This window comes from Kitasatospora sp. NPDC088391 (assembly GCF_044753345.1).
GTDB lineage: Bacteria > Actinomycetota > Actinomycetes > Streptomycetales > Streptomycetaceae > Kitasatospora.
Window position 1 is genome coordinate 280,927 of sequence record NZ_JBIVNB010000005.1, and the last position, 56,547, is coordinate 337,473.

The following is a 56,547-nucleotide window of genomic DNA, read 5'->3' on the forward strand; positions in this document are numbered from 1 at the left end:
TCGCGCTGTCGTTCGTGCGCAGCGGGAAAGACGTCGAGGCGGTCCACCGGATCATGGCCGAGGAGGGCCGCCGGGTCCCGGTCATCGCCAAGATCGAGAAGCCGCAGGCGGTGGAGGACCTCGAATCCATCGTGGACGCCTTCGACGGCATCATGGTCGCCCGCGGCGACCTGGGCGTCGAACTCCCGCTGGAGCAGGTGCCGATCGTCCAGAAGCGGGCGATCAAGCTGGCCAAGCGCAACGCCAAGCCGGTGATCGTCGCCACCCAGATGCTGGACTCGATGATCAACGCCTCCCGGCCGACCCGCGCCGAGGCCTCCGACGTCGCCAACGCGGTGCTGGACGGCAGCGACGCGGTGATGCTCTCCGGCGAGACCTCGGTCGGCAAGTACCCGGTCGAGACGGTCAAGACGATGGCCCGGATCGTCGAGGCCGCCGAGGAGGACATCCTGGCGGCCGGCCTGCCGGCCCTCACCGCCAGCAGCAAGCCGCGCACCCAGGGCGGCGCGGTCGCCCGCGCGGCCGCCGAGATCGGCGACTTCCTGAACGCCAAGTACCTGATCGCGTTCACCCAGAGCGGCGACACCGCCCGCCGGCTGACCCGCTACCGCTCGCCGATCCCGGTCCTGGCGTTCACCTACGAGCCCGCCGTGCGCAGCCAGTTGTCGCTCACCTGGGGCGTGGAGACCTTCCTCGGCCCGTTCGTCACCACCACCGACGAACTGGTCGCCCAGGTCGACGCCGCGCTGATCGGCCTGGGCCGCTGCAAGCCCGGCGACGTCGTGATCATCACGGCCGGCTCCCCGCCCGGCCTGGCCGGCTCCACCAACCTGGTCCGGGTGCACCACGTCGGCGAACCCGCCAACTGACGCACCGTCACCGCATGCCGAGGGGCCGCCCCGTTCGGGGCGGCCCCTCGACGCGCAGGACGCGTCAGCCCGACGTCCCGGCGGTTTCGTTCTTCCCGCGGTCGCGGTCCCGCAGGTCGATGAGCGCGCCCCGGAGACCGCGCCGGAGGGCTATCGCGGTGGGCTGCTCGATCAGCCGGTGGATCAGCCACGCGAACGCCAGCATGCCGACCACCAGTGCACCCACCAGCACGTAGGCGTTCACCCGGCCGTGGAAGTGGTGGATGACGTGCCAGCCGAGCTGCTCGTGGACGAGGTACAGCGGATAGGTCAGGGCACCGGCGGTGGCGAGCCACCGCCACCGGACCCAGTCGAACCAGCCGACGGCCACCCCGATCATCACCACGAACATCACCGTGATGATGGTGAAGGAGACGTTGTAGGAGATCTTCTGCCAGTAGTAGTCGGCGACGATGTACCGCAGCTGGTCCTGTGCCAGCAGCCAGGAGAAACCGACGATCCCCCACAGCAGCAGGTTCGAGCCGAACCGGTGGATCATGTACAGGGCGACGCCCGCGATGAAGTAGGGCGCGTACCGGGGGAAGAAGAAGAAGTCCAGCAGCGGCAGCTTGGAACCGGCGGCCACGATCGCGAGGACCAGCCAACTGCCGCAGAACGAGACCACCTTGCGGTAGGTGAGTCCGCCGATGGCCAGCAGGCCGAACAGCACGTAGAACCGCAGCTCGACCCAGAGGGTCCAGTAGACGCCGTCGATGTCCGGGACGCCGAGGCCCTCCTGCATCATCGTCATGTTGGTGATGACGCTGGAGTAGGAGCCCTTCAGGACGTCCTTGCTCCAGGGCGCCCGGGCGTAGAACGTCACGGCGGCGATCAGCAGCACGCTGAACCAGTAGGCGGGGAACAGCCGGGTGATCCGGGAGTTCACGAAGTGCCCCAGTGGGCGGCCCCAGGACGACATGCAGATGACGAAGCCGCTGATCAGGAAGAACAACTCGACGCCGGTCCAGCCGTACGCGGCCAGCACGTGCAGCTTCGGCATGATCGCGCTGACCCGGCCGCCCCAGATCGAGGTGTCGCGCTCGATGCCGGCGTAGTGCCAGCCGACCACGGCGAGGGCGGCGATCAACCGGAGCCCGTCGAGCACGTACAGGCGCGGACGGCGCCGGGTCGGCTCGGGCGGAGCAGCAGGGGCCGGCACTCCGGCGTGTACCGAGCCGACCGGTATCTGCTCGACGACGGCACTGTCCGATGACATGGGACGGGGCTCCTGGAGGGTGTCACTGTGAAGGTGTCCCCGCTGATGGCGCGGCGGGTTCACGAGATCGTACCGAAAGGAATCGCGGCCGCCGATAGTTTGTCCGGCCCGGCACGGCGGGCGGCGCTGAGGGGCGGGGCAGGGCGGGGGGATGTCCGGAAAAGCGGAGCGCCGCCGTGGTGGAAGTCACCGCGGCGGCGTGCGGGCGAGGCCGACGGCCCCGGAACGTGAAGGGAGGTGGAGGGGAGTGCCCCGAGTGGGATTCGAACCCACACCGGACGGTGTTTGAGACCGTTGCCTCTGCCGATTGGGCTATCGGGGCGCTGCGGATCGAGGGCGCAACCCCCCACCGCGGTGAGGCAAACATACCGTGTCTGGGTAGGCTCATGCATGCAGCACCCCGCCGGACCGAGGAGCCCCGTGAGCACCCCCGACGAGCAGCCACAGCCGCTTGACACCGACTCGCCCCAGATCACCCGAATCGTCATCGCCGAGGACGAGGCGCTCATCCGCCTCGACCTGAAGGAGATGCTGGAGGAGGAGGGCTACACCGTCGTCGGTGAGGCCGGTGACGGCGAGACCGCGGTGAGGCTGGTGGAGGAGCTCAAGCCCGACCTGGCCATCCTGGACGTCAAGATGCCGGTGCTGGACGGCCTCTCGGCCGCCGAGCGCATCCACGAGCAGCACCTGGCGCCGGTGCTGATGCTCACCGCGTTCTCCCAGCGCGAGCTGGTCGACCGGGCCCGGGACGCCGGCGCGATGGCCTACATCGTCAAGCCGTTCAGCAAGAGCGACCTGGTTCCGGCGATCGAGATGGCGGTCTCCCGCTACACCGAGATGCGCACCCTGGAGCAGGAGATCGCGGACCTCTCGCAGCGGCTGGAGACCCGCAAGCTGGTCGACCGCGCCAAGAGCGTGCTGCAGACCAAGTTCGGCCTGAACGAGCCCGCCGCGTTCCGCTGGATCCAGAAGACCTCGATGGACCGCCGGATGACCATGGCCGCCGTCGCGGAGGCCGTGATCGAGGAGGGCGCCGCCCAGGACCGCAAGAAGGCCGAGCCCGCCGAGGGCTGAGCCCGCCGACGACCGGGCCCGCACGCGAGAGTGCCCCGACCCCCGCGAGGGGTCGGGGCACCGTGCTGACGGGGGGTCAGTCCTCGCCGAGGTACTGGCGGCGCACCGAGTCGTCGTGCAGCAGCTCCGCGCCGGTGCCGGAGAGGGTGATCTCGCCGGTGGTCATCACGTACGCCCGGTCGGAGAGCGAGAGCGCGGCCTGCGCGTTCTGCTCGACCAGCAGGACGGTCATGCCGGCGGCCTTCAGCTCCACGATGGTCGCCATGATCTTCTGCATCATCAGCGGGGACAGGCCCATCGAGGGCTCGTCCAGCATGAGCAGCCTGGGCCGGGACATCAGGGCGCGGCCCATGGCGAGCATCTGCTGCTCGCCGCCGGAGAGCGTGCCGGCGGCCTGCCGGCGGCGCTCGCCGAGGATCGGGAAGAGCGTGTAGGCGCGCTCGACGTCCTCGGTGATGCCGGCCGCGTCCTTGCGGAGGAACGCGCCGAGGAGCAGGTTCTCCTCGATCGTCATCCGCGGGAAGATGTGCCGGCCCTCGGGGGAGTGGGCCAGGCCCAGCGACACGATCTTGTGCGCGGGGACGGTGTCGATCGCCGCGCCCTCGAACAGGATCCGGCCCGAGGTCGGCCGGAGCAGGCCGGACAGGGTCCGCAGGGTGGTGGTCTTGCCGGCGCCGTTGGTGCCGATCAGCGTGGTGACCTCGCCCTGGTTCACCGTGAAGCTGATGCCCTTGACGGCCTTGATCTTGCCGTACGCGACGCGGAGGTCCTCGACCTCGAGCAGAGCGGTCACTGGTCGTCCTCCGTACCGGCGGTGGTGCCTTCGAGCGGGGTGCCGAGGTAGGCGGTGATCACGCGCTCGTCGTTCTGGACGGTCTCCTTGTCGCCCTCGACGATCTTCTGGCCCTGGACGAGCACGGCGGTGCGGTCGCACAGGTTGAAGATGAACTTCATGTCGTGCTCGATGACCAGGATCGCGATCCCCTTGTCGCGGATCGCGAAGACCAACTCCTCGGCGGCGTTGGTCTCCTGGGGGTTCATGCCGGCCGTGGGCTCGTCCAGCAGGAGCACCCCGGGCTCGCTGGCGAGCGCGCGGGCGATCTCCAGCTTGCGCTGCTCGCCGTAGGGCAGGTTGCGGGCCAGGTGCTCGGCCTTGCGGGCGAGGCCGCAGAACTCCAGGAGCTCCATGGCCTTCTCGCGGCTCTCGGCCTCGGCGCGCTTGTAGCCGGGGCCGCGCAGGATCGCCGAGAACAGGCCCTCCTTGGTGCGGGTGTGCCGGCCGACCAGGACGTTCTCCAGGACGGTCATGTTGGCGAACAGCCGGATGTTCTGGAAGGTCCGGGCGATGCCCGCCTGGGTGACCAGGTGCGGCTTGGGCGGCAGCACGGTGCCCTTGTACTTCACCGTGCCCTCGGTGGGCACGTACAGGCCGGTGAGGCAGTTGAAGAAGGTGGTCTTGCCGGCGCCGTTGGGGCCGATCAGACCGACGATCTCGCCCTCGCCGACGGTCAGGTCGACGTTGTTGACGGCGGTGAGGCCGCCGAAGCGCATGATGACGCCGCTGGCTTCGAGCAGGGGGGTGGGCCCCGGGGTGCCTGCCGGGCGCGGGCCCGGGACGGTCTGGGTGGTCATGGTGTGTCTCACGCCCCTGCGGTGGTGAGGCCGGCGGGGCCGGGTTCGGTACGGGCGGCGTCGTCGGCCCCGGCGGGGGCCGCCGACTCGTCGTGCTCGTGGAACTCCAGCCGGGCGCGGCGGTTGGCGATGAGGCCCTCGGGCCGCAGGCGCATCAGGAGGACGAGGGCGATGCCGAAGACGAGGAGCTGGTACTCCTTCAGGAAGACCAGCTTCTCCGGGATCAGGTAGAGCAGGGTGGCGCCGAGCAGCGGGCCGGCGATGGTGCCCATGCCGCCGAGGACGACGGCGGCGACCAGGAAGGCGCTGTTGGGCGGGACGGCGCCGGCGAACTGGTAGGGGTCCGGGACGACGCTGTAGCTGACGTGGGCCATGACGGTGCCGGCCAGGCCGGCGAGCGCGGCGCCGAGGGCGAAGGCGAGCAGCTTGAGCTTGAAGCCGTTGATGCCCATCGCCTGGGCCGCGGTCTCGTCCTCGCGGATGGCGACCCAGGCGCGGCCGATCCGGGAGTCGTTGGCCCGGCTGAAGACCGTCACGACGAACGCGGTGACCAGCAGCATCAGCAGGAAGTAGTTGGCGAAGCGGCCCAGGGTGAAGGAGCCGAAGGTGTGCGCCTGGCCGAAGTCGAACCCGAGGATGTCGAGGTCGGGGATGTTGCGGATGCCGTTCGGGCCGTTGGTGACCTTGGGGCCGGAGACGCCGTCGAGGCTGTTCACCGCGATCCGGAAGATCTCTCCGAAGCCGAGCGTCACGATGGCGAGGTAGTCGCCGCGCAGCCGCAGGGTGGGGGCGCCGATGACGACGCCGAAGACCAGGGCCGCGGCCATGCCGACCAGGGCGGCGCCCCAGAACGGCAGGTGCAGGCCGACGGGGGAGCTGGTCGAGCCGGAGACCAGGGCGGCGGCGTAGGCGCCGACGCCGAGGAAGGCGACGTAGCCGAGGTCGAGCAGGCCGGCCAGGCCGACGACGACGTTCAGGCCGAGGGCGACGGTGGCGAAGATCAGGATGTTGACGCCGACCGAGGCGAAGTGGTCGTCGCTCTGGGTGAACGGGAAGGCGGCGGCCGCGGCGAAGGCGGCCCCGGTGGTGGTGCCGCGGTGGCGGGCGGTGAGGGCGGTGAGCCGGGAGATGAGCCCGGCGCGCATCAGGGCCCAGGCGCCGAGGCCGGTGAGGACCAGGAAGCCGATGAACAGCTCGCCGTACTCGGTGACGATGCCGTAGGTGAACACGGTCAGGCCGAGGGCGGCGACCGCGATGATGATCAGCGTCTCGACCCAGCGGTTGAGCGGCTTCACCGGGGCCAGGTCGGGGTTGGGGCCGACCAGGCGGGCGAAGGCGCCCAGGTAGTGCCGGACGGTGGCGGACACGCCGCCGGCGGACGGGCGCCCGACGGCGGAGCCGCTCTGCGGCAGGCCGAGCGCGCCGATCAGCGGGAGCAGGGAGGCGACGCCGGCGATCCAGCCGCCGGGCTCCAGGTTGGCGAGGCCGCCGAGTTCGGTGGCGATCGCGATCAGGGTGAACCAGGTGGTGGCCGCGGCGGCCGCGCCGAGGACGAGCGCCGGCGCGTTCGGTCCGGCGGGGGTGAGCCAGCGGGTGCCCTTCACGCCGTACAGCGGCAGCGCGAAGAGCGCGCCGAGCAGCCCGGCCACGAGGGTCAGGATCTGCAGGCCGCCGGGGTAGCCGTCGACGGTCAGGTCGCCGGGGAACTCCGAGGTCCAGGTCCAGTGGATGAACGTGGAGGCGGCGGTGGCGAGGCCGCCCGCGAGGACGAGCGCCTTGGCGGCCGGGAGCGGCAGCGGGAGCGCGGGGCTCTTGGTGGTGGTCATGGTGGCTGCTCCGTTCCTCAGGCTCGGTCCGCGACGCGCTCGCCGAGCAGGCCTTGTGGCCGCACGAGGAGGACGACGATCAGGAGGACGAAGGCCCAGACGTTGGCCCAGGAGCCGCCGCCGAGCTGGTGCATGCCGGGGATCTCCTGGATGTACGCGGTGGCGAGGGCCTCCGCGACACCGAGGACGAGGCCGCCGAGCATGGCGCCGTAGATGTTGCCGATGCCGCCGAGGACGGCCGCGGTGAAGGCCTTGAGGCCGGCGAGGAAGCCCATGGTGGGGGCGACCTGGCCGTAGCGCAGGCCCCAGCCGATGGCGGCGACCGCGGCGAAGGCGGCGCCGAGGGCGAACGCGATCACGATGATGCGGTCGGTGTTGATGCCCATCAGCTTGGCGGTGTCCGGGTCCTGCGCGGTGGCCTGCATGCCGCGGCCGGTGCGGGTCTTGCCGACGAAGGCGGCGAGCGCGCCCATGCAGAGCGGGGCGGCCACGAACAGGAAGATGTCGGCGGGCTGCAGGGTGACGCTGCCGATGTGGTACGGCCCGCCGGGCAGCTGCGGGAAGCTGCGGCCGGACTTGGCGCCGGGGTAGAACTGCTCGACGACCTGCTGGAGCGCGAGGGAGAGGCCGATCGCGGTGATCAGCGGGGCCAGCTTCGGGGCGCCGCGCAGCGGGCGGTAGGCGAAGCGCTCGGCGGCCACGGCGACGATGACGGAGACCAGCACGCCGCCGAGGAGCATGAGCGGCAGGGCGAGCCAGATCCCGATGCCGTCGGGCAGGACCATGTAGGTGGTGAGGGCTCCGAACCCACCGGTCATGAAGATCTCGCCGTGGGCGAAGTTGATGAGCTGGACAATGCCGTAGACCATTGTGTAGCCGATCGCGATCAGCCCGTAGAGGGAGCCGAGGATCAGGCCGTTGGCCAGCTGCTGCGGCAGTTCGTGCACCGCTGGGCCTCCGAGTGGATTCGGGGTAGGGGGGTTCGGTTGCGGGGTGGGACGAACCGTTGTGGAACGGCGGGGGCGCTGGTTCTCAGCGCCCCCGCCGGTGGTTCGTTCAGTGCGTGGACCGGGCCGCCGCCGCGGGGGCGGCCGGCCGCCGGGCCGCGGTGGGTCAGCCCGAGTAGGTGCCGGTCTTGGCGACCGTCCAGGCACCGTCCTTGACGGTGTAGACGGTGAGCTGCTTGTTCACGGCGTCGCCGTACTCGTCGAAGCCGACCTTGCCGGTGACACCGGAGAAGCTGACCTTGCTCATCGCGGAGACGACCTTGGCGCGGGCGTCGGTCGGCAGCTTGCCGCCGTTGTCGGCGACGCTGGCCTTGACGGCCTGGATGATCGACCAGGCGGCGTCGTAGGAGTAGCCGCCGTAGGCCGCGTACGGGTCGGAGTAGCCGGCCGCCTTGTAGTCGGCGACGAACTTCTTGGCGGAGTCGAGGGACTCGACCGGGGCGCCGACGGAGGTCGCGAAGTCGCCGTTGGCGTTCTTGTTGGCCTTGTTGATGTACTCCGGGTCGTACATGCCGTCGCCGCCGAAGACGGGGGCGGTGACGCCGGCCTTCTTGAGCTGGTCGGAGAGCGGGCCGGACTGCGGGTACTCGCCGCCGTAGTAGATCACGTCGGCGCCGGCGGCCTTGGCCTTGGTGACCACGGCCGAGAAGTCCAGGTTGTTCTCGTCGATGTGGTCCTGGCCCTTGATGCTGCCGCCGAGCTTGGTGAACTCCTTCTGGAAGGCGCCGACCAGGCCCACGCCGTAGGTCTTCTTGTCGTCGATCAGGTAGGCGGTCTTCTTGCCGAGGTCGTTGTAGGCGTACTGGGCGGCGAACGGGCCCTGGATGGCGTCCGTGGTCGCGGTGCGGAAGTACGTCTTGAAGGGGCGCTTCTTCTCGGTGTCGAACTTCTCGCCCTGGGTCAGGGCGGGGTTCGTGTTGGCCGGGGAGACCTCGACCAGGCCGGCCGACTCGAAGACCTGCTGCATGGACTGGGCGACGCCCGAGTTCAGCGGGCCGACGACGCCGAGGACGGTCTTGTCGGCGACCAGGGCGGTGGCGTTCTGTTGGCCTTCCTGCGGCGACTTCTTGTCGTCCAGGGCCTTCACCTTGAAGGTGACGCCGGGAACTTCCTTGTTGTCGTTCGCGATCTTGGCGGCCAGCTCCACGGAGTGCTGGATACCGAGGCCGAGCGCGGAGAGCGGGCCGGTCAGCGGCGCGTCGACGCCGATGGTGACGACGGTGGTGCCACCCGCGTCGCCGCCGGCGGCGGGCTTCTCGCCGCGCGAGCCGCAGGCCGAGAGGGTGAGCGCCCCGGTAACTGCAATGGTCACGACAAGCAGTGAGCTCTTTCGCACGACGAGGGTCTCCTTCGGGACTGGAGGACACGCGCACAGGGCTGGCGGTGCCGGAACGCGTCGACCGTGCCCGGAAATCGGACAGTCGGTGACTGGCCGTGACTCTAGACCGGCCACGGCGTCCGAGACAGGGGGGTGGGAGAGGCTGTGATTCTCTTGTTATGGCGACACCCCCGTCCGGTCTCACATCGTGAGCAAAAGGCGCAGGTGGGCCCGGAATTGCGGGCTCCGTCCCGAGGTGTGGATGGTTGTCCTCCCCAACTCCCTGGTCACACCATGGTTCTCCGATTATCGGACTGGACTGTCCGGGGCTGTCGGGCTGGGCGCAGGTGTCCGATTATCGGGAATGTCGCAGGCGGAATGCAGGGCGGCGGAAAGGTCGCGGGCGTACGGGTCGCCGAGAATCTGACTCGCCGTCTCCATTGCGCGCGTATTACGCAGCGTTACATCCAGGAAAGGAAGTCCCGCGTCCGGCGGGGCGGCCGAGCAGTCCGTCACCCGCAGTCCGACCCGCAGCGTCACCGTCCGTCCGGCCGGCACGGTCTGCGGCAGCCACCCCGTCACCGACACCGACAGCCCCTGGTAGCCCTGGCTGATCCCGAGCACGTCCACCGAGGTCGGGCCGGTGTTCTGCACCGCCAGCCAGAGCGCGAAGGAGTCCTGCCAGCGGTCCGCCGGACCGCCGTAGGTGATCCTGGTGGACTGCGAGGGGACCGGCACCGTCGTCGCCGGCGGCGAGTTCGCGGCCTGCTCCGGCCGGTTCGCGCCGTGACGGATCGTCAGGAAGAAGGCCAGCGCGAGCAGCAGGAGCGTCAGCGCGTACTTCTGGCGGCGGCTCAGCAGCGGCGGCTCGACGGGCAGCGCGAGCGGCGTCCAGGTGCCCTCGCCCGGCTCCACCGGACCGAGCAATCCCGCTGGCGCGCTAGGCAGTTCGCGCTCTCCGGACATGGTGGCGCCCCCTCGTCCAGCCGAGACTGCCCCTGGCGGGGCGCGGCCAAACCCGAGGGGGCGCACGAGGTGCGGGCGGGGGCGTGCGGAGGGCGTCCGGCACCCGCGGCCGGACCGGACTACAGGTCGCGCAGCATGCAGGTGAGGCGGCAGGAGGTGATCCGGCGGCCGGTGTCGTCCGTCACCGCGATCTCGTACGTCGCCGCCGTCCGGCCCTTGAACACCGCCGTCGCCACGCCCGTCACCAGGCCGGAGGTCGCCGAACGGTGGTGGGTGGCGTTCAGGTCCACGCCCACCGCGTACCGGCCCGGGCCGGCGTGCAGCATCGACCCGATCGAACCCAGCGTCTCCGCCAGCGCCGCCGACGCCCCGCCGTGCAGCAGCCCGTACGGCTGCTGGTTGCCCTCCACCGGCATCGTCCCGACCACCCGGTCCGGCGACGCCTCGACGATGGTGATGCCCAGCTTCTCGCCCAGGTGCCCGCCCGAGAAGGTCTCCGGGCTCACCCCCAGCTTGGCGAAGTGGTCCAGCACGTCCTGGGGCACTTTCAGTACGGGCGCCGCGTCGGTCATGGTGCTCCCTGCTTCCGGGTTCGCTTCGTTGCGCGTCGATCGTACGACTGTCTACCCGCCAGTAGGGCGGTGCTCCGCGCCGCGCCGGAGATGTCGGTCGCGGGCCCTAGGATCGGGGAGGCAGTGCAACCGGCAGGACGGGACGTGACGTGGCGACACAGGGTGCGGGCAAGAGTGCGGCCGGACGGCCCAGGCTGATGCTGCTGGACGGGCATTCGATGGCCTACCGGGCCTTCTTCGCCCTCCCGGTGGAGAACTTCTCCACCGCCACCGGGCAGCACACCAACGCGGTCTACGGCTTCACCTCGATGCTGGTCAACACCGTGCGGGACGAGCGCCCCACCCACCTCGCGGTCGCCTTCGACCTCTCCCGGCAGACCTTCCGGTCCGCCGAGTACCCCGAGTACAAGGCCAACCGCTCCGCCACGCCGGACGAGTTCCGCAGCCAGATCCCGCTGATCGGCGAACTCCTCGACGCCATGCGGGTGCCCCGGCTCACCGCCGAGAACTTCGAGGCCGACGACGTGATCGCCACCCTGGCCACCGCCGCCGCGGCCGAGGGCTTCGAGGTGCTGATCGTCACCGGCGACCGGGACTCGCTCCAGCTGGTGAACGAGAACGTCACGGTGCTCTACCCCACCAAGGGCGTCTCCGAGTTGACGCGCTACACCCCCGAGAAGGTGGCCGAGAAGTACGGCGTCCGCCCCGACCAGTACCCGGACCTCGCCGCGCTCCGCGGCGACCCCTCCGACAACCTGCCCGGCATCCCCGGCGTCGGCGAGAAGACCGCCGCGAAGTGGGTCAACCAGTACGGCTCCTTCGAGGAGCTGGTGAACCGGGCCGACGAGGTCAAGGGCAAGATCGGCGAGAAGCTCCGCGAGCACCTCGACTCGGTCAAGCGCAACCGCTTCCTCACCGAACTCGTCCGGGACGTCGAACTCCCGCTCGACGTCAACGAGTTGGAGCGCGGCCCGTTCGACAAGGAGGAACTCGCCCGGCTGATGGAGACGCTGGAGTTCCGCAACCCCGGCTTCCGCGACCGGGTCGCCGCCGTCGACCCGGCCGGCGCCGCCGCCGAAGCGGCCGCCGAGGCCGCCCCCGGCCTCACCGTCGACGGCGACCTGCTCACCGAACCCGGCGCGCTCGCCGCCTGGTTGGACGAGCACACCGCCGCCGGCGACCGCACCGCGCTCGCCGCCGACTACAGCTGGGCCCTCGGCAGCGGCAAGGTCGAGCAGGTCGCCCTCGCCACCGGCGAGGCCGCCGCCTGGTTCGACCCCGCCGCCCTCGCCGAGGACGACGACCGCGCCTTCACCGCCTGGCTCGCCGACCCCAAGCGCCCCAAGGCCCTGCACATCGCCAAGCAGGTCATGCGCGCCTTCGCCGAGCAGGGCTGGCAGTTCACCGGCGTCACCGCCGACACCGCGCTCGCCGCCTACCTGGAGAAGCCCGGCCGCCGCGCCTTCACCCTCGACGTCCTCGCCGAGGAGTACCTCGGCCGCTCGCTCGCCCCCGCCGCCGCCCAGGCCGAGACCGGCCAACTCTCCTTCGACGCCGAGGAACCCGACCCCACGGCCGGCGCCCAGGCCCTGATGACGCAGGCCCGCGCCGTGCACGACCTCGCCGGGATCTTCGACACCCGGCTCGCCGAGGTCGGCGCGGTCGAGCTGTTCCACGACATGGAACTCCCGATCGCCGAACTCCTCGCCCGGATGGAGCGCCACGGCATCGCCGCCGACCGCGCCTGGCTGGAGGGCCTGGAGGCCCAGTTCGCCGTCGAGATCCAGCGCTGCGTCGAGGAGGCGCACGCCGCCGCCGGCCGCGAGTTCAACCTCGGCTCGCCCAAGCAGCTCCAGGAGATCCTGTTCGGCGAGCTGAACCTCCCCAAGACCAAGAAGATCAAGACCGGTTACACCACCGACGCGGACGCCCTCACCTGGCTGGCCACCCAGACCACCAACGAGCTCCCGGTCATCCTGCTCCGCCACCGCGACCAGGCCAAGCTCCGCACCACCGTCGAGGGCCTGCTCAAGACGGTCTCCCCGCAGGGCCGCATCCACACCACCTTCAACCAGATGGTCGCCGCCACCGGCCGGCTCTCCTCGCAGGACCCCAACCTGCAGAACATCCCCGTCCGCACCGAGGAGGGCCGCGCCATCCGCCGCGCCTTCGTGGTCGGCGAGGGCTACGAGACCCTGCTCACCGCCGACTACTCGCAGATCGAACTCCGCATCATGGCGCACCTCTCCGAGGACGCCGCGCTCATCGAGGCGTTCGCCTCCGGCGAGGATCTGCACACCACCGTCGCCTCCCAGGTCTTCGCCGTCGACGCCGGCGACGTCGACGCCGAGATGCGCCGCAAGATCAAGGCGATGTCCTACGGCCTCGCCTACGGCCTCTCCGCCTACGGCCTCTCCCAGCAGCTCGGCATCAAGCCCGCCGAGGCCCAGGGCCTGATGGACACCTACTTCGAGCGCTTCGGCGGCGTCCGCGACTACCTGCACAACGTGGTCGAGGAGGCCCGCGCCGTCGGCTACACCGAGACGCTGCTCGGCCGCCGCCGCTACCTGCCCGACCTCACCAGCGACAACCGGCAGCGCCGCGAGATGGCCGAGCGGATGGCCCTCAACGCCCCCATCCAGGGCTCCGCCGCCGACATCGTCAAGATCGCCATGCTCCGGGTCGACGAGGCGCTCCGCGAAGCCGGCCTGACCACCCGGATGCTGCTCCAGGTGCACGACGAGATCGTGCTGGAGGTCGCCCCCGGCGAGCGCGAGCAGGTCGAGGCGCTGGTCCGCGAACAGATGGCCGGCGCCTACCCGCTGCGCGCCCCGCTGGACGTCTCGGTCGGCGCCGGCCCGAACTGGGAGGCGGCGGCGCACTAATCGCGTTGCGGGCGTCCGGCCGGTCCGCCGAGACTGGCCGGATGCCCACCTTCTCCGACAAGCCCACCCTGCTCGGTACGAAGACCCTGCTCCGGCCCGTCCGGCCGGAGCAGGACCTCCCGATGCTCCGCGTCATGCTCGACGACCCGGACGTGCTCCGCTACACCTCGGACTCCTGGACGCCCGAACCCCCGGAGTGGACCGAGGAGATGGAGCAGCGCCTCGTCGACTGGTACACCACCCGCAACGACCAGCCCGACCGCCTCGACCTGATCGTGGTCGACCGCGCCACCGACCGCGGCGTCGGCGAGATCGTCCTCAACGAGTGGAGCGAACCCAACCGCTCCTGCAACCTCCGGATCGCCCTCGGCCCCGACGGCCGCGACCGTGGCCTCGGCACCGAAGCCGTCCGCCTCCTCACCGACCACGCCCTCCGCACCCTCGGCCTCAACCGCGTCTCGCTCTCCGTCTACGCCTTCAACCCCCGGGCCCGCCGCGCCTACGAGAAGGCCGGCTTCAAGCTCGAGGGCATCCGCCGCCAGGTCCTCCGCCACGGCGACCGGTGGATCGACGACATCGACATGGCTGCCCTGGCGGAGCACTGGAACCAGCACGAAGCCTGACGGACCGTCACTTGCGCGGGTTGGCGCGGCGGGTGGGGGTGGCGGTGGTGGGGTCCTCGGGCCAGGGGTGGCGGGGGTAGCGGCCGCGGAGGTCGGCGCGGACGGCGCGGTAGCCCTCGTGCCAGAAGGTCGCCAGGTCGCCGGTGACGGCGGCCGGGCGGCCGGCGGGGGAGAGCAGGTGGACGGTGAGCGGGACCAGGCCGCCCGCGAGGGCCGGGGCGGCGGGCCAGCCGAACAGCTCCTGGAGCTTGGCCGCGAGGACCGGCCGGTCCGGGTCGGAGGCGTAGTCGACCCTGATCCGGCTGCCGCTCGGCACGGTGATCCGCTCCGGGGCGAGTTCGTCCAGCCGCCCGGCCAGGCCGCCCGCCCAGGGCAGCAGGCGCTGCAGCGCGGCGGCGGTGTCGATCCGCTCCAGGTCGGCGCGGCGCCGGGCCCGGGACAGCTCCGGCTCCAGCCACTGCCCGGCGGCGGCCAGCAGCGCGGCGTCCGAGACGTCCGGCCAGGGCTCGCCCAGCGCCCGGCGCAGGAACGCCAGCCGCTCGCGCAGGCCGCTCGCGGCCGGGGGCCAGCGCAGCAGCGCCGAGACGCCCTCCCGCTCCAGGCCCTCCAGCAGCGCGGCCCGCAGCAGCGCCGGGTCGGGGTCCGGGAGCGGCACGGCGGCCAGTTCGATCGCCCCCAGCGCCTCCACCCGCCGGGAGGCCACCTCCCGCTGCCGCACCGACCAGCGCACCTCCTCGCGGGCGTCCAGCAGCGGCGCGGCCGCCCGCCGGGCGGTCGCCTCGTCCACCGCGACCGCCCGCAGCACCCGCGCCGACGGCGACCCGGCCGGCCGGTCCGCGACCGCGACCGCGAGCCACCCGCCGGACGGCAGCCGGGTGCCGGCCGGCAGCTGCGCGGCCGTCCCGGACGCCATCAGGTACGCCCCGTCCCCGCCCTCCCGGGCCCGCGCCACCCGCTCCGGGTACGCCAGCCCGACCACCAGCCCGGCCGCGACGGCGTCGGACGGCCCGGACCCGGCACCGGCCCCGGTGTCGGACCCGGTGCCGTCCAGCGCGCGCTCCAGGCGGCGGGTCTCGTCCTTCCAGCGCCGGGCGTACGGGTCGGCGGGGGAGCGGCGGACGGTGCGGTGGATCTCGGCGAGGTCGTCGCCGAGGGTGCGCGGCGGCTCCTCGGAGAGCAGCGCGACCAGTTCGGCGGCGCGGCGCGGGCCGACGGCGGGGGCGCCGTCGAGCAGCGCGCGGGCGAGCCGGGGGTGCAGGCCGGTGCGGGCGATGGCGCGGCCGCGGTCGGTGGGGCGGCCCGCGCCGTCGACGGCGGCCAGGGCGCGCAGCACCTCCCGGGCGGCGGCCATCGCCCCCGCGGGCGGCGGGTCGGGCAGGGTCAGCCCGGCGGCGTCCGGGTCGCCCCAGCAGGCGGCCTGCAGGGCGAAGGAGGTGAGGTCGGCGAGCGCGATCTCGGGGGTGGGGAAGCGGGCCGCCCGGGCGTCCTCGGCCTCCGCCCAGCAGCGGTACACCGTGCCCGGCGCCTCCCGCCCGGCCCGGCCGGCCCGCTGCCGGGCCGCGGCCAGCGACGTCCGGACGGTGACCAGCCCGGACAGGCCGCGGGCGTGGTCGGTGCGCGGCTCCCGGGTCAGCCCGGAGTCCACCACCACCCGCACGCCCGGCACCGTCAGCGAGGACTCGGCGACCGAGGTGGCCAGCACCACCCGCCGCCGCTCGCCGGGGGCGAGCGCCGCGTCCTGCACGGCCTGCGGCGCCTGCCCGTGCAGCTGCAGCACCTCGACGCCGTCCAGCTGCCCGGCCACCCGGGCGATCTCCCCGACGCCCGGCAGGAAGCACAGCACGTCGCCGTCCCGCTCGGCCAGCGCCCGGCGCACCGTCGCCGCGACGTGCGCCAGCAGCGCCGGGTCGACCCGCGTGCCGTGCGGCGGCCGGACGGCGGCGGGCGGCGGCGCCCACACCGTCCGCACCGGGTGCGAGACGCCCTCGGCGGCCACCACCGGCGCGCCGCCCAGCAGTTCGGCCCAGGCGTCGGTGTCGGCGGTCGCCGAGGCCAGCAGCAGCCGCAGGTCGGGGCGGAGCGCGGCCCGGACGTCCAGCAGGAAGGCGAGCGCGGTGTCGGCGTCCAGGTGCCGTTCGTGGCACTCGTCGAGCACCACCGCGTCCACGCCCGGCAGTTCGGGGTCGCGCTGGAGGCGCTGCAGCAGGACGCCGGTGGTGACCACCTCGACCCGGGTCTCCGGCCCGGCCCGCCGCTCGCCGCGCACCGTGAACCCGACCGTCCGGCCGACCGGTTCGTCCAGCAGCCAGGCCATCCGGCGGGCCGCCGCCCGGACCGCGAGCCGGCGCGGCTCGGCGACCAGGACGCGGCGCGGCGCGCCGCCGAGCAGCCCGGCGAGGGCGAGGGGCACCAGTGTGGTCTTGCCGGTGCCGGGCGGTGCCGACAGCACCGCCGCGCCGTGCTCCTCCAGTGCCGCGGCGAGCGCGGGGAGGGCGGCGCGGACCGGCAGTTCGAGCCCCCCGGGCCGCACCGCGCTCAGCCGTTCCGGACGGCGACGAAGATCGCGGTGCCGGGGATGTGCTCGCCGCGCAGCGGGCTCCAGCCGCCCCACTCCTGCTCCAGCTCCTCCGGCCACTCCGGCTCCACCAGGTCGACCAGCGCGAACCCGGCCGCGACCAGCTCCCGCACCCGGTCGCCGAGCGTCCGGTGGTGCTCGACGTAGGTGGCGACGCCGTTCTCGTCCTGCTCGACGTACGGGGTCCGGTCGAAGTACGAGGAGGTCGCCGTCAGGCCCTCCACCCCCGGCTCGTCCGGGAACGCCCAGCGGATCGGGTGGGTCACCGAGAACACCCAGCGCCCGCCCGGCCGCAGCACCCGGTGCACCTCGCGCATCAGCCGCCCGGTGTCCGCGCTGAACGGCACCGCGCCGTACGCCGAGCAGGCGTGGTCGAAGGAGCCGTCCGCGAACGGCAGCACCGCCGCGTCCGCCTGCACCACGGCGACCGGCTCCAGGCCGCGGCCCAGGTCGATCCGGCGGGAGTGCTGCAGCTGCCGGTAGGAGATGTCCAGCGCGACCGGGCGGGCGCCCCGCGCGGCCAGCCAGCGCGAGCACTGGGCCGCCCCCGAGCCGATCTCCAGCACGTCCGCGCCCTTCAGCGCCGCCGGGTCGCCGAGCAGCCGGACGTCGGCCTCGTCCACGCCCTCGGGGCACCAGGTGAACCGGTCGTCGCCGAGGAACTCCCCGTGCTCGTCCTGGTAGTCGTCGGCGTTCCGGTCCCACCAGTGCCGGCTGGCCCGGCTCGACTCCTGCTCCCCGGCCTCCCGCCGGAGCGCCTCGTCGTCGTCCTCCGCGTCCTCCGCCCCGTCGACCCCCTCGTACACGGAGGGGACGTCGTACCCGGCCGGGTCGTAGTCGCGGGGCTCGTCGGTACCGGGGGTGGTGGAGTGGGTCATGTGATCCGTCACGTAGGCTGTGGGCTTGCGGAAGCGCTGCTGCTGCGGAGCCGGTCCTCCAGGGGACCGGGTCGGGCGGTGGCATCCGGGGTAGGGCCGGTTGTCCAGGCCGCCGCGAGGTGCGCCATCGGAGGATATGGCCTGATCCGTCCCGGCCTCTACCGGTCTCGTCGGCTTCGGCGTTGACCGTGCCCGGGTGTCCCCGTATGCTACAAGTTGCGCTGCGGGCCTGCGCGCCTCGGACGGAGCAGGTCGCGCTCGCATCTGTCGAAATGACCCCACGGTCGTCAGACGGACACCGGATTCCGGTTCAGGAATCTTCGGTGGGCCGTTTTCTGGCCTGCACGGCTTTCGGTGGGAGCGATCAGGGCCCCCCGCGTGGCAGTACCTACGACTTCATGTCCGTACCGGAGCCCTTTTCCTAATGACGAGCCCCACCGACACCTCTGTCAGCACCACCCCGCAGGTCGCGATCAACGACATCGGCGACGCGGAAGCTTTCCTCGCGGCGATCGACGAGACCATCAAGTACTTCAACGATGGCGACATCGTCGAGGGCATCATCGTGAAGGTCGACCGTGACGAGGTGCTCCTCGACATCGGTTACAAGACCGAGGGTGTCATCCCGTCCCGTGAGCTCTCGATCAAGCACGACGTCGACCCGCACGAGGTCGTCAAGGTCGGCGACGAGATCGAGGCCCTGGTTCTCCAGAAGGAGGACAAGGAGGGCCGTCTGATCCTGTCCAAGAAGCGCGCTCAGTACGAGCGTGCCTGGGGCACGATCGAGAAGATCAAGGAAGAGGACGGCATCGTCACCGGTACCGTCATCGAGGTCGTCAAGGGTGGTCTCATCCTCGACATCGGCCTCCGCGGCTTCCTCCCGGCCTCGCTGGTCGAGATGCGCCGCGTCCGCGACCTCCAGCCCTACGTGGGCAAGGAGCTCGAGGCGAAGATCATCGAGCTGGACAAGAACCGCAACAACGTGGTCCTGTCCCGCCGTGCCTGGCTGGAGCAGACCCAGAGCGAGGTCCGCCAGACCTTCCTCACCACCCTGCAGAAGGGCCAGGTGCGCTCCGGCGTCGTCTCCTCGATCGTCAACTTCGGTGCGTTCGTCGACCTCGGCGGCGTCGACGGTCTGGTGCACGTCTCCGAGCTGTCCTGGAAGCACATCGACCACCCGAACGAGGTTGTCGAGGTCGGCCAGGAGGTCACCGTCGAGGTTCTCGACGTGGACATGGACCGCGAGCGCGTCTCCCTGTCGCTGAAGGCGACCCAGGAGGACCCGTGGCAGCAGTTCGCCCGGACCCACCAGATCTCGCAGGTCGTCCCGGGTAAGGTCACCAAGCTGGTTCCGTTCGGTGCGTTCGTCCGCGTGGACGAGGGCATCGAGGGCCTGGTCCACATCTCCGAGCTGGCCGAGCGCCACGTCGAGATCCCGGAGCAGGTCGTCCAGGTCGGCGACGAGATCTTCGTCAAGGTCATCGACATCGACCTCGAGCGTCGTCGCATCAGCCTCTCGCTGAAGCAGGCCAACGAGTCCCTCGGTGCCGACCCGGCGTCGGTCGAGTTCGACCCGACCCTGTACGGCATGGCCGCGTCCTACGACGACCAGGGCAACTACATCTACCCGGAGGGCTTCGACCCCGAGGCGAACGACTGGCTGCCCGGCTTCGAGAAGCAGCGCGAGGAGTGGGAGCGGCAGTACGCCGAGGCCCAGGCCCGCTTCGAGCAGCACCAGGCCCAGGTCATCAAGTCCCGCGAGGCGGACGCGGCTGCTGCCGCCGAGGCCGGCGAGGAGGCCCCGGTGTCCGGTGGCGGCTCGTACTCCTCCAGCAGCGACGAGGGCTCCGGCGCGCTCGCCTCGGACGAGGCCCTGGCCGCGCTCCGCGAGAAGCTGGCCGGCGGCCAGAGCTGAACAGGCTCCGTGCTTCGGCAGCCGTGTAGCTGACTGAGCAGCAACCCCCCTTCCAGGGTTTCCCTGGGCGGGGGGTTGCTGCTTTTTTGCGTCCGTTCACATGGGGGTGCTGTGGGGCTTAAGTGGCGTTTATGTGAAGGGAATTGTGAGATGAGGCTCATCGTCCGGCTATAGGACGGGCAGGTGGTCGCACATACATTGAGGGGACTTGTCCGAAAGGTTCCCCCGCATGCGCAGCTCCCGCTCCACCGCAGCAGAGGTCCAGGCATTCCAGGTTTCCGGCCGGTTGGCCGCGCTCGGGCGGTGGTGCTTCCGGCACCGCCGCTGGGTGCTGGCGTTCTGGGCGGTGGTGCTCGCGGCCGGGGTGCTGATCGGCGGACGGGTGTTCGAGGGCTCGGTGGCGGCGACCGGCAGCGGCGGCTCGGAGTCGGCGCGCGGCACCTCGGTGGTGCAGGCCGCCGACCCGGTGCAGGGCACCGTCACCGCCGTGGTGGACGGCCCCGCGGTCGACGACCCGGGCGTCCGGGCGGCCGTCGAGCAGGCGAGCGCGGAGATCGGGAAGCTGCCGGGCGTGGTCTCGGTCGCGGACACCTACGCGAGCGGCGGACAGCTGACCGCCGGCGACGGCCGGGCCTCGCTGGTGAACGTGCGGATGGCGGACGGCTCGACGGCCCGGCAGCTCACCGCGGTGACGGACCGGCTGGAGCGGATCACCGCCTCCGGCGCGCACACCGTGGTCGGCGGCGACCTGGTGCTGCAGCAGGAGGTCAAGGACCAGACCGCGAAGGACACCCGGTTCGGCGAGATCGTCACGCTGCCGCTCACCCTGATCGTGATGGTGCTGGTGTTCGGCGGCCTGGCCGCGGCCGGGCTGCCCGCGATCGGGGCGATCGCCTCGGTGGGCGGGGCGCTGCTGGCCATGTTCGGGTTCAGCCGGGTCATGGACATCGACACCTCGGTGCTGCCGATCGCCACCGTGCTCGGCCTCGGCCTGTCGATCGACTACGCGCTGCTGATGGTCAACCGGTTCCGCGAGGAGCGCGGCCACGGCGCGGACATCGCGCAGGCCGTGGAGCGGACGGCCGCGACGGCCGGTCGGACGGTCGCGTTCTCCGGCCTGACGGTCGCGGTCGCGCTGAGCGGCCTGTTCGTCTTCACCAGCCCGGTGTTCCGGGCGGTCGGGGCGGCCGGCGTCAGCGTGGTGGTGATCGCGGTGGCGGCGGCGCTGACGCTCGTCCCCGCGCTGCTGGGCTTCATGGGGCGCCGGATCAAGGCGCCGACCGCGCCCGTCCCCGACGAGGGCTTCTTCTCCCGGACGGTGCGCCGGGTGCAGCGCCAGGCCGTCCCCGTGATGCTGGCCTGCGTGGCGCTGCTGCTGGCCGCCGGGGCGCCGTTCCTGGGCTCGGAGTTCCGCAACTCCGGCGCCGACGTGCTGCCGAAGAGCTTCGCCTCCCGGCAGGTCGCCGAGACGGTGCAGGACCGCTTCCCCGCACAGGCCCCCGCCGCCGTCCAGGTCGTCGTCGAGGGCGGCGCGCAGCAGGCCCAGGACTACGCCGACCGGGTGGTCGCGAAGCTGCCCGGCGTCTCCGGGGTGCGCGCCGTCACGCCGCTCTCGGACCGGGTCGCCACCGTCGACGTGCTGGTGCACGGCGACCCGCAGGGCGAGGGCGCCGAGCGGGTGGTCGGCGAACTGCGCGCGGACCGGGGCGGCCTGCGGACGTACGTGACGGGCGACGCGGCCTCGCTGGTCGACTTCCAGCACGAGATCGGGACGCGCGGGCCGTGGGCGCTGGGTCTGGTCGCGGCCGGGACGCTGGTGCTGCTGTTCCTGATGACCGGCTCGGTGGTGCTGCCGGTCAAGGCGCTGCTGATGAACGTGCTCTCGCTGGGCGCGTCGCTGGGCGCGCTGACCCTGGTGTTCCAGCACGGCTGGTTCAGCGGGCTGCTCGGGTTCACCCCGACCGGCGGCCTGGAGACCGTCATCCCGGTGCTGGTGTTCGCCTTCGCGTTCGGGCTGTCGATGGACTACGAGGTGTTCCTGCTCGCCCGGATCAAGGAACTGCACGACCAGGGGCACGACTGCGCCCGGTCGGTGGAGCTCGGGCTGCAGCGCAGCGGCCGGATCATCACCTCGGCGGGCCTGCTGATGGTGATCGTGTTCGCCGGGTTCGCCGCCGGGCAGATGCTGATGGTCAAGCAGATGGGCATCGCGCTGGCGGTGGCCGTCGCGGTGGACGCCACCCTGGTCCGCACCCTGCTGGTGCCCGCCACCATGACCCTGTTCGGCCGCCTCAACTGGTGGGCGCCCGCGCCGCTGCGCCGCCTGCACGCCCGCATCGGCCTGGACGAGCACGTCGAGCTGCCGCCGCTGGCCGCCGCGGTGCTGCCCGCGCAGCGGCCGGTGGCGCCGGAAGCAGGGGCGCCGGAAGCAGGGGCGTCGGCGGGGCGGCCGGCCGGGGAGTTGCTCGGCGCGCCGTAGCTCGGGTCCGGCGTCGTAGTCTGGGCGGCATGCGACTGACGAAGTTCGGCCATGCCTGCGTCCGGATCGAGCACGCGGGCGGGGCGGTGCTGATCGACCCCGGCATGTTCAGCGGACCCGAGGTGGTGGCGGGCGTGAGCGCGCTGCTGATCACCCACGAGCACGCCGACCACTTCACGGAGGAGCGGGTCCGCGCCGCCGTCGAGGCCAACCCCGGGCTGCGGGTGTTCACCAACGGGGCGGTGGCCCGGCAGCTGGAGGGGATCGGGACGAAGGTGACGGTGGTCGGCGACGGCGACGCGTTCGACCTGGAGGGGCTGCCGGTCACCGTGCACGGCGAGTGGCACGCCGAGATCCACCGGGACATCCCGCGCATCCCCAACATCGGCTTCCTGCTCGGCGGCCGGGTCTTCCACCCCGGCGACGCGCTGACCGCCCCGCCGGACACCGTCGACACCCTGCTGCTCCCGCTCGGCGCCCCCTGGCTGCGGGCCGGCGACCTGGTCGACTACCTGCGCGACGCCCGCCCCCGCCAGGCGGTCGCCATCCACGAGGCCACCCTCAGCGAGGCCGGGCAGGCCGTCCACGGCCGTCTGCTGGGCCCGCAGGGGCCGGGCACCGGCGGCGTGGAGTACCGCACGCTGGCGGCGGGTGAGACCCTCGAACTGGTCTGACGGGCCGGTGGGGGGCACGGGAGGGGTTCGCGGGAGCGGGAGCCTCTCGCGGAGGCTAGTACCTGTCGCAGAGGTTGGAGCCTCTCACGATAGTGACGCCCTGTTGTGCCGGTGAACGCATCCCGCTTCGGGTGGAAGCTCTGGCAATAGTGAGACCCTCTCACTCTCGTGACGGATCGTCGGGGAGTGAGAGGGTCTCACCGGTGTGACGGCCCCTCAGCTGTGCGACGGGGTGTCAGGCGCTCGCCCCGGCAGGGGTTTCGGCGGCGACCGCCGTCGGGAACGGCCGGCCGTCCAGGGTCCAGTGCGGATCGGGGACGATCTCCAGGGCCGCGTAGACGTGGGCGGCGACGTCGGTGTGGTGCAGCGGGCCGACGGGGGCGCCGGGGGTGATGCCGGGGCCGGCGGCGGCGATCCAGGCGGTGCGCTCCAGGGCGGTGCGGCCGCCGTGGCCGCCCGCGTCGACGTGGCCGTGGTCGGTGACCACGATGACCGTCCACTCCTCGGCGGCGTACGTCGGGCGTGCGCGGAGGGCGGTGAGCAGGCGGCCCAGGCGGGCGTCGGCGGTCTCGATCGAGCGGCGGTAGTCCTCGCCGCAGCCGCGGAAGTGGGCCGTCTCGTCGACCGCGCCGAGGTAGACGAAGCTGGCCTGCGGGTCGTCGTCGGAGCGGGCCAGCACGTACTCGGCCTCGGCGGTGACCCGTTCGTCGCAGACCTCCCACGCCTCGGGGGTGTCCTCCAGCGGGGCGATGTACGAGAGCCGGCCGGGGGCGGCGAACAGCGGGCCGCCGTCGCGGGCCAGGAACAGCGGCTCCCAGCCGCCGACCGCGAAGGTGCGGCGGCGGTGGGTCCCGGCCAGGCGGGTGGTGAAGTCCGGGAACACGTCGAGCCGGTGGCCGCCCAGGTGGTTGCCGTAGACGCCGTGCTTGGCGACGCCGACGCCGGTGGCGATCGTCGCCCAGCAGGGCCCGGACATGGTCGGCGTGGCGTCGTCCACCTCGACGGGGGCGAGGAAACCGGCCGCGGCGACCGCGTCCAGGTGCGGGGTGCGCAGGCTCGGCAGCAGGTCGAGGCGGACGCCGTCGATGCCGACGACCAGGACCCGGCGCGGGCCGGCGGGCCAGAGGCTGGACACGGGTGGTGCTCCGATCGTTCGGGGGTGGCTCGGCTGTGCGGCACCTTAACCCGTGCGTCCGGACCCGCGAAGCTGTACGGACAACCGCCGCCGGACGCCCCTTGGGGGACCGGTCGGAGTGTTCCCGTGAAGTTCTCCCGTCGTTCTCCTCGCCGGCGCCCCGTGCGGCGGCCCCGCCGCCCGGGCCGCCGTACGGGCCGGTAACCTGGCGGCATGCTGAGGATCGGACTGACGGGCGGGATCGGCGCGGGCAAGAGCGAGGTCTCCCGCCAACTGGCCGCGCACGGTGCGGTGATCGTCGACTCGGACCTGATCGCCCGGGAGGTGGTCGCCCCCGGGACGCCCGGACTGGCCGCCGTCGCCGCCGAGTTCGGGCCGGAGGTGCTGCTGCCCGACGGCGCGCTGGACCGGCCCGCGCTGGGCCGGATCGTGTTCGCCGACCCGGCCCGGCTGGCGAAGCTGAACGCGATCGTCCACCCGCTGGTCCGGGCCCGCTCGGCCGAACTGGAGTCCGCCGCCGGGCCGGACGCGATCGTGGTGCACGACGTCCCGCTGCTCGCCGAGAACGGGCTCGCCCCGCTGTACGACCTGGTCGTGGTCATCGACGTGCCGGACGAGGAGCGCCTGCGCCGCCTGGTCGCCCTGCGCGGCATGCCCGAGGACGAGGCCCGGGCCCGGATGGCCGCCCAGGCCACCCGCGAGGACCGCCTCGCCGTCGCCGACCTGGTCCTCGACAACAGCGGCGACCTGGACCGACTCACCGACCGGGTCGACGAGTTGTGGCGGCAGCTGGAGCGGCGCGCGGCCTGACCCGGGCCCCGGCCCGGGCGGCGGACCGGCACCCGTCCGGCGGTAGCCGGTAGCCCCCGGAACGGGCGGGGCCGGACCGTGGGCCGGTCTGCCTGCGGAATTGGCAACGGGAAACCGCAGAGTAACGCTCCGGAAGCGATCAGTCGCATGCCAAGATTCCCTCGGAGCGCCGGGGAGCGCTCCTCATCGGTCTCCCGGCGTGTGCCAGGGACGTACCCAGGGGGTGGTTTGGCATGCTGCTGTCCCATCGCTTCGGGGCCGAACTGCGCCGGTTGCGCGAGGAGCGCGGCCTCTCGCTCGAAGGGCTCGCCCGGCAGCTCAGCTACAGCAAGGGCTACCTCAGCAAGGTCGAGAGCGGCCAGCGCCGGGCCTCCCAGGAGCTCGCCCGCCGCTGCGACGCGCTGCTCGGCGCCGACGGCCGGCTCCAGCGACTCGCCCTCCGGCCCGGCCCGGACGGCTCCGGTTCCGACGGCTCCGGCTCGGGCTCGGCTTCCAGTGGTTCCGGCGGCCGCGGCGACCGGGCGTCGGCGCTCGTGGTCCTGCCCGGGCCCGGCGTGCTCGCCGACCTGCCGTCGCGCCCCACCGCGCTCGCCCCCGAGGTCCCGGCGCTGCTCCGGGCCCAGCTCGCCCACTACCGGGCGCTCGGCCAGCACCTCGACCCGGCCCTGCTGGTTCCCGGGCTGCACGCGCAGAGCGAGACGACGGTCCGCCTGGCGCTGCGCTGCGAAGGCCGGGTCCGCTCCGAACTGCTGCTGATCGCCGCGCACTTCATCGAGTTCGGCGGCTGGATGGCGCAGGAGGCGGGCGACCGGCGGACCGCCCTGGCGCACACCGAGCGGGCCGCCGAGCTCGCCCGGGCGGGCGGCAACCGGCACTTCGCCGGGTACGCCCTGGTCCGGCGCGCCCTGATCACCTTCTACGCCGGGGACGTCGCCGCCACCGTCGGGCTCGCCACCGCTGCCCAGGACCGCCGGCTGCCGCCCCGGATCCGCGGCCTCGCCGCGCTCCGCGAGGCGCAGGGCCACGCCCTCGGCGGCGACCGGACCCGCTGCCTGCGCAGCCTGGAGCGCGCCGAGGTGCTGCTGGACACCGCCGCGGCCGTCCACGAGGACGGGCCGCCGATCGGCACCGGGAACCTCGCCGACCCGGCCGCGATGACCACCGGCTGGTGCCTGTTCGACCTCGGCCACGCCCGGCGCGCCGCCGAGGTGCTGGACCACGAGTACGCCCGGATTCCGCCGGGCGCGACCCGGGCCCGGATCCGCTACGGCCTGCGCCGGGCCCTGGCCCACGCCGGCGCGGGCGAGGCCGAGCACGCTTGCGCCCTCGCCGCCGGGGAGATCGGCGCGCTCGCCGACGTCCCGTCCGCGACGGTCCTCGCCGACCTGCGGCGGCTCGACCGCGAACTGCGGCGCTTCCGGGCCAACCGGGCGGTGCGCGCGTTCCAGCCCGCGCTGCTGCGCGCGCTCACCGGCTGCTGACGGACCGTCAGGCCGTTTCCCCTTTCCCGGGCGGGACCACCGCCGGGACACCCCCGCACAGAGAGGTCGACGCACCATGCCCGCGATCTTCGTGAACTACCGCACCGGCGACCAGGAAGCGGTCGCCGCCCTGCTCGACCACGGGTTGTCGTACCGGTTCGGCAGCGAGCGGGTGTTCCGGGCCAGCAAGTCCATCGCGCCCGGCAGTTGCTACCCGCAGGAGCTGATCGCCGCGGTGCGGGGCTGCGCCGTGCTGCTCGCGGTGGTCGGCCCGCGCTGGTTCGACATCCAGGGGCGGGACGGCCGTGCCGCGGTCGAGGACCCGGAGGACTGGCCGCGCCGGGAGATCGTCGAGGCGTTCGCGGTCGGCGCGCTGGTCGTGCCCGTCCTGGTGGGCGACACCCCGAGGCTGCGCCGGGAACGGCTCCCCGAGCCGCTCGCCGCCCTCGCGGACTGCCAGCACCGCCGTCTGGACCTGCGCAGCTCGCACGCGGACCTGAACCGGATCGCCGACGAACTGGCCGCACTGGTGCCGGAGTTGGCGGATGCGGACGCGGGTGTGCGGGGGCGGTGAGCGCGCGCGCTCAGGGCCCGGTGCGGACGGGGAGGCCGGTTTCGGGGCGGCCCCAGTCGGACCAGGAGCCGTCGTAGACGGCGGGGGAGGGGTGGCCGGTGAGGTGGGCGGCGAAGGCGAGGACGCAGGCGGTGACGCCGGAGCCGCAGGAGGCGATCAGGTGGGGGCGGCCGGCGGTGGCGGCGGCGAGGCGGGCGCGGAGTTCGGGGAGGGGGAGGTAGCGGCCGTCGGGGCCGAGCAGTTCGGTGAAGGGGAGGCCGGTCGAGCCGGGCAGGTGGCCGCGGCGCAGGTGCGGGCGGGGCTCGGGGGCGGCACCGGTGAAGCGCTCGTGGGAGCGGGCGTCCAGGACGGCGGTGCCGGGGTCGGTCAGGGCGGCGGCCACGGCGTCCCGGTCGAGCAGCAGGCCCGGGCGCGGGCGGACGGTGAAGTCGCCCGGCTCGCAGGGGAGTCGCCGGTCGGTGACGGGGTGTCCGGCGGCCCGCCAGGCGGGCAGTCCGCCGTCCAGGACGGCGGCCCGGTCGAAGCCCGCGGCGCGCAGCATCCACCAGGCGCGCGGGGCGGAGTACACGCCGGCCCCGTCGTACAGCACCGCGGTGGAGCGTGCGCGCAGGCCGAGGGCGCGCAGTTCGCGCTGGAGGTCGGCGGGGGACGGCATGGTGTGCGGGAGGTCCGAGGCGTGGTCGGAGAGCGCCCCGTCGAGGTCGAAGGGCCGGGCGCCGGGGATGCGGGCGGGCGCGTCGCGGTGCGCGCCGACGCCGGCGTCGAGGACCACCAGGTCGGGGTGGTCGAGGTGGGCGGCCAGCCAGTCGGCGTCCACCAGCGGGGAGGGCAGCGGCAGTGCGGTCATGGCGGGCGGCTCCGTCGAACGGGGTCGGTGCGGAGCCCCATGATCGCACCGCCGCCGGGAGGGCCGGTACGGGAGGGGAGCGGCGGTCAGGGCTTGCGGGCCACGCCCGCCCAGATGGCGACCTGGGCGTCGGTGTCCCGCGGTTCCTGGTCGGGCCGCCACTGCGGGGCGGTGACCAGGCCGGGCTCCAGCAGTTCCAGGCCGTCGAAGAAGCGCAGCACCTGCTCGCGGGTGCGCATGGTGAGCTGGGCGGTGGCGGCGCGGTAGATGGCGGGCCCGCGGTCGGCGTCCTCCTGGGGGACGAAGTCGCCGGTGGCGTGCGAGAGCGCCAGGTAGCTGCCGGAGGGCAGCGCGTCGACCAGGGTGCGGACGATCGCGTACGGGTCGTCGGCGTCGTCGATGAAGTGCAGGATCGCGAAGAGCTGGAGCGCGACCGGGCGGTCGAGGTCGAGCAGGTCGCGGACGGCCGGGTCGGCGAGGATCGCCTTCGGCTCGCGCAGGTCGGCCTGCAGGACGCTGACGCTGCCGGGTTCGGCGCCGGCCAGCAGGGCCCGGCCGTGGACCAGCACGATCGGGTCGTTGTCGAGGTAGGCGACCCGGGCGGACGGGTCGACGGACTGCGCGATCTCGTGGGTGTTCCCGGCGGACGGGATGCCGGTGCCGATGTCCAGGAACTGGCGGACGCCGGACTCGGCGAGGAGCCGGACGGCCCGCTGCAGGAAGGCCCGGTTCGCCTGCGCGCTGATCCGCACCAGCGGGCTGAGCGCGACGACCTGTTCGGCGGCGGCCCGGTCGGCGGGGAAGTTGTCCTTGCCGCCGAGGTAGTAGTCGTACATTCGGGCCGGGTGCGGGATTTCCGGGCGGAGCTCGGCGGACGGCGGCGGGCTCTGGTCGCCGGACATCCAGTCGAGCGAGATTTCCTGATGGTCGGTCACAACTGCTCCCCCGTCAGCGGAACGCGCTTTCGGGGGCAGCATAGACGGCCCGGAATCCGCCGTGACAACGGACCGGCAAAGTGGGCGGTGGGGCAGTGGATCGTCCACGATGTCCGGCGGAATTCCATTCGTATGGATGTTCGAATAAAGGGGCGGCGACCGCCTTTCCGGGAATTCCCGCCGGCTCAGCCCGCGGGGGTGTCCGCCCCCTCCGGTTCGGGCCCCGAGTCCGGTCCGGGGCCCTGGTCCGGTTCGGGCCCCGAGTCCGGGTCGCGGGTCAGCAGGTAGCGGGCGCCGGGGCCGGTGCGGGCGGCCCGGTCGTCGGCGTTGTAGAGGCCGCAGCGGGTCAGCGAGAGGCAGCCGCAGCCGATGCAGCCCGTCAATTTGGCCTTCATCAGCTGGAGTTCGGCGATCTGCCGGTCGATCCGGTGCTGCCAGGCGGCGGCCACGGTGTTCCACTCCCGGTTGCTGGGCGCGCGGTCCTCGGGGAGCCGGGCGAGCGCGGTGGCGACCTCCTCCAGGCTGAGGCCGACCTGCTGGGCGGCCCGGACGAAGGCGATCCGGCGCAGCGCCGAGCGCGGGTAGCGGCGCTGGTTCCCGGCGGTGCGCGCGGAGTGGATCAGCCCGAGGCTCTCGTAGTAGCGCAGCGCCGAGGTGGCCAGGCCGCTGCGTTCGGCGAGTTGGCCGATGGTGAGGACGTCGTGCCGGGAGGGTGCCATGGGTCCGCAGGATACCCGGGGAGCGGCGCTTGACTTCAAGCGCGCTTGAAGTCCGATGCTCTTCCCATGACGAGCGAAGCGACGCGCACTCCCGGCGGCGGGCTCGGCGGATTCGCCGAACTGCCGCACCTGATCTCCCTGATGGCGGGCGACGAGAAGCACTCCCCGGCCGCGCACTCCACCCTGGACGCGCTCTGGGTGCTGTACGACCGGGTGCTGAAGGTCGGCCCGGAGAACGTGGACGCGCCGGACCGGGACCGGTTCCTGCTGTCCAAGGGCCACGGCCCGATGGCCTACTACGCGGTGCTGGCGGCGAAGGGCTTCTTCCCGGCCGAGCTGCTGCCCAGCTTCGGGTCCTACGACTCGCCGCTGGGCCACCACCCGGACCGGCTGCTGGTGCCGGGCGCGGAGATCGGCTCCGGCTCGCTGGGCCACGGCCTGCCGCTGGCGGTCGGCACCGCCCTCGGCCTGCGCGCCCAGGGACTGGACGCCCCGGCGGTGTGGGTGCTGATCGGGGACGCCGAGTTCGACGAGGGCTCCAACCACGAGGCGGTGGCCTTCGCCGGGGCCTACGGGCTGGACCGGCTGCACACCCTGGTGATCGACAACTCCTCGGCCACGCACGGCTGGAGCGGCGGCATCGCGGCCCGGTTCGCCGGCGAGGGCTGGTCGACGGCCACCGTCGACGGCCGCGACCACGAGCAGCTGTACCGGGCGTTCACCGCCCCGCACCCGGGCCGCCCGCACGTGGTGGTGGCCCGCACCGAACCCAAGCACGGCTGACGAGAAGGGGAGCAGGAACCATGGAGACCCAGGACCTCACGATGCGGGAGCAGTTCGGCCGCACGGTCACCGAACTGCTGGACCGGGACCCGCGCACCGCGCTGGTGCTCGCCGACATCGGGGTGGCGCAGTTCCCGGAGGCGGCCCGCGCGCACCCCGACCGGGTGGTGAACGTCGGCATCCGCGAACAGCTGCTGATCGGCGCGGCCGGCGGCCTGGCGCTGACCGGGCTGCGCCCGATCGCCCACACCTTCGCCAGCTTCCTGATCGAACGGCCCTTCGAGCAGGTGAAGTTGGACCTGGTGCACCAGGGCGTCGGCGCGGTCCTGGTGAGCGCGGCCGGCTCCTACGACTGGCCGGCCGGCGGCCGCACCCACATGGCGCCCGGCGACGTCGCGCTGCTGGACACCCTGCCCGGCTGGCAGGTCCACGTGCCCGGCCACCCGGCCGAGGCCGACCTGCTGCTGCGGCACGCCGTCGCCGACGGCGACACCCTGCAGTACGTGCGGCTCTCCGCGCACCGCAACCGGGAGGCGCGACCCGTCGCCCCCGGCAGGTTCCTGACGGTCCGCCAGGGGTCGCGCGGGGTGGTGCTGGCGGTCGGCCCGATGCTGGACGCGGTGCTGGAGGCCACCGAGACGCTCGACGTCACCGTGCTGTACGCGGCCACCGTGCGCCCGTTCGACGCGGCGGGCCTGCGGGCGGCGCTCGGCGGGCGGGCCGACGTGGTGCTGGTCGAGCCGTACCTGGCGGGCACCTCGGCCGCCGAGGCGCACCGGGCGCTGGCCGAACTGCCGCACCGCGTGCTCGGGTTGGGCGTGCCGAAGGAGGAGCACCGGCACTACGGCTCGATCCCCGAGCACCTGGCCGCGTACGGCCTGGACGCCGCCGGGCTGCACCGGGGCATCGGCGGCTTCCTGGCGTAGCGTTCAGGCGGTGCGGAGCACCGCCACCGAGTCCGGGCCGAGCAGCACGCTGCCGGCCGGGCCGGGCCGGGCCTCGCCGAAGCAGGCTTCCAGGCCGGCGAGTTCGCCGTCCAACGGCACGGCGCACACTCCGGCGCCGAGGTGCACCAGCACCCGGTAGCGGCCCCGGTGCACGGCCAGCCAGCCCGCCGCCGCGTCGTACCGGACCCGGACGGCGCCCAGGTCGCCGTCCGAAAGCTCCGGGGCGGCGCGCCGCAGCCGGATCAACTCCCGGTACCAGGCGAGCAGTTCGGCGTGCGGCTCGCGCCCCGGCTCGGACCAGTCCAGGGTGGAGGCGCGCACCGTCGCCGGGTCCTGCGGGTCGGGGACGTCCTCGGCGCGCCAGCCGTGCTCGGCGAACTCCCGGCGCCGGCCCTGCCGGACCGCCTCGGCGAGCTGCGGATCGGTGTGGTCGGTGAAGTACTGCCACGGCGTGGCCGCGCCCCACTCCTCGCCCATGAACAGCATCGGCGTGAACGGCGAGGTCAGCACCAGCGCGGCCGCCGCCGCGAGCCGGCCCGGCGGCAGCGACGCCGACAGCCGGTCGCCGGTGGCCCGGTTGCCGACCTGGTCGTGGGTCTGCGCGTACCCGAGCAGCCGGTGCCCGTACTCGGCCGGGAACGGGCGGCCGTGCGCGCGGCCGCGGAACGAGGACCGGCTCCCGTCGTGGAAGAACCCCCCGGTCAGGGTCTTGGCGACGGCCGCGTACGGGTCGGCGGCGAAGTCCGCGTAGTAGCCCTGGGACTCGCCGGTCAGCAGGCAGTGCAGGGCGTGGTGGAAGTCGTCGCTCCACTGCGCGTCCAGGCCCAGGCCGCCCGCCGGGCGCGGGGCGGTGGTGCGCGGGTCGTTCAGGTCGGACTCGGCGACCAGGAACAGCGGACGGCCGGTCGCCTGCGCCAACTTCTCGACCTCGGTGGCCAGTTCCTCCAGGAAGTGGACCGCCCGGGTGTCCACCAGGGCGTGCACCGCGTCCAGCCGCAGACCGTCGATCCGGTAGTCGCGCAGCCAGGCCAGCGCACTGCCGACCAGGAACGCCCGCACCTCGTCCGACCCCGGCGCGTCCAGGTTCACCGCCGACCCCCACGGCGTCCGGTGCCGGTCGGTGAAGTACGGGCCGAACCGCGGCAGGTAATTGCCGGACGGGCCCAGGTGGTTGTGCACCACGTCCAGCACCACGCCCAGCCCGCGCCGGTGCGCCGCGTCGACGAAGCGCTTCAGCCCGTCCGGGCCGCCGTACGGCTCGTGCACCGCCCACAGCGCCACCCCGTCGTAGCCCCAGCCCGCACGGCCGGGGAAGGTGCACACCGGCATCAACTCGACGAAGTCCACGCCCAGTTCGACCAGGTGGTCGAGCTTCTCCACCGCCGCGTCGAAGGTCCCCTCCGGGGTGAACGTCCCCACGTGCAGCTCGTACACCACCGCGCCCGGCAGCGGGCGGCCCCGCCACGCCGTCCCCGACCAGGCGAACGCGGAATGGTCGACCGCCCGGCTCAACCCGTCCGGCCCGAACGGCTGCCGGGCCGAGCGCGGATCGGGCAGCGCCCGGCCGCCGTCGATCCGGAAGCCGTAATCGCCGTCCGGGCCCTCCCCGCGCCACCAGCCCGGCCGGGCCGGATCGCGCTCCAGCAGGTACGGGATCGCCCCGACCTCGACCTCGACCACCTTGGCGTCCGGCGCCCACACCTGGTACAGCATCAAGCCCCCTCCGACAGCAGCGCCACCGGCGACTGCTGGAACAGATACGACAGTTCGACCGGGCCGCCGACGAAGTGGCGGCCCGTCAGCAGGTCCGTCCAACGGCCCGTCGGCAGCTCCACCGCGGTGTCCCGCCAGCCGCCCGCCCGGTGCAGCCCGTACGGCAGCCGGGTCGCCGCCGCCAGCACCCGCTCGCCCCGCCCGAACGCCACCAGGTGCTCCGCCGCCGGACCCTGCGCCGCCACCGGCCGGTACGAGCCCAGCGGGCCCGCACGGCGCAGGCGCAGGGCCGCGGCGGTCAGGTGCAGCTTCTCCCGGGCCAGGTCGCCCGGGCGCGGCTCCGGCGAGTCCGCCAGCCGCACCGCCAGCGCCCCCAGGTCCACCGGCGCCCGGTTGTCCGGGTCGACCAGCGTGTACAGCGGCTCCTCGCCGCCCTGGAACACGTCCGGCACCCCCGGCGCCAGCAGGTGCAGCAGCGCCGCCGACAGCGAGTTCACCCGGGCGAACGGCTCCAGCAGCCGGACGAACCCGGCGATCCGCGGACCCAGCACCGGATCGGCCGCCGCCCCGCGCGCGTACCGCGTCAACCGGCCCTCGAACCCCTCGTCCGGCTCCTTCCACGAGGTGCGCAGCTTCGCCTCCCGCGCCGACTTCACCAGCACCCCGACCAGCCGCTCCACCGGCAGCGGCCAGGCCGCCACCAGGGTCTGCCACAGCAGCCACGCCGAGGACCGGTCCGGGCACGGCCCCGCCGCCGACGTCCACGCCGCGCACTCCGCCGCCCACACCTCCGGCAGCTCCGCCAGCACCGCCAGCCGGGCCCGGGCGTCCGCGCTGCGCTTGGTGTCGTGCGTGGACAGCGCCGTCATCCCGCCCGGCCACTCCCGCTCCTGCTCCGCGCACCAGGCGTGGAACGCCTCCGGCGACACCCCCGGGCGCTCCGGCAGGCCGCCCACCTCGTTCAGCGACAGCAGCGCGTTGAACCGGTAGAACGCGGTGTCCTCCACGCCCTTCGCCGCCACCGCCGACGCCGTCTGCCCGAACCGCAGGCAGAACTCGTCCCGGGCCGCCGACCGGCCCAGCCGCCCCAGCGCCAGCTCCCGCACCAGCCGCTCGGTGTCCGACGCCCCCTCGGGCGCGGCCAGCGCCGCCACCGCCTCCGGCGGGGCCGGCTCGCCCGGCACCACGTACGGCCGGTACACCGGATACCCCGTCAGCAGCCCCTCCAGCGCCCGGCGCACCGCCAGCGGCGAGTGGTCGGCCAGCTCCGGCCCCTCCGCGCAGATCCGGCCCACCAGCCGCGCCAGCCGCGCCGTCTCCGCCGACAGCGCCCCGCCCGGCGCCACCATCTCCGCCCGCCCCGCCCGGCCCGACCCCGCCGCGTCCAGCGGCTCCCCGACGTCCCGCCGGTAGGCCGCCGCCAGCCGCTCCGCGCCCCGACGGTCCGTCAGCACCCCGTCGATCCGGCGCAGCGCGTCGTACCCGGTGGTGCCCGCGCACGGCCAGTCCGCGGGCAGCCGCTCCTCGCCGGTGAGGATCTTCTCCACCACCGTGTACGCGCCGCCGCTCGCCTCCGCGAGCCGCCGCAGGTAGCCGCGCGGATCGGCCAGCCCGTCCGGGTGGTCGATCCGGAAGCCGTCCAGCACCCCCTCCCGGTGCAGCCGCAGCAGCACCCCGTGGGTGGCCTCGAAGACCTCCGGCACCTCCGGCCGCACCGCGATCAGCTCGTTCACGGTGAAGAACCGGCGGTAGTTGAGCTGCTCGTCGGCCAGCTTCCACCAGGCCAGCCGGTACCACTGGCGGGCCAGCAGCTCCGGCAGCGCCAGGCCCGCGGTGCCGGGTCGCAGCGGGAACGCGTGCTCGTGGTAGCGCAGCACCTCCCCGTCGACCGCCAGCTGGTCCAGCACCGCGCCCAGCCGGTCGCCCAGCAGCGGCAGCAGCAGCCGCCCCCGCTCCGGGGCGTCCACCGGCCCCCGCTGCGACGTCCAGTCGACGTCGAACCAGGCGGCGTGCGGGTCGTCCGGGCCGTTGCGCAGCACCTCCCACAGCGGGCCGTTCAACCGCTCCGGGACCGGCAGCGCCATGTGGTTCGGCACCACGTCCGCGATCAGGCCCAGGCCGTGGTCGTGCGCCTGGGCGGCGAGGGCGCGCAGCGCGCCCTCGCCGCCCAGCTGCTCGCTGACCCGGCCGTGGTCGACGGTGTCGTACCCGTGCGTCGACCCCGGCGCGGCCTCCAGCAGCGGCGACAGGTGCAGGTGCGAGACGCCGAGCGCCGCCAGGTACGGCACCGCCCGGCGGGCGTCGTCGAAGGTGAACCCCGGCTGCAGCTGCAGGCGGTAACTGGCCGTCGGAGGGCGTGCGGCGGCTGACGTCATACCCGATCCCTACCCGGGCGGGGGGAGGCGTACCGCGCACTGCGCCGAACGGGCGCGCCGCGGCCCGCCCCCGACCGGGGGCGACCCGCCGTCAGACCGGGTCGGGCGCCGCCTCGGCGAGCGCCCGGGCCGCCGCCAGCTCCGCGGCCTCGCCCGCCAGCGCGGCCTCCATCATCGCGTACGCGTCCGGCCCGACCGGCAGCCGCACCGGGCCCGACTCCGCGGCCACCGCCCGCAGCACCAGCTGCGCGAACACCTCCGGACGGTTCAGCACCCCGTCGCCCGCCATGCCGCGCAGCGCGGCCCGCATCGGCGCCAGCGCCTGCGCGTACTCCGGGAGCGCCGTCGCCGCCTCGGTCAGCGAGGACCCGTACGAGGTCGCGAACCCGCCCGGCTCCACGGCGGTCACCCGCACCCCGAACGGGGCCGCCTCCGCGGCCAGCGCCAGCGTCATGCCCTCCAGCGCGAACTTGCCCGCGACGTACGCCCCCAGGCCGGGGAAGGCCATCCGGCCGCCCACCGAGGAGACGTTCACGATGTGGCCGCCGCCCTGGGCGCGCATCAGCGGCAGCACCAGCCGGGCCATCCGCCACGGGGCCACCGCCAGGACCTCCAACTGCTCGCGCAGCTCCGCGTCGGAGACCTCCTCGACCGCGCCGAACAGGCCGACGGCGGCGTTGTTCACCAGCACGTCGACGCCGCCCAGGCGCTCCTGCGCGAGGGCGACGGCCGCCGCGCACTGCTCCGGGTCGCGCAGCTCCAGCCGGGCCCGCACCAGCCGCTCCGGGAACTCCTCGGCGAGGGCGTCCAGCGGCGAGTCCCCCCTGGACGTCGCCACCAGCACGTCCCCGGCCGCCAGCACGGCCCGCGCCAACGCCAGCCCGAGACCGGACGAACAGCCCGTCACCAACCATCTGCGAGACACTTCGTACCCCCCTTGATCTGCGGCTTCTTGCCGAACGGGGGAGGTACCCGGATTGCCGGCGGGGAAACCGGGGCGGACGCCTCAGGCCGGGCGCTGGAGCACCATCAGGGAGCGGTCGAGGAGGCGCAGGGTGTCGCCGGCCTTGACCCGGGTGCCGGTGCCGGGCGGGGGGAGGGTGGGGAGGGAGGTGTCGACGACGAGTTGCCAGGCGTCGCCGTGGTCGGCGGGGACGGTGAAGGCGAGCGGCTCGAAGTGGGCGTTGAAGAGCAGCAGGAAGGAGTCGTCGACGATCTTGCCGCCGCGGCGGTCGGGTTCGGAGATGGCGTTGCCGTTGAGGAAGACGGTCAGCGACTTGGCGTAGGAGGTGGACCAGTCCTGCTTGGTCATCTCCTCGCCGGCGGGGGTGAACCAGGCGATGTCGGTGAGGTCGTCGTGGGTGCCGGAGACCGGGCGGCCGTGGAAGAAGCGGCGGCGCCGGAAGACCGGGTGGTCGCGGCGGAGCCAGATCATGCCCTGGGTGAACTCCAGCAGCGCGGTGTCGGCCGGGTCGGGCTGCTCGGCGGTGGCGGGGGTGCCGGGCCAGCGCAGCCAGGTCAGTTCGGAGTCCTGGCAGTAGGCGTTGTTGTTGCCGCGCTGGGTGCGGCCCAGCTCGTCGCCGTGGGCGAGCATCGGGACGCCCTGGGAGAGCATCAGGGTGGCGATCATGTTGCGCTGCTGGCGGGCCCGCAGGTCGAGGACGGCCGGATCGGTGGTGTCGCCCTCGGCGCCGCAGTTCCAGGAGCGGTTGTGCGACTCGCCGTCCCGGTTGTCCTCGTGGTTGGCCTCGTTGTGCTTGTCGTTGTAGGAGACCAGGTCGCGCAGCGTGAAGCCGTCGTGGCAGGTGACGAAGTTGATCGAGGCGATCGGGCGGCGGCCGTCGTCCTGGTAGAGGTCGGAGGAGCCGGTCAGCCGGGAGCCGAACTCGGCCATCGTCGCGGACTCGCCGCGCCAGAAGTCGCGGACGGTGTCCCGGTACTTGCCGTTCCACTCGGTCCACAGCGGCGGGAAGTTGCCGACCTGGTAGCCGCCCTCGCCGAGGTCCCAGGGCTCGGCGATCAGCTTGGTCTGCGAGACGACCGGGTCCTGCTGGACCAGGTCGAAGAAGGACGACAGCCGGTCGACCTCGTGGAACTGGCGGGCCAGCGTCGCCGCCAGGTCGAAGCGGAAGCCGTCCACGTGCATCTCGGTGACCCAGTAGCGCAGCGAATCCATGATCATCTGGAGTACGTGCGGGCTGCGCATCAGCAGCGAGTTGCCGGTGCCGGTGGTGTCCTCGTAGAAGCGCTGGTCCCGGGCGAGCCGGTAGTAGGAGGCGTTGTCCAGGCCGCGGAAGGAGAGCGTCGGACCCAGATGGTTGCCCTCGGCGGTGTGGTTGTAGACCACGTCGAGGATCACCTCGATGCCCGCCGCGTGCAGCGCCTTCACCATCGACTTGAACTCCTGCACCTGCTGGCCGCGGTCGCCGGTGGAGGAGTACGAGGAGTGCGGGGCGAAGAAGCCGATCGTGTTGTAGCCCCAGTAGTTGGACAGGCCCAGGTCGCGCAGTCGGTGGTCGCGGACGAACTGGTGCACCGGCATCAGCTCGATCGCGGTGACGCCGAGCTTCGCCAGGTGCTCGATCACCGCCGGGTGGGCCAGGCCCGCGTAGGTGCCGCGGATCTCCTCGGAGATGTCCGGGTGCAGCCGGGTCAGGCCCTTGACGTGCGACTCGTAGACCACCGTGCGGTGGTAGTCGGTGCGCGGCGGCCGGTCGGTGCCCCAGTCGAAGTACGGGTTGATCACCACCGAGTGCATGGTGTGCGCCGCCGAGTCCAGGTCGTTGCGGCGCTCCGGCGCCCCGAAGTGGTAGCCGTACACCGACTCGTCCCAGTCGACGTGCCCGCTCATCGCCTTCGCGTACGGGTCGAGCAGCAGCTTCGAGGCGTTGTGCCGCTGCCCGAGACCGGGCTGGAACGGGCCGTGCACCCGGAAGCCGTAGCGCTGCCCCGGCTGGACGCCCGGCAGGTAGGCGTGCCGGACGAAGGCGTCGGTCTCGCGGAGTTCGACCACCGTCTCGGCGCCGTCCTCGGCGATCAGGCAGAGTTCGATCCGGTCCGCGCTCTCGGAGAACACGGCGAAGTTGGTGCCCGCCCCGTCGTAGGTGGCGCCGAGCGGGTACGGTTGCCCCGGCCAGACCTGCATGTGTCCTCAACTTCCTTGTACCGGACGTGAACTGGCGCTCGCGCGGGGTCTTCCCGGCCGGGCGCCCGGCCATGTGCGGGGCGGCAGCCAGGTGACGCACGGCACATCCGCATACTCACCGACGGCGGCCCGAACTCCGCGCCCATCCGCGCGTGGTTCGCCCGAACGGGTGTCCTGGCGGGTGGGTCCGTCGGCGCGGCGTGGCCGCCCGGTGACGGACCGTCGAGAGCCGGTCCGGTTGCTGTCGAGAGGGCTGCGGCCCGGCCGCACCGGGCGATACCCTTGATCGTCCGGAACGCGAGCCCCGGGCCCGTGCGGCGCGCCAGCGGCGCCGCGGTGGAGGGATTCCAGCGGACGCGCCGTCACCCGGTGGGCGGCGAGCGAGAGGTGAGGTAGCGGATGGGGTTCCCCTCCGGCGACGGCCAGGACCCGCGCGCCGGGAGCAGCGAGGCCCCGACGCTGGTGGTCCGCGGCGGACGCGGCCCGCTGCCCCCGCAGCCGGGCGCCGCCGAGGGGATGCCGCCCGGCTGGGCCGTCGACCGGTGGGACGACGCCTACCGCCGGGTCCGGCTGGCCGGCCGCGCCTACGTCTGGCTCAACCTGGTCGAGCAGCGGATGCGCGCCCTGGTCGACGAGGTGCTCCGCCCGCTGTACGCGCCCGCGCACGGCGAGGAGTGGGTGACCGCCGCGGCCGGCCCGGCCGGCGAGGAGTGGGTGCACCGGGCCGCCGCGATCCGCGAGGTCTCCCGCCGCAAGGGCTACCTGCTCGACCCGGTGGACGACGACCCGCTGGTCTTCCTCACGCTGCCCCAGCTGCGCGAGCTGATGGTGCAGCACTGGCCGTGCTTCGAACCGCACCTGGTGGACCGCCGGGAGATCGAGCTGGCACTGGACGAACTGGAGGTCGCCCGGCACGTGGTCTCCCGCAACCGGGCCCTGTCGCAGACCGTCCTCGACCAGACCGAGCGGGCCGCCGCCCGGCTGCTGGCGCTGCTCGACGGCGCGCACGGCGGGGTGCCCGCCGACGTGGTCGAGGAACTGGTCGCCGGCCGGTACGCCGACGTGGTCGCGGTGCACGCCGACCGGGTCCGGCTGCAGCGCGACCTGCCGGTGGAGGACCTGCTGGAGGGCGCCCGCCGGCTCGACGCGGTCGGCATCGGCCTGGGCATGCTCTGCCAGAACTACACCGGCAAGCGGCTGGTCCGACTGGCCACCGAGGGCTGCCGGGTCCGGCTGCTGTTCCTCAACCCGGCGAGCAGCGCCGTCCGCCGACGTGAACGCGAACTCGGCATCGGGCGGGGCGAGTTGGGGCGCTCGGTGGAGATGAACATCATGCACGTGCGGCGGGTCAGGTCCCGGCTGCGGGACCAGGGCAGCTTCGAGATCCGGGTGTTCGACGAACTGCCCCGGTTCACCGCCTACCTGGTCGAGGGCCCCCGGGTGGCCGGCGCGGGCGGCCGCCGCCGCTCCACCGACCTCGGCGTGGTCCAGCCCTACCTGCGCAAGGCCCGCGGCATCGAGTCGCCCGCGCTGGTGCTGCGCGGCGGCGCCGGACAGGAGTCCGGGGGCACCGAACCCGGCCTGCTGGAGGTCTATCGCGAGGAGTTCGAGGGCCTCTGGGGCGACTCCCGGCCGGTGTCCTGACCTGCGCCGGGACCGGCCGCCGACCCGGCCGCGGGGCGGACGCGCCGTGGAGGCTGTCACTGCGGCAGGCGATGATGGACGGAATGTGGCAGTGCCGACGGAAGGACACACCCCCATGACCTGGTGGAAGGGGCCGCTCACCGGTTTCGACCTGGAGACCACCGGCACCGACCCGGAGGAGTCGCGGATCGTCACCGCCGCGGTGGTCGACACCCTCGGCGGGGGCGTCGAGACCGTCACCAGCTGGCTGCTCGACCCGGGCGTCCCGATACCCGCCGACGCCGCCGCGATCCACGGCATCACCGACGAGCGGGCCCGCGCGCAGGGCCGGCCCGCCGCCGAGGCGATCGAGGAGATCGCCCGCGCCCTGGCCGAGCGGCTCGCGGCCGGCCGGCCCGTGGTCGCCTTCAACGCCCCGTTCGACCTGTCGCTGCTCGACGCCGAGCTGCGCCGCCACGGCCTGCCGACGCTGGCCGACCGCCTCGGCGGCCCCGTCACCCCCGTGGTCGACGCCATGGTCGTCGACCGCGCCCTGGACAAGTACCGCAAGGGCTCGCGCACCCTGCAGCGGGTCTGCGAGGTCTACGGCGTCGAGCTGCGCGACGCGCACGAGGCCGGCAGCGACGCGCTGGCCGCCGTCCGGGTCGCCGTCGCGCTCGGCCACCGGTACCCGGCCCAGGCCGGCGACCTGCCGCTGGACGAACTGCACCGGCGGCAGATCGACTGGTACCGGGCCTGGGCCACCGACCTGCAGAGCTGGCTGCGCCGCAAGGACCCGGAGGCCGTCGTCGACCCGCGCTGGCCGCTCAAGGTCGCCTCCTAGGGCGGTTTCCGGGCGCGCCTGTCGAGAGGGCCCGCCGAGGGGCCGTGACGGGCCGTCAGGACTGCGGGAAGTCGAAGGTGTAGCCCTGCGCGACCAGCCAGGGCAGCAGCTGCTGGAGCGCCGCCACGGTCTGGCTGCGGTCGCCGCCGCCGTCGTGCATCAGCACCACGCCGCCCGGGCGCAGGGTCTGCTGCACGGTGGAGACGATCGCCGGCACGCCCGGGCGCGACCAGTCCCGCGGGTCGACCGTCCAGCCCAGCGACTTCATGCCCAGGTCGGCGCCGATCCGCTCGTTCTCGGCGGTGAAGTCGCCGCCCGGGGCGCGCCACCAGGTCACGGCCGGGTCGTTCCCGGCCGCGTTCACGATCATGGCCCGGGCGTCGGCGATCTCGGCGACCTGCTGCTGGTGCGACTGCTTGTGCATCGGCTGCGGGTGGTCCACCGTGTGGTCGCACAGCCGGTGGCCCTCGGCGACGATCCGCTGCACCGCCGCCGGGTGCGCCTTCGCGTTGGCGCCGATCTCGCAGAACGTCGCCTTGGCGCCGTACTGCGCCAGCAGGTCCAGCACCTGGCCGGTGGCCGGGCCCGGGCCGTCGTCGAAGGTCAGCGCGACGGTCTTCCCACCGGAGGCGGTGTGCCGCAGCACGCCGCCGGCCGGGGCCGGGTTCGGGTTCGGGTCGGTGGGGGTGGAGGCCGGGCCGGTGCCGGTGGCGGTCGGGGCGGACGGGTTCGCCGGGGTGCGCGGCGCGGTGGGTGTCCGGTGCGGGGACGGGGTGTCCGAGGAGCGGTCCCCGTCCGGGTCGGCCGAGGGGGCGCCGTCCTCGTGCGGCGTCGGCCGGGCCGCCACCGAGCTCCCGCCCGCCGCGCCGGTCGCACCCGTACTCGTGCTTGCGCTCGCGCTCGGCGTGCCCGTGCGCTGCGCGGCGTCCCCCGCCGCGGAGGGGGAGCCGGACGCGCCGCAGGCCACCAGCAGGGCGGGGGCGAGCAGCGCGCAGGCGCCGAGCAGAAGAGGACGACGGCGGGCGGATATGCGGGACTTCACCATGGGACGACTCCTGACGTCGTACCGGCCGCCCTGGGACGGGGCGTCTGGTCGGATACGACGCCAGGTACGAACGAGGTGGTTCCGTCCGGGTGTGGGCCGCGCCACAGGGCGGGCTCCGGACGGAAGCGGTCAGAACGCGAACCAGCGTACGTCCGTCGCGCCGTCACGCAGCGAGTCCACCCGGCGACGGAACTCGGCCCGCGCGGAAGGGTTTCCGGGCGCCTGCTGGGCCACCCACGCGGCGCTCGCGGTCTCCCGCGCGCCGCGCAGCACCGCGAAGCCCGGCCACTCCCGGACGTCCCAGCCGTAGGCCGCGTCGAAGGCCGCGACCTCCTCCGCCGGTACGCCGTACCGGTCCTGACTGAGCGCCAGCACCACCAGGTCGTGCTCGCGCAGGTCGTCCGCCATGTACTCCAGGTCGAGCAGCACCGGCCCGTCCGGCGTGACGTGCACGTTGCGCGGCAGCGCGTCGCCGTGGATCGGGCCGGGCGGCAGGACCGGGGCCAGCTCCCCGATCGCGGTGACAAAGGTCTCTTTTCGGACACGGAGGAAGGCGGCGTCCGCCGGGTCGACGTGCCCCTCGGCCGCGGCGAGCCAGCCGTCCACCGGGGCGAGCAGGTCGCGCCGGCCGAGCGGGACGGGAGGACCGGGCGGGAGGGCGGGACCGGCCGGGACGGGTGCGGCGGGCAGCGCGTGCAGGGCGCGCAGCAGCGGCGCCAGGTCGGCGGGGCGGGCCGGTCGGACCGGGTCGCCGAGCCGGTGCCACAGCGTGACGGGGTGCTCCCGGACCAGGCGCACCGCGGGGTCGGCGGGGCGGACCACCGGCACGCCCGCGCCGTCCAGCCAGCCGGCCAGGGCCAGTTCGCGGGCGGCCCGGTCGGCCGCGCCGGGCGTCCGGCCGACCTTGGCGACCAGGCCGGCGGCCGGGAGGTCGAACACCGCGTTCTGGCCGAGAGCGAGCAGCACCGCCCCGGCCGGGTCGACCCCGGCCGGGGCGGCGGCTTCCTGCAGGAGGGCGCGGGCCCTCGGTTCGTCGAAGATCACCCGCTCATTGTCGGGGAGAGCGGCCCCGGCGTCCGGGTCTCTGCGGCTCCGGCGGCCCCCGGGGCGTCCTCGACCGCCGTCCCGGACTCCAGCCGCGGCAGCCAGCGCAGCCAGCGCGGCAGGTACCAGTTCCGCTCGCCGAGCAGCGACATGACGGCGGGCAGCAGCACGGCGCGGACCACCGTCGCGTCGATCAGGACGGCGACGGCGAGGCCGACGCCCATCTGCTTCATGGACTGCATGGAGAGCGTGCCGAACACCGCGAACACCCCGACCATGATCACGGCCGCGCTGGTGACCACGCCCGCCGTGCTGCGGATGCCGTGCGCGACGGCGGCCCGGGTCGGCAGGCCGCGGTCGTGCGCCTCCTTGATCCGGGAGACCACGAACACGTGGTAGTCCATCGAGAGGCCGAAGAGGATCACGAACAGGAACAGCGGCACCCAGCTCTCCACCGCGCCGACGCCCGCGGTGCCGATCAGCGCGGCGCCGACGCCGTGCTGGAAGACCAGGGCGAGCACGCCGTAGGCCGCGCCGACCGAGAGCAGGTTGAGCAGCACCGCGGTGACCGCGACGGCCGGCGAGCGGAAGGAGACCAGCATCAGCAGGAAGGCGAAGACCACCACGAAGCCGAACACCGGGAGCAGCGAATCCGACATCTGCCGGTTGAAGTCGACCGAGCCGGCCGTGCTGCCGGTCACCGGGGCCTCGGTGCCCGGGACCTTGCCGACCGTGGCCGGGACGACCTCCTCGCGCAGGGCCTTCAGGGCGGCCGCCGAGGTCTCGTCGTTGCCGCTGCCGTAGAGCGGGATGTCGACCGTCGCGACGTTCTGTTCGGCGTGCACCTTGACCTCGGTGGGGCCGTGCATCTTCCCGGTGGCGAGGGCGCGGGCCTGCAGGTCGGCGAGGGCCCGGGTCATCTCCGGGGAGGTGATGTCCTTCGCCCGGACCACCACGGTCGCGGGGGAGGGGCTGCCGGGGAAGGCGGCCTCGATCCGCTGCGAGGTGGCGACCAGCGGATTGCCCTTGGGGAGCTGCTGCTGGAACGTCAGGTTCGCGGTGTGCATCGTCAGCGTCGGCGCGGCGAGCGCCAGCAGGGCGGCGGTGGCCAGGCCGGCCGCGACCGCCGGGCGGCGCAGCACCGGCCGCAGCACCGCGTTCCAGAACCGGCCGCCCTCGCCGCCGGTGCGGCGCAGGCGGTGCAGGAGGGGGATCTTCCCCTTCTCGACCCGGTCGCCGAGCATCGAGAGCAGCGCGGGCAGGACCGTCAGCGACCCGAGCACGGCGGTGACCACCACCACGATGGTGGCCCAGGACATCGCCTTGAAGTCGGCGATGCCGGTGAGGAACATGCCGGCCATGGCGACCACGACCGTGACGCCGGAGACCAGCACGGCGCGGCCGGAGGTGGCGGCGGCGATCCGCAGCGCGGTCTCCCGGTCGCGGCCGGCGGCGCGCTCCTCGCGCTCGCGGCGCAGGTAGAACAGGCAGTAGTCGACGCCGACGGCCAGGCCGACCAGCAGCATCACCGAACTGGCGTCGTTGCTGGTGTGCAGCACCCCCGAGGAGAGCGCGACCAGGCCGGACGCGGCCACGAAGGCCGTCATCGCGAGCACCACCGGCAGGACGGCGGCGACCAGCGCGCCGAACGCGACCAGCAGGATGCCGAGGGCCAGCGGCAGGGCCGTCCACTCGGCGCGGGCGAAGTCGTTCTTGAACTGGTCGTCGAACCACTTGCCGGCGCTGGCCTCGCCGTACTCCTCGATCAGCAGCTCGCCGTGCCGCTTCTGCACCCCGGCCACCGCCTCCGTCACGGCGGGCACGTTGGCGACGGCGGCGGCGCGGTCCGCGCCCTCCACCGTGAACTGGAGCAGGGCGGAGTGCCGGTCGGCGGAGATCGCCTGCGTCTCGTACGGGCTGTGCAGGGCCCCGGCCCGGCCGGTGCCCCGGACGGCGGCGGCCACCTCGTCGACCGCGGCGCGGAAGGACGGGTCGTCGGCCGTCAGGGCACGGCTCTGGACCAGCACCGTCTCCCCGGCCGGGGACTTGACGCCCGCCTCGTCGAGGATCCGGGCGGCCTGCGCGACCTGGCCCGGCATCGACTCGGAGTCGGTGACCGTGGTGGAGCCGTGCACGCCGCCCAGATAGGCGGCGAGGACGACGAAGAGCAGCCAGCCGAAGACCGCGGTCTTCCGGTGGCGGGCGCTCCAGACGCCCATGGTGGCGGCGATTCCTTGCTTCACGAGTGGTTCCCCCAGGATGGCGGGCGGCGGCGGGGCCGCCCCGGTCGGTGGGCCGCGGCGCTGCTCCGGCGGCACAACAGACGTTAGAAAAGCCCGACCTGACGGACCATCCGGCTGGTCACCCACTTCTCCCTGGTCCTTCCCCCAGGGCCGACCCTGGTGCTACCCCCACCCCGGAGGTGAGGCCCTCCTCCTTGAGGGCGGCCCCGGCTCCACCCTGAGGGGGAGCGATCTCCACCCGGAGCACGAGGTGGCGCGGGGTGTCCGCGGGTGACGATGGTCCGGGGCCGGCTCCGTGGCCGTCCCCGGGGCTCCCCGGAAAACCCACTTGCCGGTCGGCAAGTAAGGTCCCGTAGGATGCCCACTAGTTCCTTACCTGCCGACCGGCTAGAGCCCCATCGGGCCGTCCGCCGGTCAGAGCCGTTGCCCGGTCCCCGTCCCCCGGCGGCGGTGAACCATGCCCAGGAGGCATCACGAGCATGTTCCACCGAATCGGACAATTCGTCGTCAAGCGGGCCTGGTGGGTCATCGCGGCCTGGGTGGTCGGCATGATCGCCGTCGCCGCCACCGCGCCGACGATCAGCGCACAGACCGACGAGGCGTCCTTCCTGCCGAAGCACTACGAGTCGATCCAGGCCGCCACCGTCCAGGAGAAGGCCTTCCCGACCAGCTTCACGCCCTCCGCGATGGCGCTCTTCGAGCGCAACGACGGCGCGCCGCTGACCGCGAAGGACAAGGACGACATCGCCAAGGTCGTCCAGGGCCTCACCGCCAAGAAGATCGAGTCGGTCGAGAAGATCGTCCCGGTCAGCGAGCAGACCACCTCCAAGGACGGCAAGTACGCGCTGTCCATGATCGCCATCGACAAGGCCAAGCAGCAGGACTCCAAGGCGTTCGGCGACGTCGCCAAGAAGCTGCGCGAGGACGGCAAGTCGCTGGCCCAGGGCAGCGACGTCAAGTTCCAGCTCGGCGGCAGCGCCGCCCAGGCGCTGGACCAGACCGAGTCCTCCGGCAACGCCGACGCGGTCATCGCGATGTCCACCGTGCTGCTGGTGGCGATCATCGTCGGCATCATCTTCCGCAGCGTCCTGGCGGGCATCCTGCCGCTGCTGATCACGCTGATGTTCGCCTACCCCACCTCCAACGGCGTGATCGCCTACGCGACCAAGGCGTTCGACCTGGACAGCACCCCGATCCTGTCGGCGATCCTGATCGTCGTCGTGCTCGGCGTCGGCACCGACTACTTCCTCTTCCTGCTCTTCCGCTACCGCGAGCGGCTGCGGGCCGGCGACGACCGCAAGACCGCCGTGGTCAACGCGGTCGGCCGGGTCGGCGAGGCGATCGCCTCGGCGGCCGGCGCGGTCACCATCGCCTTCGCGGCGCTGATCCTCTCCAGCCTCGGCATGTTCAAGGCGCTCGGCCCGGCGCTGGCCATCGCGGTCGTGGTCACCGCGTTCGCCGCGCTCACCCTGGCGCCCGCGCTGCTCGCCGTCCTCCCGGCCCGCGCCGTCTTCTGGCCCGGCAAGAAGTGGCTGGACGAGCCGAGCGACGCCCGCTTCACCGCACTCGGCAAGGTCGTCGAGAAGCGCCCGGCGTTCGTGGCGATCGCCTCCGGCGCCGTGCTGGTCGCGCTGTCGGCCGGCGCGCTCAACTACAACGGCATCTTCGACCTCGCGGGCAGCTCGATGCCCAAGACCGCGGAGTCGATGGTCGTCCAGGACAAGCTCGCCAACGGCTTCTCGGCCGGCGCCGCCCAGCCGACGCACGTCTACCTGAGCGGCACCGCGGGCGCCAAGCTCGACCCGGCCGCCTTCGAGTCGTACGCCGGCAGGCTCGGCGCCGTCCCGGGCATCGCCCAGGCCGTGCCCCAGCCGCAGCTCAGCACCGACGGCAGCACCGCCGACTTCACCGTGATCATGAAGGACGCGCCGGACAGCAACGCGGCGATCGACGCCGTCACCGAGCTGCGGGACGTCGCGCACGCCTCGGCCCCGGCCGGCACCGAGGCCAAGGTGGGTGGCCTGAGCGCCATCTACAAGGACATCAACCTGGCGATGACCCACGACTACGAGCTGGTCTTCCCGGTCGCGGGCCTGCTGATCCTGCTGATCCTGGGCCTCCAGCTGCGCAGCGTGGTCGCGCCCTGGTACCTGATGGCCTCGGTCGGCCTCGGCTTCACCGCCACCCTGGGCGCCGCCACCGTGCTCTTCCAGAACATCAAGGGCGAGCCCGGCATGATGTTCATGCTGCCGATCCTGATCTACCTGTTCGTGGTGGCGATCGGGACCGACTACAACATCCTGATCATCGCCCGCCTGCGGGAGGAGGCCCGGGAGGGCCGCAGCCCGCGCGAGGCGGCCCGCGAGGCGCTGCGCCACGGCGGTCCGACCGTCGCGGCGGCCGGCTTCATCCTGGCGGCCTCGTTCGCCACGTTCATGCTGGCGGGCAACGTCTTCATGCTGGAGTTCGGCTTCGCGATGGCCTTCGGCATCGCGGTGGCGGCCTTCGTGATGGCGATGTTCTTCACCCCGGCGATCACCGCGCTGCTCGGCAACCGGGCCTGGTGGCCCGGTCACGGGGCGATGCCCGGGCACGGGGCCGCCCCGGTCGGGGAGCGGACGCCGGAGCCGGTCGGCCGGGGCTGATCCGGCACCCACCGGAACGGTCCGGTGGCGTGGAGTGACGGGGGCGGGTGGTCCGGACGGATCGCCTGCCCCCGGTGGCGTCCGGTGAAACACGGTGTGACCAGCGCAACCTTTGCCGCCGTTGACGAGGGTGGGCGTGCTATTGTCGAAGCAGTTGCAGTATTGGTTCCCATGAACGTGTGTGTGCGCCTGCTGGTTCCAACCGACAGGCGCATTTGTTTTGTCCGGTGTTTAGTCTCCGGATGGGGATCGCGGCTACGTGGGGCGCACGAGGTGTGTGTCCCAATGCCCCAGTGAAAGTGGAGACGGTTATGGCTACCGGCACCGTGAAGTGGTTCAACAGCGAAAAGGGCTACGGCTTCATCGAGCAGGACGGCGGCGGCGCCGACGTTTTCGCTCACTACTCGAACATCCAGTCGACCGGCTTCCGTGAGCTGATCGAGGGCCAGAAGGTCGAGTTCGACGTCACGCAGGGCCAGAAGGGCCCGCAGGCGGAGAACATCCGCCCCATCTGAGTCCCGGCTCACCGCCGACTCACTGATGTTGCAGGCGAGGGCCCGTGCCTCCACAGGGTGCGGGCCCTCGTCCATGCCGCCCGACGGCCGGGGCGGCCCATTCCTCTGCGGCCGATCCGTCCCAGCCCATCCGCGCACAGTCCGCGGTCGGCCGACGGCCCCCAGAGAGTGGAACACGCATGTCCGAACAGTCACGTCCGCGCACCGAGCAGTCCCGCACCGACAAGCCGCGCGGCGGCCGCCCCCGCGGCGGGGCCCCGCGCTCCGGCGCCCCCCGGGGCGAGCAGCAGCCGCGCGCCGGGGGGACCCGCCGGCCGCGCCGGGCCGCCGCCCCGTCGGCCGCCCCCGCCGAGGACTTCACGCACGTGCAGGGCACCCCGTCCCGCCCGCCGGCCGCGAGCTTCGCCGAACTGGAGATGCCCGGCGGGCTGTTGAAGGAGCTGGGCGCGCAGGGCGTGACCGAGCCCTTCCCGATCCAGGCCGCCACCCTGCCGGACGCGCTGGCCGGACGCGACGTCCTCGGCCGCGGCCGGACCGGCTCCGGCAAGACCCTGGCGTTCGGCCTGCCGCTGCTGGTCCGCACCCACGGCAAGCGGGCCTCCGCGCGCCGCCCGCTGGCCCTGGTGCTGGTGCCGACCCGCGAGCTGGCGCAGCAGGTCACCGACGCGCTCGCCCCGTACGCCGGGGTGCTGAACCTGCGGATCACCACCGTGGTCGGCGGCATGTCGATCACCCGGCAGTCCAACCAGGTCCGGCGCGGCACCGAGGTGCTGGTCGCCACCCCCGGCCGGCTCGACGACCTGATCCAGCGCGGCGACGTGTTCCTGGACGAGGTCGCGATCACCGTCCTCGACGAGGCCGACCAGATGGCCGACATGGGCTTCCTGCCGCAGGTGGTCAAGCTGCTGGAGCAGGTCGCCGAGGGCGGGCAGCGGATGCTGTTCTCCGCCACCCTGGACCGCAACGTGGACCGGCTGGTCAACCGTTTCCTCACCGACCCGGTCACCCACTCGGTCGACCCGTCGGCCGGGGCGGTCACCACCATGGACCACCACCTGCTCCAGCTCGAACCCGCCGACAAGGCCGAGACCACCGCCCGGATCGCCGCCCGCGAGGGCCGGGTGATCATGTTCGTGCACACCAAGCACGGCGCGGACCGCCTCGCCAAGCAGCTGCGCGCCCACGGCGTGGTCGCCGCCGCGCTGCACGGCGGCAAGTCGCAGCCGCAGCGCAACCGGGTCCTCGACCAGTTCCGCGAGGGCGAGGTGACCGCGCTGATCGCCACCAACGTCGCGGCCCGCGGCATCCACATCGACGGCCTCGACCTGGTCGTCAACGTCGACCCGCCGATCGACCACAAGGACTACCTGCACCGCGGCGGCCGCACCGCCCGGGCCGGCGAGTCCGGCACCGTGGTCACCCTGGTGCTGCCCGAGCAGCGCCGCGAGGTCAACCGGCTGATGAGCATCGCCGGCATCCGGCCGACCGTCACCAAGGTCCGCCCCGAGGACGGTGAGCTCAAGCGGATCACCGGCGCCCGGACGCCCTCCGGCGTGGCCGTGGTCCTGCCGGTGCCCGCCGCGGCGGTGCCCGCCGCCGCGCAGCAGTCGGCGGCCGGCGGCGAGGGCGGCGGACGCGGCCGGGGCCGCGGGCGCGGCGGCGCGAAGCCGGTGGACGGGGAGGCCCGCCGCCGTCCGGCCAGGCGCGCCGACGCCGGCCTGCCCAAGGACGTCGACCTGAGCGGCAACCCGCGCCGCCCCCGCCCCAAGCAGCGGATGGGCGCCGGGACTTCGCAGATGGCGGCGGGCTTCATCGGCAAGTCCTCGGACCGGGCGAAGCCGGGCTCCGGCTCGAAGACCGGCTCCAACTACGGGACGGGCCGGCAGCGGCGCAAGCCCGAGTAGTCGTGCGGCGGGGCCGCGTCCGGACCGGTGTCTCCCACCGGTCGGGGCGCGGCCCCGCAGTGCGTTCCGGGTGAGGCCCGGGGCGGGTCTCAGCCGGTGGTGGCCGGGGCGGCGCCCAGGGTGCGCACCACGGCGGCCAGCGGGGCGAGTTCGGGTCGCTGCTCGGCGGCGTCCAGCGCCTCGGCGAGGGCGCGGTCGTTGGTGGGCCGGGCCGCCGCGAGCAGGGCGAGGCCCGCCTCGGTGACGTTGGTGTAGATGCCGCGCCGGTCGGTGGGGCAGAGGTAGCGGCCGAGCAGGCCGCGGTCCTCCAGCCGGGTGACCAGGCGGGTGGTGGCGCTCTGGCTGAGCACGACCGCGTCGGCCAGCTGGTTCATCCGGAAGTGGCCGCCGGTGTCGTCGTGCTGGCCGCTGAGCACGTCCAGCACCGAGAACTCCCGGACGCTGAGCTCGTGTTCGGCCTGCAGGGCGCGCTCGACGTGCGCCTCGATCCGGCCGTGCAGGGCGGTCAGGGCGCACCAGCCGTGCGCCAGGGCGGGGTCCGGTCGGGTCATGGCCGTGCTCCCTTCGGTGGGTGGGTCGTACCTTGACGACAAGCGTAGTCGAGATGTGCAAATTCCCGCGCGTGCAAGTATCGCGCGGATCGGCGGGATGAGGAGGCGGTCCCCGATGGAGCGAGCGGCCCGGCTGGACGCGCAGGAAGCCGCGCTGGACGCCCTGCTGGCGTCCCTCGGTACGCGGGTCGAACCGGTCGAGGACGCCCGGGTGGCCCGGCTCGACGCGACCGCCCCCGGCTACGCCCAGTACCACCGGATCGGCCACAAGCGGCAGGCCGCGTACCGGCTGCTGCTCGTCGACCGGGCCGCCGCCCACCGCGACTACCCGCTGGTGCTGGACGCGCTGCTGGCCGACGACGACCTCTCCTCGCCGCGCTGGTTCGCCCAGGTGCTGGCGGGCTGCGGCGAGGGTTGAGGCCGGGGCTGCGGGGGCCGGGGAGTGCGGAGCGGCGACCGGGGCTGTCTCGGCGAGTTGGCGGCGTGTTAGTTTCTTTGCCAATTCATGGCATCCGCATGGTGCGAGGGATACCTGCGGGCCTGGCAACGGGGAGAGGTACGCCGACATGGCGGGGGAGTTCACGGTCGATCCGGACGCGCTGCGCCGGTTCGCCCGCACCAGCAGCGAACGGGCCGAGCGGCTGCGGGCGATCCGCGCCGAACTCGGCGGCCACCAGCTGTCGCCGTCCGCCTTCGGGAAGCTCCCGGAGGCCGACGGGACCGCCCGCGACTACGCGGAGCGCTCCGAGGCGGCGATCGAGAACACCGGCGCGGGCGCCGACACCATGGACCGGATCGCCGAGTACGCGAACGGCACGGCCACCGCCTACGAACGCACCGACGAGGACACCGCGCGCGCGATGACCGCGATTGCCGGAGGGCTGGGCGGATGAGCGGGCCGGTCGCGGGCGCCGTCGACGCCTACACGAAGGTCAACGACTGGATGAGCCCGCTGGGCAGCGTGATCGACGAGATCATGCGCCCGATCGTCGAACCGCTCGCCGAACCCCTGGAGTTCGTCACCGGCGACCCCGAGGGCCTGGAGGAGGCCGCCGCGCTCTGGCAGCGGCAGGCCGAGCGGCTGCGCGACCTGGTCGCCGACCAGCGCCGCGACCGGGCCGCGCTGGCCGGCGAGTGGCAGGGCGCGGCCGCCGACGCCTTCCAGCGCGAACTCGACGAGTACGAGCAGGCGTTGGAGGCCGAGGCGGAGGACATGGCGGCCACCGCCGAACTCCTCGCCGAGGCCGCCGCCGAATCCCGGACGGCCCAGGACCTGGTCGAGACGGTGATCCGCGAACTCATCGAGTGGGCGATCATCACGCTGGCCGCCTCGCTCGCCTTCAGCGTCATCACCGCCGGCGTCTCGCTCGCCGCCGAGGCCGCCGCGGCCGCCGCCGAGGGCGCCATCGCCAGTGCCCGGATAGCCAACCTGGTGCGCAAGCTCGCCACCGCCCTGAAGAAGATCGCCGACGCGATGAAGGCCCTCAAGGCCGTCTCCAAGCGCCCGCACCTCAACCCGAAGAAGCCCTGGACCTGGAACAAGCCCCTCGACATCGAGGCGTACCTGGCCAAGCAGGGCGTCAAGACGGTCGGCAAGGCCGGACTGCACGGCATCGGGCTCACCGGCAACCCGGTCGGCGAGACGCTCCAGCAGGCCGCGCAGAGCGGCGCCGGCATCCTCGCCGACGAGGCCGACGACCGGATCGCCGGCAACCCCGGCCCCAGCACCGCGCTGCGCGGGCGCACCGGCCTCGCCCAGCCCGCGCAGCCGCCCGCGCTCGACGCCGAGGAGCGCCGCCGCCGCTTCGAGGACGCGTTCGGCTGACAGCTGGTCAGCTCCCCTGCCCTGAGAGCGTGTTGACCGAGGAGGAGTACCGTGCTCGACCGGGACCGGCAGTTCGCCACGCCGTTCCTCGCCCCCGGCGAACAGCTGCGGGCCGCCGCGCCCGTCTCGCTCGCGCCCGGCGTCCCCCGGCCGCCCGAGGAACTGCTGACGCCCCGTCGGCCGGGCGAGCTGGAACAGCGGCTCGCCCGGCCGTTCGGCCTGCTGCGCCGCGCCTACGCCGTCGTCAACCCGGCCTCGGCGGCGGTCGGCGCCGTCGAGGACCGGCTGATGGACGCGGTCCCCGACAGCGTCTGGCACGGCAGGGGCATGGACGGCGGCTGGCCGTCCACCGCCGGGCGGCTGGTCGTCCGGCTGCACGAGGACGGGGCCGACGGCAGCGCGCTGCTCGCCCTCACCGACCGCCGGCTGCTGCTGATCGCCGACCGGGCCAAGCTCTGGCAGTTCACCGAACAGCACGCCCTGCAGGCCGAGTTGCCCCGCCACGAGATCACGGCGGCCCGCCGCAACGCCAAGGGCGTCACCCAGCGCGGCCGGGTCGACCTGCACTTCCGCGACGGCTCCTGGCTCGGCCTCACCACCCCGCTGCCGTCCGCGGCCGACGAACTCGCCGCCGCGTTCTGAGGGAGGGCGTCCGCCGATTCCCGGGCGGTGCCGGGTCAGGCGGTGCGTGCCGCCGGGGAGTCCGTCGCCTCCGCGGCCTTGGCGGCCTCGGCGTGGCGGGCCAGGACGAGCCGGGCGAGCTCCGGGGCCGGGCCGAGGACCTGGGCGAGGTGGTCGGCGCCGTGGGCGGTCGCGGCGGTGGCGATCCGGTCCGGGAGCAGGCCGGGCGCCAGCAGGTACGGGGCGACGGCGGTGGCGCGGACGGCCGGGTCGGCGCGCAGCGCGGCCAGCGCGTCGGCGACGGTCGGGCCGCTGCCGGAGGCGTGCGCGACGGTGACGGCGGCCCAGCCCCGGGAGCGCTGCCACTCGGCCGCCACCGCGCGGGTGGTGGCGTTGGCGGCCGGGTCGGAGGAGCCGGCGGCGGCCAGGACCACGCCGGTGCGGGCGCGGACGGCCGGGTCGGTGGTGTCCTGGCCGGACTCGGCGAGGCGGCGGTCGAGGGCGTCGAGGAGCAGGGGCGAGGGCCCGAGGACGTCCGCGACCGGGATCGCCGAGCCGGCGGCGTGCAGGGCGGCCGGGATGTCGTGCTTGGCGTGGAAGGCGCGGTTCAGCAGGAGCGGGACGGCGACCGCGTCGGCGCGGCGTGCGGCGACCTGGGCGATCCGGGGCGCGCAGTGGTCCAAGTAGGCCGTGGCGACGTCGAGTTCGGGGCGCAGGGCGCGGACGGCGGCGGCCAGGGCCTCGACCGTGGCGGCGTGGCGCGGGTCGCGGGAGCCGTGCGCGAGAAGCAGCAGCGGCGGGAGGGGTGAGCCGGCTGCGGAGGACGTACGGCGTGCGGGGCGCGAGGCGGTGCCCGGCTGCGGCAACTGCCCTTCCGCTGCGCGCAGTTCCCCGCGCCCCTGGCGGGGCGCGGGGGGTGCGGTGGTGCGGGTGGTCACGGGGTCAGCGGGTGGTGACGAGGAGGCCGCGGCTGCGCAGGACGCGGCGTTCGACGGGGGAGAAGACCAGCAGGTCGATGGCGACGCCGACGACCAGGATCAGGATGATGCCGAGCAGGACGCCGGACATCTCATTGAACTCGCGCTGGTTCTCCAGGTAGCGGCCGAGGCCGAGGCCCAGGTCGGGGGAGGAGGCGATGAGTTCGGCGGCCATCAGCGAGCGCCAGGAGAAGGCCCAGCCCTGCTTGAGGCCGGCCAGGTAGCCGGGGAGCGCGGCGGGGAGCAGGACGTGGCGGGCGCCGCGCAGGCCGGTCGCGCCGAGGGTCTGGCCGGCCCGGAGGTAGATCGGGGGAACCTGGTCGATGCCGGAGATCAGGCCGTTGGCGATGGACGGGACGGCGCCGAGCAGGATGACGGCGTACATCGCGGAGTTGGTGATGCCGAGCCAGATGATCGCGGCGGGCACCCAGGCCACCGAGGGCAGCGACTGGAGGCCGGACAGGACCGGGCCGAGCGCGGCGCGGACCGGCTTGACCCGGGCGACCAGCAGGCCGATCGGGGTGCCGATGACGACGGAGAGCAGGAAGCCGGACAGGCCGCGCCAGACGCTGGTCCAGATGATGGAGAACAGCGTTCCGGCGTACCAGAGTTCGCTGAGCGAGTCCCAGACGTCGGCGGGGCTGGGGAGCTTGTCGGGGGTGGTGAGTTCCAGGCTGTAGGCGAGCTGCCACAGGGCCAGCACCAGGACGACGCCGAGGATCGGCGGCAGGACCTTCTGCCGGAGCACCACGGCGACGGGGGTGCGCTGGGCGTGGACGGTCTCCAGGGCGTCGAGGCCGGCCTCGACGCTGGCGGAGTCGGCGGCCCCGTCCTTGGCGAGGGGGACGGCTGCGGTGTCAGTGCTGGACATGGCGGCGGATCTCCCCACGCAGTTCTTCGGTGATCTCGATGGACAGATCCGCGACCCCGGCGGACTCGATGCGGCGCGGCTGCGGCATGTCGATCCGCCACTCCTTGGCGACCCGGCCGGGGCGGGAGGAGAGCAGCACCACGCGCTGGGCGAGGCGGACGGCCTCGCGGACGTTGTGGGTGACGAACAGGACGGTGAGGTTGCGCTCGGCCCAGATCCGGGTGATCTCGTCGTGCAGGACGTCCCGGGTGATGGCGTCGAGCGCGGCGAACGGCTCGTCCATCAGCAGGACGGAGCTGCCCTGGGCGAGCGAGCGGGCCAGCGCGACGCGCTGGCGCATGCCGCCGGAGAGCTCGTGGACGCGCTTCTTGTAGGAGCCGCCGAGGCGGACCAGGTCGAGCAGTCGCTCGGCCTCGGTGACGCGCTCGGCCTTGCCGACGCCGGCCAGCCGGAGGGCGAGTTCGATGTTCTTGCCGGCGGTGAGCCAGGGGAACAGGGCGTGGTCCTGGAACATCAGCGCGGGGCGGCCGCCGGGCACCTCGATGGTGCCGGAGGTCGGCCGGTCGAGGCCGGCCACCAGGTTGAGCAGGGTGGACTTGCCGCAGCCGGAGGCGCCGAGCAGCGTGACGAACTCACCGGGCGCGACGGTGAGGTCGATGTCCTCCAGCACCGGTGCGGCGGTGCCGGGGCGGCCGAAGGTCTTGTGCACGTGCGAGAGCCGGACGGCGATCGGGCCGTCCGGGCGGCCCGCGCCGGCGGCGTCGGGCGAGGTGGTCAGTGCCGTGGTCACGGGCACCTCCTGCGGGTGTGGTTCCGGGCAGGGCGGGAAGCTCGGGTGTCCGGGGTCCGGCCCCGCGCCCGCCCGCTGAGTGGGCATCGGGTGGGCGGGCGCGGGGCGGACCTCGGGGCCTGGGGGCTACTTGGCGCCGAGGCCGGCGTCGGCGACGGCGGGCCGGCCCGCGTCCTTCAGCACCTTGTTCAGCAGGGTCAGGTCGTAGATCCCGGCCAGGTTGGGCTTCTTCAGCAGGCCCGCGGTGACGGCGTGGTCGGCCTCGGCCTGCAGGGTGTTGGCCAGCGGGTCGTCCAGGAAGTCGATGTCCTGCCAGGCCGGGTCGAGGACCGCGGCGTCCAGCGAGTTGCCGGCGTCGGCCTTGATCTGCTCGTTGGCGACGGCCTTGGCCTGGTCGGAGTTGGCCTTGATCCAGGCGTTGGTCTTCACCGAGCCGCGCAGCACGGCCTCGACCACGTCCGGGTGCTCCTTGAGGAACTTCTGCGAGACGATCAGGTTGGTGATGACGAACTTCTTGTCCGGCCAGACGTCCTTCTCGTTGAGCAGGACCTTCGCGCCGAGGGTGACCAGCTTGGAGGCGGTCGGCTCGGGCACCCAGGCGCCGTCGATGGAGCCGGACTTGTAGGCGTCGGGGGTGACCTTGTTGTCGGTGCGCAGCACCTTGACGTCGCCGTCGCCGGAGTTGGCGTCGACCTTGTAGCCCTTCTCCGCCAGGTAGTTCAGCAGGGCGACGTCCTGGGTGTTGCCGAGCTGCGGGGTGGCGAGCTTCTTGCCCTTGAGGTCGTCCAGGGTCTTGATCTTGTCCGGGTTGACGACCAGCTTGACGCCGCCGGAGGCCGAACCGGCGATGATCTTCAGGGACTTGCCGTCGGACTTGGTGAAGCCGTTGATCGCCGGGGAGGGGCCGATCCAGCCGATGTCGATCGAGCCGGCGTTCAGCGCCTCGATCTCGGCGGGGCCGGCGTTGAAGACCTGGGTCTTGATCTGGGTGCCGCCGAGCTCCTGCTGCAGGATGCCCTGCTTGAGGCCGACCAGCG

At 73.5% G+C, this 56,547-nt stretch carries 47 protein-coding genes and 1 tRNA gene (2 of these 48 cut by a window edge); 21 read left to right on the forward strand and 27 right to left on the reverse strand.

Going from position 1 to position 56,547, the window contains the following annotated elements; translation table 11 throughout:
- Positions 1-869 carry the 3' portion of a pyruvate kinase gene (gene pyk / locus ACIQBJ_RS17855; RefSeq protein ID WP_400710543.1) on the forward strand. The gene continues 559 nt to the left of window position 1, outside the view, so 869 of the gene's 1,428 nt are visible here — the last part of the coding sequence; its start codon lies off the left edge, out of view; its stop codon occupies positions 867-869.
- Positions 870-933: 64 nt separating this feature from the next.
- On the opposite strand, the gene ACIQBJ_RS17860 is transcribed toward pyk, so the two are convergent.
- Entirely contained in the window at positions 934-2,124 is a 1,191-nt protein-coding gene (locus ACIQBJ_RS17860; protein ID WP_400710546.1) for an acyltransferase family protein, read from the reverse strand.
- Between the two features lie 248 nt (positions 2,125-2,372).
- Positions 2,373-2,446, reverse strand: a tRNA-Leu gene (locus ACIQBJ_RS17865).
- Between the two features lie 68 nt (positions 2,447-2,514).
- On the opposite strand from ACIQBJ_RS17865, the gene ACIQBJ_RS17870 reads away from it, so the two are divergent.
- Complete coding sequence (locus ACIQBJ_RS17870) at positions 2,515-3,198, forward strand: ANTAR domain-containing response regulator (RefSeq protein WP_400710549.1); 684 nt, start codon at positions 2,515-2,517, stop codon at positions 3,196-3,198.
- A gap of 76 nt (positions 3,199-3,274) precedes the next feature.
- Here the strand turns inward: ACIQBJ_RS17870 and ACIQBJ_RS17875 are convergent, their stop codons facing one another.
- The 7 genes from ACIQBJ_RS17875 to ACIQBJ_RS17905 form a co-directional block, all read right to left on the reverse strand.
- The gene (locus ACIQBJ_RS17875; protein WP_400710552.1) at positions 3,275-3,991 is read right to left on the reverse strand and encodes an ABC transporter ATP-binding protein; all 717 of its coding nucleotides are present in this window, start codon (positions 3,989-3,991) and stop codon (positions 3,275-3,277) included.
- On the reverse strand, positions 3,988-4,830 hold the full coding sequence (locus ACIQBJ_RS17880; RefSeq protein WP_400710555.1) for an ABC transporter ATP-binding protein: 843 nt from the start codon (positions 4,828-4,830) through the stop codon (positions 3,988-3,990). Before ACIQBJ_RS17880 ends, ACIQBJ_RS17875 begins: the two co-directional genes overlap by 4 nt.
- An 8-nt stretch (positions 4,831-4,838) precedes the next feature.
- Positions 4,839-6,656 carry a branched-chain amino acid ABC transporter permease gene (locus ACIQBJ_RS17885; protein WP_400710558.1) on the reverse strand — a complete coding sequence of 606 codons (1,818 nt, stop codon included), beginning with the start codon at positions 6,654-6,656 and terminating at the stop codon, positions 4,839-4,841.
- A gap of 17 nt (positions 6,657-6,673) precedes the next feature.
- Positions 6,674-7,603 (reverse strand): branched-chain amino acid ABC transporter permease, encoded by a 930-nt coding sequence (locus tag ACIQBJ_RS17890; RefSeq protein ID WP_400710561.1) that lies wholly within the window; start codon positions 7,601-7,603, stop codon positions 6,674-6,676.
- Positions 7,604-7,769: 166 nt separating this feature from the next.
- Positions 7,770-8,999, reverse strand: coding sequence for a branched-chain amino acid ABC transporter substrate-binding protein (locus ACIQBJ_RS17895; RefSeq protein ID WP_400710564.1), 1,230 nt, complete (start codon positions 8,997-8,999; stop codon positions 7,770-7,772).
- Positions 9,000-9,287: 288 nt separating this feature from the next.
- On the reverse strand, positions 9,288-9,947 hold the full coding sequence (locus ACIQBJ_RS17900) for a Tat pathway signal sequence domain protein (RefSeq protein WP_400710567.1): 660 nt from the start codon (positions 9,945-9,947) through the stop codon (positions 9,288-9,290).
- A gap of 119 nt (positions 9,948-10,066) precedes the next feature.
- The gene (locus ACIQBJ_RS17905) at positions 10,067-10,519 is read right to left on the reverse strand and encodes a PaaI family thioesterase (RefSeq protein ID WP_400710570.1); all 453 of its coding nucleotides are present in this window, start codon (positions 10,517-10,519) and stop codon (positions 10,067-10,069) included.
- Positions 10,520-10,716: 197 nt separating this feature from the next.
- Here ACIQBJ_RS17905 and polA point away from each other — a divergent pair, with 197 nt between their 5' ends.
- Together polA and ACIQBJ_RS17915 are read left to right on the forward strand one after the other, a co-directional pair.
- Complete coding sequence (gene polA, locus ACIQBJ_RS17910; RefSeq protein WP_400711353.1) at positions 10,717-13,404, forward strand: DNA polymerase I; 2,688 nt, start codon at positions 10,717-10,719, stop codon at positions 13,402-13,404.
- Positions 13,405-13,445: 41 nt separating this feature from the next.
- Positions 13,446-14,027, forward strand: coding sequence for a GNAT family N-acetyltransferase (locus tag ACIQBJ_RS17915; RefSeq protein WP_400710573.1), 582 nt, complete (start codon positions 13,446-13,448; stop codon positions 14,025-14,027).
- 7 nt (positions 14,028-14,034) lie between these two features.
- Here the strand turns inward: ACIQBJ_RS17915 and hrpB are convergent, their stop codons facing one another.
- Positions 14,035-16,557, reverse strand: a complete 2,523-nt coding sequence (hrpB, locus tag ACIQBJ_RS17920) for an ATP-dependent helicase HrpB (RefSeq protein ID WP_400710576.1) — start codon at positions 16,555-16,557, stop codon at positions 14,035-14,037.
- Positions 16,558-16,562: 5 nt separating this feature from the next.
- Positions 16,563-17,480 carry a class I SAM-dependent methyltransferase gene (locus ACIQBJ_RS17925; RefSeq protein ID WP_400710579.1) on the reverse strand — a complete coding sequence of 306 codons (918 nt, stop codon included), beginning with the start codon at positions 17,478-17,480 and terminating at the stop codon, positions 16,563-16,565.
- 424 nt (positions 17,481-17,904) lie between these two features.
- On the opposite strand from ACIQBJ_RS17925, the gene rpsA reads away from it, so the two are divergent.
- From rpsA to ACIQBJ_RS17940, 3 genes are all read left to right on the forward strand, one after another.
- The gene (gene rpsA / locus ACIQBJ_RS17930) at positions 17,905-19,395 is read left to right on the forward strand and encodes a 30S ribosomal protein S1 (RefSeq protein ID WP_014135162.1); all 1,491 of its coding nucleotides are present in this window, start codon (positions 17,905-17,907) and stop codon (positions 19,393-19,395) included.
- A 229-nt stretch (positions 19,396-19,624) separates the two neighbouring features.
- Complete coding sequence (locus ACIQBJ_RS17935; RefSeq protein ID WP_400710584.1) at positions 19,625-21,874, forward strand: MMPL family transporter; 2,250 nt, start codon at positions 19,625-19,627, stop codon at positions 21,872-21,874.
- A 29-nt stretch (positions 21,875-21,903) separates the two neighbouring features.
- Positions 21,904-22,548, forward strand: coding sequence for an MBL fold metallo-hydrolase (locus tag ACIQBJ_RS17940; RefSeq protein ID WP_400710587.1), 645 nt, complete (start codon positions 21,904-21,906; stop codon positions 22,546-22,548).
- A gap of 235 nt (positions 22,549-22,783) precedes the next feature.
- Here the strand turns inward: ACIQBJ_RS17940 and ACIQBJ_RS17945 are convergent, their stop codons facing one another.
- Complete coding sequence (locus ACIQBJ_RS17945; protein WP_400710590.1) at positions 22,784-23,683, reverse strand: alkaline phosphatase family protein; 900 nt, start codon at positions 23,681-23,683, stop codon at positions 22,784-22,786.
- Between the two features lie 213 nt (positions 23,684-23,896).
- Here ACIQBJ_RS17945 and coaE point away from each other — a divergent pair, with 213 nt between their 5' ends.
- The 3 genes from coaE (at position 23,897) to ACIQBJ_RS17960 (ending at position 26,548) form a co-directional block, all read left to right on the forward strand.
- Positions 23,897-24,493, forward strand: a complete 597-nt coding sequence (coaE, locus tag ACIQBJ_RS17950; protein ID WP_400710593.1) for a dephospho-CoA kinase — start codon at positions 23,897-23,899, stop codon at positions 24,491-24,493.
- A 233-nt stretch (positions 24,494-24,726) separates the two neighbouring features.
- Positions 24,727-25,974 carry a helix-turn-helix domain-containing protein gene (locus ACIQBJ_RS17955; RefSeq protein WP_400710596.1) on the forward strand — a complete coding sequence of 416 codons (1,248 nt, stop codon included), beginning with the start codon at positions 24,727-24,729 and terminating at the stop codon, positions 25,972-25,974.
- Positions 25,975-26,050: 76 nt separating this feature from the next.
- Positions 26,051-26,548 (forward strand): hypothetical protein, encoded by a 498-nt coding sequence (locus tag ACIQBJ_RS17960; protein ID WP_400710599.1) that lies wholly within the window; start codon positions 26,051-26,053, stop codon positions 26,546-26,548.
- A 10-nt stretch (positions 26,549-26,558) separates the two neighbouring features.
- Here ACIQBJ_RS17960 and ACIQBJ_RS17965 read toward each other — a convergent pair whose 3' ends face one another.
- From ACIQBJ_RS17965 to soxR, 3 genes are all read right to left on the reverse strand, one after another.
- Positions 26,559-27,395 (reverse strand): sulfurtransferase, encoded by an 837-nt coding sequence (locus ACIQBJ_RS17965; protein WP_400710602.1) that lies wholly within the window; start codon positions 27,393-27,395, stop codon positions 26,559-26,561.
- Positions 27,396-27,481: 86 nt separating this feature from the next.
- Positions 27,482-28,297, reverse strand: a complete 816-nt coding sequence (locus ACIQBJ_RS17970) for an SAM-dependent methyltransferase (RefSeq protein WP_400711356.1) — start codon at positions 28,295-28,297, stop codon at positions 27,482-27,484.
- Between the two features lie 218 nt (positions 28,298-28,515).
- The gene (gene soxR, locus ACIQBJ_RS17975; RefSeq protein ID WP_400710605.1) at positions 28,516-29,049 is read right to left on the reverse strand and encodes a redox-sensitive transcriptional activator SoxR; all 534 of its coding nucleotides are present in this window, start codon (positions 29,047-29,049) and stop codon (positions 28,516-28,518) included.
- 66 nt (positions 29,050-29,115) lie between these two features.
- Between soxR and ACIQBJ_RS17980 the strand changes: the two genes are divergently transcribed.
- Entirely contained in the window at positions 29,116-29,832 is a 717-nt protein-coding gene (locus ACIQBJ_RS17980) for a transketolase (protein WP_400710608.1), read from the forward strand.
- 20 nt (positions 29,833-29,852) lie between these two features.
- Positions 29,853-30,758 carry a transketolase family protein gene (locus tag ACIQBJ_RS17985; protein ID WP_400710611.1) on the forward strand — a complete coding sequence of 302 codons (906 nt, stop codon included), beginning with the start codon at positions 29,853-29,855 and terminating at the stop codon, positions 30,756-30,758.
- 3 nt (positions 30,759-30,761) lie between these two features.
- Here the strand turns inward: ACIQBJ_RS17985 and treZ are convergent, their stop codons facing one another.
- The 4 genes from treZ to glgX all read right to left on the reverse strand — a co-directional run bounded on the left by treZ (position 30,762) and on the right by glgX (position 38,012).
- Positions 30,762-32,492, reverse strand: coding sequence for a malto-oligosyltrehalose trehalohydrolase (treZ, locus tag ACIQBJ_RS17990; protein WP_400710614.1), 1,731 nt, complete (start codon positions 32,490-32,492; stop codon positions 30,762-30,764).
- On the reverse strand, positions 32,492-34,867 hold the full coding sequence (gene treY / locus ACIQBJ_RS17995) for a malto-oligosyltrehalose synthase (protein WP_400710616.1): 2,376 nt from the start codon (positions 34,865-34,867) through the stop codon (positions 32,492-32,494). Before treY ends, treZ begins: the two co-directional genes overlap by 1 nt.
- A 91-nt stretch (positions 34,868-34,958) precedes the next feature.
- On the reverse strand, positions 34,959-35,792 hold the full coding sequence (locus ACIQBJ_RS18000) for an SDR family oxidoreductase (protein WP_400710619.1): 834 nt from the start codon (positions 35,790-35,792) through the stop codon (positions 34,959-34,961).
- A gap of 81 nt (positions 35,793-35,873) precedes the next feature.
- Positions 35,874-38,012 carry a glycogen debranching protein GlgX gene (glgX, locus tag ACIQBJ_RS18005; protein WP_400710622.1) on the reverse strand — a complete coding sequence of 713 codons (2,139 nt, stop codon included), beginning with the start codon at positions 38,010-38,012 and terminating at the stop codon, positions 35,874-35,876.
- Positions 38,013-38,528: 516 nt separating this feature from the next.
- Here glgX and ACIQBJ_RS18010 point away from each other — a divergent pair.
- Together ACIQBJ_RS18010 and ACIQBJ_RS18015 are read left to right on the forward strand one after the other, a co-directional pair.
- Positions 38,529-39,656, forward strand: coding sequence for an SAV2148 family HEPN domain-containing protein (locus ACIQBJ_RS18010; RefSeq protein WP_400711359.1), 1,128 nt, complete (start codon positions 38,529-38,531; stop codon positions 39,654-39,656).
- A 115-nt stretch (positions 39,657-39,771) separates the two neighbouring features.
- Entirely contained in the window at positions 39,772-40,479 is a 708-nt protein-coding gene (locus ACIQBJ_RS18015; RefSeq protein ID WP_400710625.1) for an exonuclease domain-containing protein, read from the forward strand.
- A 55-nt stretch (positions 40,480-40,534) separates the two neighbouring features.
- On the opposite strand, the gene ACIQBJ_RS18020 is transcribed toward ACIQBJ_RS18015, so the two are convergent.
- The 3 genes from ACIQBJ_RS18020 to ACIQBJ_RS18030 form a co-directional block, all read right to left on the reverse strand.
- Positions 40,535-41,524 carry a polysaccharide deacetylase family protein gene (locus ACIQBJ_RS18020; protein ID WP_400710628.1) on the reverse strand — a complete coding sequence of 330 codons (990 nt, stop codon included), beginning with the start codon at positions 41,522-41,524 and terminating at the stop codon, positions 40,535-40,537.
- A 129-nt stretch (positions 41,525-41,653) separates the two neighbouring features.
- A complete protein-coding gene (locus tag ACIQBJ_RS18025; protein WP_400710631.1) occupies positions 41,654-42,568 on the reverse strand; it encodes a phosphotransferase in 915 nt (304 codons plus the stop codon).
- The gene (locus tag ACIQBJ_RS18030; RefSeq protein ID WP_400711362.1) at positions 42,565-44,787 is read right to left on the reverse strand and encodes an MMPL family transporter; all 2,223 of its coding nucleotides are present in this window, start codon (positions 44,785-44,787) and stop codon (positions 42,565-42,567) included. The genes ACIQBJ_RS18025 and ACIQBJ_RS18030 overlap by 4 nt, the downstream gene beginning before the upstream one ends.
- Before the next feature lie 503 nt (positions 44,788-45,290).
- Here ACIQBJ_RS18030 and ACIQBJ_RS18035 point away from each other — a divergent pair.
- The 3 genes from ACIQBJ_RS18035 to ACIQBJ_RS18045 all read left to right on the forward strand — a co-directional run bounded on the left by ACIQBJ_RS18035 (position 45,291) and on the right by ACIQBJ_RS18045 (position 49,875).
- Positions 45,291-47,456 (forward strand): MMPL family transporter, encoded by a 2,166-nt coding sequence (locus ACIQBJ_RS18035; protein ID WP_400710634.1) that lies wholly within the window; start codon positions 45,291-45,293, stop codon positions 47,454-47,456.
- A 311-nt stretch (positions 47,457-47,767) separates the two neighbouring features.
- Positions 47,768-47,971 carry a cold-shock protein gene (locus ACIQBJ_RS18040; protein WP_014135140.1) on the forward strand — a complete coding sequence of 68 codons (204 nt, stop codon included), beginning with the start codon at positions 47,768-47,770 and terminating at the stop codon, positions 47,969-47,971.
- A 179-nt stretch (positions 47,972-48,150) separates the two neighbouring features.
- Positions 48,151-49,875, forward strand: a complete 1,725-nt coding sequence (locus ACIQBJ_RS18045) for a DEAD/DEAH box helicase (RefSeq protein WP_400710638.1) — start codon at positions 48,151-48,153, stop codon at positions 49,873-49,875.
- 89 nt (positions 49,876-49,964) lie between these two features.
- Here ACIQBJ_RS18045 and ACIQBJ_RS18050 read toward each other — a convergent pair whose 3' ends face one another.
- Positions 49,965-50,426 carry a MarR family winged helix-turn-helix transcriptional regulator gene (locus tag ACIQBJ_RS18050; protein ID WP_400710641.1) on the reverse strand — a complete coding sequence of 154 codons (462 nt, stop codon included), beginning with the start codon at positions 50,424-50,426 and terminating at the stop codon, positions 49,965-49,967.
- A gap of 115 nt (positions 50,427-50,541) precedes the next feature.
- Between ACIQBJ_RS18050 and ACIQBJ_RS18055 the strand changes: the two genes are divergently transcribed.
- From ACIQBJ_RS18055 to ACIQBJ_RS18070, 4 genes are all read left to right on the forward strand, one after another.
- Positions 50,542-50,844, forward strand: a complete 303-nt coding sequence (locus tag ACIQBJ_RS18055; RefSeq protein WP_400710644.1) for a hypothetical protein — start codon at positions 50,542-50,544, stop codon at positions 50,842-50,844.
- Between the two features lie 148 nt (positions 50,845-50,992).
- Positions 50,993-51,319 (forward strand): type VII secretion target, encoded by a 327-nt coding sequence (locus tag ACIQBJ_RS18060; protein WP_400710647.1) that lies wholly within the window; start codon positions 50,993-50,995, stop codon positions 51,317-51,319.
- A complete protein-coding gene (locus ACIQBJ_RS18065; protein ID WP_400710650.1) occupies positions 51,316-52,251 on the forward strand; it encodes a WXG100 family type VII secretion target in 936 nt (311 codons plus the stop codon). The genes ACIQBJ_RS18060 and ACIQBJ_RS18065 overlap by 4 nt, the downstream gene beginning before the upstream one ends.
- A gap of 51 nt (positions 52,252-52,302) precedes the next feature.
- Complete coding sequence (locus tag ACIQBJ_RS18070) at positions 52,303-52,893, forward strand: hypothetical protein (protein WP_400710653.1); 591 nt, start codon at positions 52,303-52,305, stop codon at positions 52,891-52,893.
- A 35-nt stretch (positions 52,894-52,928) separates the two neighbouring features.
- On the opposite strand, the gene ACIQBJ_RS18075 is transcribed toward ACIQBJ_RS18070, so the two are convergent.
- The 4 genes from ACIQBJ_RS18075 to ACIQBJ_RS18090 all read right to left on the reverse strand — a co-directional run.
- Entirely contained in the window at positions 52,929-53,666 is a 738-nt protein-coding gene (locus ACIQBJ_RS18075) for a sirohydrochlorin chelatase (RefSeq protein WP_400711365.1), read from the reverse strand.
- A gap of 148 nt (positions 53,667-53,814) precedes the next feature.
- Positions 53,815-54,720: an ABC transporter permease gene (locus ACIQBJ_RS18080; protein ID WP_400710656.1), complete on the reverse strand. Its 906-nt coding sequence runs from the start codon at positions 54,718-54,720 to the stop codon at positions 53,815-53,817.
- On the reverse strand, positions 54,707-55,510 hold the full coding sequence (locus ACIQBJ_RS18085; protein ID WP_400710659.1) for an ABC transporter ATP-binding protein: 804 nt from the start codon (positions 55,508-55,510) through the stop codon (positions 54,707-54,709). Before ACIQBJ_RS18085 ends, ACIQBJ_RS18080 begins: the two co-directional genes overlap by 14 nt.
- A gap of 126 nt (positions 55,511-55,636) precedes the next feature.
- Positions 55,637-56,547, reverse strand: the 3' portion of a protein-coding gene (locus tag ACIQBJ_RS18090) for an aliphatic sulfonate ABC transporter substrate-binding protein (RefSeq protein ID WP_400710662.1). The gene runs 232 nt beyond the window's last position; the window shows 911 of its 1,143 coding nt (coding positions 233-1,143); its start codon lies beyond the right edge, outside the window — the gene reads right to left on this strand; it ends in the stop codon at positions 55,637-55,639.

Bases quoted from the DNA above. Each gene is read 5' to 3' on its own strand.
- ACIQBJ_RS18015 (WP_400710625.1), top strand. From the start codon at position 39,772: ATGACCTGGTGGAAGGGGCCGCTCACCGGTTTCGACCTGGAGACCACC.
- polA (WP_400711353.1), top strand. From the start codon at position 10,717: ATGCTGCTGGACGGGCATTCGATGGCCTACCGGGCCTTCTTCGCCCTC.
- coaE (WP_400710593.1), top strand. From the start codon at position 23,897: ATGCTGAGGATCGGACTGACGGGCGGGATCGGCGCGGGCAAGAGCGAG.
- ACIQBJ_RS18050 (WP_400710641.1), bottom strand. From the start codon at position 50,426: ATGACCCGACCGGACCCCGCCCTGGCGCACGGCTGGTGCGCCCTGACC.
- ACIQBJ_RS17860 (WP_400710546.1), bottom strand. From the start codon at position 2,124: ATGTCATCGGACAGTGCCGTCGTCGAGCAGATACCGGTCGGCTCGGTA.
- ACIQBJ_RS17955 (WP_400710596.1), top strand. From the start codon at position 24,727: ATGCTGCTGTCCCATCGCTTCGGGGCCGAACTGCGCCGGTTGCGCGAG.
- ACIQBJ_RS17985 (WP_400710611.1), top strand. From the start codon at position 29,853: ATGGAGACCCAGGACCTCACGATGCGGGAGCAGTTCGGCCGCACGGTC.
- ACIQBJ_RS18045 (WP_400710638.1), top strand. From the start codon at position 48,151: ATGTCCGAACAGTCACGTCCGCGCACCGAGCAGTCCCGCACCGACAAG.
- ACIQBJ_RS17970 (WP_400711356.1), bottom strand. From the start codon at position 28,297: ATGTCCGGCGACCAGAGCCCGCCGCCGTCCGCCGAGCTCCGCCCGGAA.
- treY (WP_400710616.1), bottom strand. From the start codon at position 34,867: ATGACGTCAGCCGCCGCACGCCCTCCGACGGCCAGTTACCGCCTGCAG.
- ACIQBJ_RS17885 (WP_400710558.1), bottom strand. From the start codon at position 6,656: ATGACCACCACCAAGAGCCCCGCGCTCCCGCTGCCGCTCCCGGCCGCC.
- ACIQBJ_RS17880 (WP_400710555.1), bottom strand. From the start codon at position 4,830: ATGACCACCCAGACCGTCCCGGGCCCGCGCCCGGCAGGCACCCCGGGG.
- ACIQBJ_RS17905 (WP_400710570.1), bottom strand. From the start codon at position 10,519: ATGACCGACGCGGCGCCCGTACTGAAAGTGCCCCAGGACGTGCTGGAC.
- ACIQBJ_RS18060 (WP_400710647.1), top strand. From the start codon at position 50,993: ATGGCGGGGGAGTTCACGGTCGATCCGGACGCGCTGCGCCGGTTCGCC.
- ACIQBJ_RS17935 (WP_400710584.1), top strand. From the start codon at position 19,625: ATGCGCAGCTCCCGCTCCACCGCAGCAGAGGTCCAGGCATTCCAGGTT.
- ACIQBJ_RS17870 (WP_400710549.1), top strand. From the start codon at position 2,515: ATGCAGCACCCCGCCGGACCGAGGAGCCCCGTGAGCACCCCCGACGAG.
- ACIQBJ_RS18040 (WP_014135140.1), top strand. From the start codon at position 47,768: ATGGCTACCGGCACCGTGAAGTGGTTCAACAGCGAAAAGGGCTACGGC.
- ACIQBJ_RS18065 (WP_400710650.1), top strand. From the start codon at position 51,316: ATGAGCGGGCCGGTCGCGGGCGCCGTCGACGCCTACACGAAGGTCAAC.
- ACIQBJ_RS18080 (WP_400710656.1), bottom strand. From the start codon at position 54,720: ATGTCCAGCACTGACACCGCAGCCGTCCCCCTCGCCAAGGACGGGGCC.
- ACIQBJ_RS17965 (WP_400710602.1), bottom strand. From the start codon at position 27,395: ATGACCGCACTGCCGCTGCCCTCCCCGCTGGTGGACGCCGACTGGCTG.
- ACIQBJ_RS18035 (WP_400710634.1), top strand. From the start codon at position 45,291: ATGTTCCACCGAATCGGACAATTCGTCGTCAAGCGGGCCTGGTGGGTC.
- rpsA (WP_014135162.1), top strand. From the start codon at position 17,905: ATGACGAGCCCCACCGACACCTCTGTCAGCACCACCCCGCAGGTCGCG.
- ACIQBJ_RS17900 (WP_400710567.1), bottom strand. From the start codon at position 9,947: ATGTCCGGAGAGCGCGAACTGCCTAGCGCGCCAGCGGGATTGCTCGGT.
- ACIQBJ_RS17940 (WP_400710587.1), top strand. From the start codon at position 21,904: ATGCGACTGACGAAGTTCGGCCATGCCTGCGTCCGGATCGAGCACGCG.
- ACIQBJ_RS17925 (WP_400710579.1), bottom strand. From the start codon at position 17,480: ATGACCCACTCCACCACCCCCGGTACCGACGAGCCCCGCGACTACGAC.
- ACIQBJ_RS17980 (WP_400710608.1), top strand. From the start codon at position 29,116: ATGACGAGCGAAGCGACGCGCACTCCCGGCGGCGGGCTCGGCGGATTC.
- soxR (WP_400710605.1), bottom strand. From the start codon at position 29,049: ATGGCACCCTCCCGGCACGACGTCCTCACCATCGGCCAACTCGCCGAA.
- ACIQBJ_RS18010 (WP_400711359.1), top strand. From the start codon at position 38,529: ATGCCGCCCGGCTGGGCCGTCGACCGGTGGGACGACGCCTACCGCCGG.
- ACIQBJ_RS17960 (WP_400710599.1), top strand. From the start codon at position 26,051: ATGCCCGCGATCTTCGTGAACTACCGCACCGGCGACCAGGAAGCGGTC.
- glgX (WP_400710622.1), bottom strand. From the start codon at position 38,012: ATGCAGGTCTGGCCGGGGCAACCGTACCCGCTCGGCGCCACCTACGAC.
- ACIQBJ_RS18020 (WP_400710628.1), bottom strand. From the start codon at position 41,524: ATGGTGAAGTCCCGCATATCCGCCCGCCGTCGTCCTCTTCTGCTCGGC.
- ACIQBJ_RS18055 (WP_400710644.1), top strand. From the start codon at position 50,542: ATGGAGCGAGCGGCCCGGCTGGACGCGCAGGAAGCCGCGCTGGACGCC.
- ACIQBJ_RS17915 (WP_400710573.1), top strand. From the start codon at position 13,446: ATGCCCACCTTCTCCGACAAGCCCACCCTGCTCGGTACGAAGACCCTG.
- ACIQBJ_RS18030 (WP_400711362.1), bottom strand. From the start codon at position 44,787: ATGGGCGTCTGGAGCGCCCGCCACCGGAAGACCGCGGTCTTCGGCTGG.
- treZ (WP_400710614.1), bottom strand. From the start codon at position 32,492: ATGCTGTACCAGGTGTGGGCGCCGGACGCCAAGGTGGTCGAGGTCGAG.